Raw genomic sequence first — 57,671 nt, 5'->3', positions numbered from 1 at the left:
GATGCCTGCCTTGTGCAGAGCCTGCACCATGAGTTTGAACTCGCGGATGCGTGTCAGTGGGTTATAGGGGTCGGTACTGTACGAACCTTCGGGCACGTTGTAGTTCACCGGGTCGTAGCCCCAGTTGTACTGCGGCTGCGAGAGCTTGGTTTCATCTACCGATCCAAAGTCGTACGAGGGCAGGATATGCACGGCATTGATGCCCAGCTCCTTTAAATGCGCAATGGCCTTGGGCTCCGTTAGCGCCAGGAACTTGCCCTTGTGCACGAGCCCGGAAGAAGCATCGATGGAGAAATCGCGGTGGTGCAGTTCGTAGACAACAAGGTCGGCAGGCGATTGCAAGGCCGGGCGGACATCGCCCTCCCACCCCTGCGGGTTGGTTGTGGCCATGTCTACAATGGCTCCGCGCTTGCCGTTCACTCCCACGGCCTTGGCAAACACGCCCGGCGTTTCGCACCACGACTTCTTATCGCCCGATATATCAAAGGTGTAGAAACGCCCTTTGAGGTCGGCCTTCACCACAGTTTGCCACGTGTCATTGCCTGTCCGCTTCATGCGCACCGTGCGTTCGGGCTTGGCAGAAAGCGCATCGGGATAGATGCGCACCACCACCTTGCGGGCCGACGAGGGTGCATGGAGCCTGAAAACAGTCTGCCCCGGACTGTAGGAAACCTCGTTGAAGGTGTCCTGAGCCTGGGCAGAATGGATGGTGAATGCTGCAAATGCAGTCATAAAGAGGGTTTTCAAATTCATAGGTTGGCAGTTTATAGCATTCTTCATTGAGTGCCTTGGCGGGCCTGATGCCTCACTTCGCCTTCAGTGAAACGGCGAAACCGCCGCCCGGAGCCTCAGTGAGACGGAGCACGTCTCCACGCTTCACCGTGCGGTGAGTGATGGTATAGGCCTTCGGATTCTTGTCGAACGAGGCGTTGCCGGCATCGGCGTAGATGGCGCAATCATACTTGCGGCCCTTGTCGAGGAAGTCGAGACGGACGGTGCTCTTGTGTCCCTGCTCGTCACACTTGCCTCCGATGAACCAGTCGTTGGTACCTTTGGCCTTGCGGGCCACGGTGATATAGTCGCCCGGTTCAGCCTCCAGATAACGCGAGTCGTCCCAGTCGCAGGCCACGTCGCGGATGAACTGGAAGGCGTCATCATACTTGGCATAGTTCTCGGGCAGGTCGGCAGCCATCTGCAGCGGGCTGTACATGGTCAGGTAAAGCGCCAGCTGCCCCACCAGCGTGGTGTGAATGGTGTTCTTGTTGTCCGACCACGTGCCCAGCTGAGTTTCCAGAATACCCGGCGTGTAGTCCATAGGGCCGCCCTGCAAGCGGGTGAACGGCAGCACCACCGTATGGTCCGGACGGCTTCCGCCGAATGCTTCGTACTCCGTGCCCCGGGCACTCTCGTTGCCTATCAGGTTGGGCCAGGTGCGGCAGAGGCCTGTAGGTCGAACGGCCTCGTGGGCATTCACCATCACGTGATGCCTGGCCGCTTGCTGCACAACGTACAGGTAATGGTTATTCATGGACTGCGAATAGTGGTGATCTCCGCGTGGAATGATGTCGCCCACGTAGCCTCCCTTCACGGCATCATAGCCATATTGGTTCATCAGGTTGAGCGCATTCTCGAGATGACGCTCGTAGTTGATGACGCTCGACGAGGTTTCGTGGTGCATCATCAGCTTCACTCCCTTACTGTGAGCGTAGTCGTTAAGGTACTTGATGTCGAAGTCCGGATAGGGTGTAACGAAGTCGAAGACGTCCCACTTCCATTTATCGGCCCAGTCTTCCCAGCCCACGTTCCAGCCTTCTACAAGCACCTGTTGCAGTCCGTTCTTGGCAGCAAAGTCGATGTACTGCTTCACGTGCTCGGTATTTGCAGCGTGGCGGCCGTTGGGCTTCACGCTTTTCCAGTCGATGCTGCCCAGCTTCACTGACGGGAACTGGTCGGTATAGCTCCACGAACTCTTGCCTACAATCATCTCCCACCACACTCCGCAGTACTTGGTGGGGTGAATCCAGCTGGTATCTTCTATCTTACAGGGTTCGTTGAGGTTCAGAATGAGGTTGCTGGAGAGCATGTCTCGCGCGTCATCGCTCACCATCACGGTGCGCCAAGGCGTGTGGCAGGGTGTCTGCATGCAGCCTTTCAGGCCGGTGGCGTCGGGCGTCAGCCAGCTTTCAAACACCAGGTCGTTCTTGTCCTTGTCGTCTAAATTGAGGTGCATGGTGGCATAATCCACGCATGCTGCTTCGTGGATGTTGATGTAGAGGCCGTCGGCAGTCTTCATCTGCAGGGCTGTCTGCACGCCGGTGGGCGAGAACACGGAGACTGAAGAGTTGCCCCAGTTTACTGCATCATGAAAACGGCCGCGGATTTCGGTTAGCTTCGTCTCCTGCGTTTCCTGCTCCTGGGTGTCGTAATCGCCAGGAAGCCACCAGGCGGTATGGTCGCCCGCCATGGCAAACTGCGTGTGTTCCTCCTTGATGAGGAAGTAGTTGAGCTCCTGTTGTTGGGGGAATTCGTAGCGCAGACCCATGCCGTCGTCGTACACCCGGAAGCGGATGAGGATGTTGCGGTGCGTGTCCGGCTGGTTGAGTGTTACCTCCAGCTCGTTGTAGTGGTTGCGGATGGTGGCCGTCTGGCCCCACACCGGCTTCCATGTTTCGTCAAAGGCAGACGTCTTGGTGCCGGCAACGGTGAAGCCGTCCATGAGGTCCGTCTCGCCTTTACCTTTGCTGGCGTGCTTGTCCTTTGCCAGTTCCAGGCCCAGGTGCGATGGTTTTACCACGGCTTTGTTCTTGTACATCATCTCGTACGTTGGTCTTCCGTTGTCCGTAAGCGAGAACTTAACGGTGACGTTGCCATTGGGCGACTTCACCGTCTGTGCCTGTCCGAGGAACGGCAGCAGGCACAAAAGCATGAATAGTTTAGCGTTGCGTATCATTCTATTTCCTTCCTGATTGGGTTATAAGTTCCGAGACAGAGGCTTTGAAATCCTCGTTGGCCATCAAATCCTCTATGTTGATGTGCATGCGATAGCGCCAGTAGTGATGCGGGTTGGCCGGTATGTTGATGCGTTCGGCATCGGGATTGGCCAGCCGAAGTTGCTCGTCAGTGGCCAGCCAGTCCTGAATGCTGAGCACGCAGAGCATGCTCGGCGAGGTGAGATGCCGCGACACGATGTCGCGGGCCAGCCATCCGGGCAGCGGATGGGGTGCCGCACCGCCGCGGTAGAGCATGGAGTTGTAATACTCCTGGGTACGTTCCTCGTTCTCGTCCCACCACTGGCGCAGCGTCGGCATGTCGTGAGTAGAGATGGTACACACCGACCTATAAGGGTTGCGCGACAGGTGTCCGAAACGTACTTTTGGGTCTTTAGGCATCGACTGTATCTCAAGACTGAGTATGCGCAGTTCGTTCATCACCCATGACACGCAGTCGGGAACCATTCCCAAGTCCTCTGCACACACCAGCATGCGTGTGGCCTGCACCAGCTTGGGCAGCTTCTTCATGGCCTCACTGTACCAGAACTGACTGTTGCGGCGGTAGAAGTAGTCGTTATAGAGGCGGTTGAAGGCCGCCTTGTCGTTGTCGTAGAGTGCCTCGTAGGTAAAGTTGAACTGGGCCGAAATGCGCGGATGGAACTTGTCGGCATCCTTCCTGTCGCGCACGAAGAGCACGTTACTGATGAGCGCATACAGTCCGTCGCGTATCCAGAGGTCGTCCTTCGACACCTTGCCTTGGAACGCCGCCTCCACCTTACGCTGCGTATCGTACGCTGGCAGCAGCTCGTAGATGTCGTCGTGGGTGTGCCGGAGGTATTTGCGGCGCACCTCGTCGGCATGCTCATGGAACACTCTGTCCAGTATCCAGTCGGATATGAACGGCCTTACAAACTGCTCCTCCTGGAACCGGAGGCCGTAAGATTCTATTTCGCCACGCGTGAGTCCCAGCGCCGGAGAGAACTGTCCGAGCAGTCCGTGCACCGCATCAACGGGTATCTCCCATATCCGGAAGAAGCCCAGAACGTGGTCTATGCGGTAAGCATCGAAGAATTTGGCCATGTTCTGGAACCGCCTTACCCACCAGATGCAGCCGTCCTTGAGCATCTCTTCCCAGTTGTAGGTGGGGAAACCCCAGTTCTGGCCGTTCACGGAGAAGTCGTCGGGCGGCGCTCCGGCCTGCCCGTTGAGGTTGAAGTATTTAGGTTCCATCCACACGTCGCAGCCGTAACGGCTCACGCCTATGGGTATGTCGCCCTTCAGGATGACGCCCTTGGAGCGGGCGTACGCATGCACCGCCTCCATCTGCGAGTTCAGAATGTACTGCACGTAGTAGTAGAATTCCACCTCTTTATATATATTGCTCTGCGCGTCGGTAAGGCTTCGGCGGTCTTGTTCGTCCCAGGTATGGTGGTCAGGCCACTGCGAGAAGTCGGCCGTACCGTACTTATCTCTCAGCATGCAGTACTGGGCATAGGGCACGAGCCACTGCTCCGCCTCGCGGAAGAAGCGCCTGTAGGCCGTAGACTTCACCACGGTGGCGCCCTCCTGCTCATACTCGGCACGCAGGTACTCCAGCTTGGCAGCGTTCACGCGCTCGTAGTCTATCTGCTTCAGGGCATTGAGTTCGCGGCGCAGGGTCTCGAACTTTTCGCGCTGGCCGGCATCCTTGAGGGCCGGCAGCTGCGCGAGGTCGGCATACTGTGGGTGCAGGGCGAAGATGCTGATGCAGCTGTACGGGTACGAGTCAGTCCACGTATGGGTGGTTGTAGTGTCGTTGATGGGCAACACCTGGAGCACCCGCTGGTGGGTAGAGGCCACGAAGTCGACCATGCGTTTCAGGTCGCCGAAGTCGCCCACACCGAAGCTCTGCCTGGACCGCAGCGAGAATACGGGCACGAGAGTGCCGGCCAACTTGCGGTTAAAAATAGGGAAGAACGACTGCGACAGCTCGTAAACAACCACGCTGCCCTCCTGCATCGGCGGCAGCTGGACGGTGCGGTTGAGACCCGTCTCCCAAAGGGGCAGCTTGCTGTCCTTGCCGCTGAAAGCGGCAAACTTGAATTCTATCACGCCGTCGCTGAAGGCCGACGCGTCCAAATCAGCTATCCACTCGTTGTGGCAGTGCTCCGTCATCTTGACCGACTTATCCACCTGCCAGGCTCCCAGAGCCTTGCTGCTGCCCACCACCACGAGCCATTCACCGGCACGTAACTGCGGCGCCCGCACCAGCAGTCGCACGGTTTTGGCGTACTGCGACTCGCGCATGCCGCCCGTGTGGCGGCGGTTAATGCACTCCGTAAAGGCCGAACTGTACAGATAGGCATCCTCCGGAATGTCGCGCCAGTGGTCGAAGAGCGTATATTCCCGGGCGCCTATGGCCGAGAGTTCGAGCCTGTGCTGCTGCGTGAGCCATTCGTGGCGCTCCTCGCTGCCGGCTTTCTCCACGCTATAATAGTAGGTAAGTGCTGCTGTCTTGTGGTTATTGGGCAGAATCATGCAGTAAGTCCAGTGCAGCCCATCTACCGTTGACATGCGATACTGCGACTTATTTTCCTTGCCCTGTTTATCAAATTCGACGATATTCAGCACGAGTTCTTCTCCGAACACGGTCTGATAATCGATATTAAAATTTAAGTTCATAGACTCTTGTCGGTTAATAAATCTGCGGTAAAGTTAGCATTATTCCGCGAATTAGATATGCCGCAGTTACACAAAAAAAGCAAAACATTGCGCAATCGTTTGCACTATCAAGAGCCAAACTCAAGTCACCCAACTTCTCGCCCCCAAGGATAGCAACTCCGGCTGCTGGCTTGCTGCTGGTTGGTTGCTGGTTTTTGAAGACAGAGTAATAGCGTATTTTTTCTGCTGCTTGTTGTTTCCTGCCGGTTTGCTGCTTGTTTTTAAAGACAGAGTAACAGCGTATTTTTTTCGCTGCTTGATGTTTTCTGCTGGATGGCTGCTTGTGTTTGAAGACAGAGTAACAGAGTAGTTTTTTCGTTGCTTGATGTTTCCTGCCGGTTTGCTGCTTGCTTTTAAAGACAGAGTAACAGCGTAGTTTTTTCGCTGCTTGATGTTTCCTGCTGGATGGCTGCTTGTGTTTGAAGACAGAGTAATAGCGTATTTTTTCTGCTGCTGCGGGCTTGCTTGGTTGCAGAAATAAGCAAGCAACGATTTGCAAAAAGACAAACTGGTATCCTCCCCTTGGAAAGGGGAGGCGGAGGAGGGGATGACCTGACAGCAGAGATTGTCCATGCAGCTTAAGGTATCATCCCCTCCTAACCTCCCCTTTCTAAGGGGAGGAAACGCTGTCGCAAGTTTTCTACTATATAGTTGCTGATGATTAAAGACAGAGTAACAGCGTATTTTTTCAGCTGCTGCGGGTTTGCTTGTTTGCAGGATTAAACAAGCAATGATTGGTGACAAGTCAAACTGGTATCCTCCCCTTAGAAAGGGGAGGCGGAGGAGGGGATGACAAGCAGCAGGATATATGTACCGCAAGACTCAACCTCACAGCAAAAGCAGTTTAAATTTACAGAAAACAAAAGAACGTAAGCGAGCAAAAAATAACTTTCAAAGCCATTGGATTTAACCCAGAATGTAATGTATTGAAATCCAACAACTTACAAGTAAGAAAGTGAGAAGTGCCTTTCAAGGGCCTTGAACACATCTTTCAAGCCTCTTAAAGGTATCTTTCAAGAGGCTTGAAACATAGATCCTACTCCAGCCCTCCCGATGGGGAGGGAACATTGCTTGCACTATCTTTTGCTAAAGTTGCACATTTTGAAAACGCTGTTACTCTGTTTTTAATCATCAGCAGCTAACCTGCATGAAGCCTTCAGCAGTAGAAAACATACGCTATTACTCTGTCTTTAAAAACCAGCAGCTATCCGGCAGGAGGCCCGCAGCAGCAGTTCCTCAACTTGGAAAGGAGGGCCGGAAGACGGGATGACGCACAGGCAGCTACGCCTTATGCTCCTTGATGAACGGCACGCAGCAGGCACCAATGAGCAGACTCACGCCCGCCACTATCATCATGTTGCTCTGGTGAGAGCCTACGAGACTAAGCACGCCGCCGCCGACAAGGGCTGCGATAATCTGCGGAATGCAGATGGTGCCGTTAAAAAGGCCCAGGTAAGCTCCCATGTGGCCGTAACCCTGCAGGGCATTGGTAACGAAGGTGAACGGCATGGCCAGCATGGCAGCCCAGCCGCAGCCAATGAGAAGGAAGGGAATGAACTGCAGGTACTTGTCGTGCAGGAAGGGCACGAGAGCAAAACCGATGCCACCAATGACGAGACTCACGGCATAGGCCATCTTCATATTCTTGAACTGCGGCAGCACCACGGCCCACAGTACGCTGCCAATGGCCTGCACGGCAAAGAGAATGCCTACCCAGTTGCCGGCTGCCTGGAAGTCGGCCGAAGCCGGGTCGGTATTGTTCCACACCGTCTCGGCTATGGCGCCGGTGCTATAGTTCCACATGTAAAGGAAGCCGGCCCAGCAGAAGAACTGCACCAGTCCTACCTTCCAGAAGGTGGAAGGCGCCTTGCGGAGCAGTGTTATCCAGCCTCCGCCGTCCTTGTCGCCCTCCGTCGAGGCTGCCTGAGCCTCCTGCGAGACGCCGTTGTAGGAAGCATATTCCGCGGGGTTCCACTCCTTCACCTTCACCGTGGTGTAGATCACGCAGAGTATCAGGATGGCAGCACCCACGTAGAAGGACCAGATGACGCTGTCGGGTACGGTGCCCTTGGGGGCCACGTTCTGTATGCCGAGCCACGTGAAAAGGAAGGGGAAGATGAACCCCATTACCGAGCCGGCGTTGCACAGGAAGCTCTGGATGCTGTAGGCCTTAGCTTTCTGACGCTCGTTCACCATGTCGCCCACCAGCATCTTGAAGGGTTGCATGGCCATGTTGATGCTGGTATCGAGGAACATGAGTGCTACGAGGCCGAAAATCATGGCTGCCGAGACCGTCAGTCCGAACGAACCGGCATTGGGAAGCAGGCACATGACGAGCACGGCCAGCGTGGCTCCTATAAATAAATAAGGTATGCGGCGGCCGAAGCGGCACCAGGTGCGGTCGCTCAGCGTGCCCACTACAGGCTGCACAAGGATGCCCATGAGGGGCGGCAGTATCCAGAAGTAGCTCAGGTTGTGGGGGTCGGCGCCCAGAGTGGCAAAGATACGTGAGATATTTGCACTCTGCAGCGCATACGCGATTTGCACACCAAAGAATCCGAAACTCAGGTTCCAGAGTTTCCAAAAGGTCAAATCAGGCTTGGTTTTCAATTCAGAATTCATAATTCACAATTCATTTGTATTGCCTTCTCTTGTGCCATAAGCGCGGAGACAGGCTTCTATTGGTTAGTAATACTATATTGTTGTTGCTTTTGCACACCGATGCTTTACACGGCGCAGCAGGTCTCCCACCCCTTGGGGAGGTCCGGGGAGAGGCTTCGATTTACCGCGTTGTACCGCGGATAATCAGCTTCGTCCTCACCACGCGCTTCTCAATCTTCTCCATGGGGCTCATGCCTTCCACCTTATTTATTAGTATGTTGGCAGCCTCCTCGCCCACCCGCTTGCCGCGTTGCTCCACGGTTGTAAGCATGGGGTCACAGGCTATGGCGCGTTCGCCGTTAGTAAAACCGCAGATACTCACGTCCTCCGGCACGCGCAATCCCAGCCGTTTGACGGTGTAGAGCACGCCAATGGCCGTGTCGTCGTTCACGCAGAAGAAGGCATCCGGCCGATTTTCGGCCTGCAGCAGTTCGGGCGTGATGAGCTCGGCATCCGAGCGGTTATCGCAGAAGCGCATGATGTGCTCGTCAACTTCAAGTTTGTTATGCAGCAGGGCGTCCTTGTAGCCGTTGAAACGGTTCTTCGATATCTCCAGCGTAAAGGGCGACCCGTAGTAGGCTATGTGCTTGCAGCCGGTCTCGATGAGATGGCTCACGGCATTGAAGGCACCCATATAGTCGTCTACCACCACCAGACTGGCATTCACGCCGGTGCAGATGCGGTCGTAGAAAACTATGGGTATGCCGTTGTCGATGAGCTTGCGGAAGTGGTCGTACTCCACGGTGTTCTTGGCCTGCGACACGATAACGCCGCACACCTTGTTCTTATAGAAGGCCTCGCATATCTTGGCCTCGCGCTCAAATTGTTCGTTGCTCTGCGCCACCACCATCTGGTAGCCGCGGCCGAAGGCCTCCTCCTCGATGCCGCTCAGGATGGTGGAGAAGTAGTAATGGGGCAGTTGGGGAATGATGACACCGATGAGTTTGATGGGTTTTACGCGCGAGTGGCGCAGCTGCTCGCCGATAACGTTCGGAAAGAAGTTGTGCTCCTTGGCGTATGCCTGTATGGCCTCGCGCCGCTCCTTGCTGATGCGCGGGTTGTTGCTCAGGGCCCGGGACACCGTGGCTACTGATACGCCGAACTCCTCGGCTATGTCCTTCATCGTTATCTGGATGTTGTCGGTCATTGTAGTAACAGGTTTACGGAGGCAAAATTACGGAAAGCAGGCGAGCTGCCAGCCGCTACCTCTTTAATATATACACATTTACACGCGCAATCGTTTGCACATATAAAACAACGCTTTTTACCTAAAAAAAGTACAATGTAAGGTTAATAAATCTAATTTTGCAGCAAAGAAAGTTCCCTAACAACCTAAACGACAAGCAGAAAAGGGGAACACGCTATCGACACTACCAACCGGAAAGAACGCCTGCAAACACTTACACAGCCACTGCCCCCGCAAGGGTGAGTTCCGTCGGCGATAGTTGTCGCGCCTAAACCGCAAATTAACATTCATGACAAATAAAGTTAACTTAAAACAAAAAATGATGAAGCAGGTAAAATTCACAATGCCTCTAAGGATGCTTGCGCTCGTATGCGCGCTCATTCTTTCTGTAGGCGCCTTTGCACAGCAGATAACTGTCAACGGCCAGGTTAAGGATGCTGCCGGCGAGCCTATCATTGGTGCCACTGTCCGTGTTGAGGGTCAACAGGGCGGTACGGTATCTGATATCGACGGCAACTTCACCCTTAAGGCCGCACAAGGCGCTACCATTACCGTCTCCTACATCGGTTACCAGGAATACAAGGGCACAGCCAGCCCCAACATGGTTATCGAACTCAAGGACGATGCCGCGCAGTCTCTCAACGAGGTGGTGGTCATCGGCTACGGCGCAGTTAAGAAATCAGACCTCACGGGTTCGGTAACGCAAATTCAGCCCGACAGCAAGAACAAGGGTCTTGTTGTCAACGCACAGGACATGATGCAGGGTAAGATAGCCGGTGTAAGCGTAACCAGCGGCGGCGGTACGCCGGGCGGCGGCGCTACCATCCGCATTCGTGGCGGCTCGTCGCTCAATGCCAGCAACGACCCGCTCATCGTCATCGACGGTGTTGCTATGGACAACAACGGCGTAAAGGGTCTCGCGAACCCCCTCTCGATGGTTAACCCGCAGGACATCGAGTCCTTTAACGTACTCAAGGACGCCTCAGCCACAGCCATCTACGGTTCGCGCGGCTCCAATGGTGTCATCATCATCACTACCAAGAAGGGACGTGCCAACCAGCCCATGTCCGTTTCTTACGCCGGAAGTGTATCCATGAGCATGAAGAAAAAGACCATTGACGTAATGGACGGCGACCAGTATCGCAAGTTCGTTACCGACCTCTTCGGCGAAGGCAGCACCCAGGCACTGGCCTTGGGAACCGCCAACACCGACTGGCAGGACGAGATCTATCGCCAGGCTTGGAGCCATGACCACAACATAACCGTATCGGGAGCCGTGGGCAAAACCGGCAACGTGCTGCCTTACCGCGTGTCTCTGGGCTACACCAACGAACAGGGTATCGTCAAGACATCGAGCTTTGAGCGCTATACAGGGTCGGTGAACCTGAGCCCCTCGTTCCTTGACAACCACCTGACGGTGAACATCAACCTCAAGGGAATGCTCGCCAAGAACCACTATGCCGACGGTGCAGCCATAGGTGCAGCCGTTGCCATGGACCCCAGCCAGAGCATTTACGACACCACCTCGAGTGATGCCAAGAACTTTGGCGGCTACTTTGCCTGGAGAGGTGAGAGCATGGGAGCTGCCGACCCCACCTGGCCCAGCACCTTCAACACGCTGGCTACCAAGAACCCCGTAGCCGTTCTGAACCTGAAGGACGACCATGCGCTGAGCCGCGACTTCATAGGCAACGTGGAGGTTGACTACAAGATACACGGCTTCGAGGACCTGCGACTGCACGCAACGGCCGGTCTCGACATCGCCAAGGGCGAGCAGGACACCAACGTACAGCCCACATCACCGCTGGCACCTTACTTCGGTTCCATCGGCTACGACAAGATTTTGAAGCGCAACCAGACCTTCAACGCCTACGCGCAGTACTACCATGACTTCAAGGACAAGTACCAGAACCACTTCGATATCATGGCAGGATACGAGTACCAGCACTTCTGGAGAGACCAGCACTACCGCACGCTGACCTACTACCCCTCTACTAACACAGACCATCCGGGCGAGGTCAACACCGATAACGGAAAGGACTACGACGGTGACGGCGTAAAGGACCCGTACCACTACGCTACGGAAAACTATCTGGTATCGTTCTTCGGACGTGCCAACTGGAACATGATGAACCGCTACTACCTCACTGCAACCGTGCGTGACGACGGTTCCTCGCGCTTTGAAGACCACTGGGCCATCTTCCCCTCCGTTGCCTTTGCATGGCGCATCAAGGACGAGAACAAGTTCCGCGACATCAACTGGCTCTCCGATCTCAAGCTCCGTTTGGGCTGGGGTATGACCGGCCAGCAGGAAGGCATTGGCGATTACAACTACTTCTCCATATATGAGCTCAGCTCAAGTCCCAACAACTACTATCCGCTTTATGGCGACGGAACGCTTGCCCGGCCAAAAGCAGTGAACAAGAAGCTGACCTGGGAGACCACTACTACTTATAATGTAGGCCTCGACTGGGGAATTTTTGACCAGCGACTCACGGGTAGCTTGGACTGGTACTTCCGCAAAACGACCGACCTACTCAACACAGTTTACGTGGCAGCAGGCTCTAACTTCCGCAATCAAGTAACCTCAAACATCGGCTCACTCACAAATACAGGTGTGGAGGCAACCCTTAGCTGGACTGTTCTTGACCAGAAGAATACCAAGGACTGGTACTGGAAGCTGGACTACAACTTCACTTACAACCGCAACAAAATTACCGACCTGACCGGCGGAAGCAACGCCGACTACTACATTCCCACAGGTGGCATCAGCGTAGGTACAGGCGGCAACTGCCAGGCTCACGCCGTTGGGCATCCTGCCAACTCGTTCTACGTTTACCAGCAGGTTTACGACAAGAGCGGCAAACCACTGGAGGGCGTGGTCGTAGACCGCAATGCAGACGGCAACATTACCGAGGCCGACAAGTATTTCTACAAGAGTCCGATGGCTCCGGTCACAATGGGACTCTCCTCGAGGCTGGAATACAAGAACTGGGACTTCGGCTTCTCGCTGCGTGCCAGCTTGGGTAACTACGTGTTCAGCGACGCCATGGCCAACCTCGCTCCTATTGGTCCAACCGCCATCTGGGCTCCGTCAAAATATCTGGCAAACCGCCCGCTGGCTTCATTACCCTACAACTGGCAGCTCGGCCAGGAAACAGTAAACCTCTCCGACCGCTGGGTTCAGAACGCTTCTTTCCTCAAGTGTGACAACATTACCTTGGGTTACAGCTTCGCACAGCTCTTCCGCACCGGTGGCTGGGGCGGCCTCAACGGACGTGTTTACGCAACGGCATCCAACGTGTTCACCATCACCAACTACGACGGAATTGACCCTGAGATTATTACAACAGATGCTTACGGAACCAAATTCGGCATTGATAACAACATCTATCCACGCCCAATCTCGTTCATTCTCGGATTAAATTTGAACTTCTAACCATAAGACTTATAATTATGAACAAATATATCAAGAACTTTGTTCCTGCTGTCGCACTGCTTGCCATGGGGCTTAGCTCCTGCGTAGGCGACCTGGATGTGGAGCCTATAGACCCCAACCTGATTACGACTCCGGCCATTGAGCAGGCTTACAACAAGTGCTTTGCCAACCTGGCTATGGCCGGCAACAGCGGCCCTGACGGCGACACGGACATTGACGGGCTCGATGGCGGCACCTCGGCCTTCGTTCGTCAGCTCTTCAACGCCAACGAACTCACCACCGACGAGGCCATCTGTAACTGGACCAACGACGAAGGCATCCCGCAGTTCAACTTCAATACCTACGGTGCCAGCCACCCCATGCTGCGCGGCTTCTACTATCGACTCACCACAGGCTATACCTACTGCAACAACTTCCTGGCCGACTTCGGCGGGCAGAACAAGCAGATGGATGCCGAGATACGCTTTCTCCGTGCATTGGAATACTACTATCTGATGGATTGCTTCGGCAACGTGGGCTTCACGGAAACCGTTTCGGCCGAGAATGCTCCGCGCTATACCCGCAAGCAGATGTACGACTGGCTGGAGCAGGAACTGCTCACCATTGAGCCCGACCTGGCCGACGCCAAAGCCAAAACGTCTGCCGACGAAGGCTACGGACGCCCCGACAAGGCCGCCGCATGGGTGCTCCTCTCCCGTCTCTACCTCAATGCAGAGGTCTATACGGGTACTGCCCAGTGGCAGAAAGCAGCCGACTACGCCAAGAAAGTAATCGACTCGCCCTACAAGCTCTACACCGGCGAGAAGAAGAACGGATGGACCGCATACCAGCAACTCTTCCTGGCAGACAACGGAGAGAACGGTGCTTCGGTCGAAGCTGTGTTCCCTATTAAGTTCGACGGCAAGGCAACTGCTGCCTACGGCGGTACCAACTACTTCACCGGTGGATGCTATGACGCCAACGTAGTGGTTGACCCGCAGGGCACCAAGAGTGCTAACCTCACCATGAACGCCAACTGGGCAGGCATCCGCTCACGCAAGAGTCTCGTCGACAAGTTCTTCCCCAACAACAACGCTCCGCACGTTGAAGCCCGTTACATGCCCGAGGAAGCCGGCGACGACCGCGCCATCTTCGACGGCAAAGGTGGCGAAAAGGACGACGAGAAGCGTACCGTATCGCAGGAAACCGCCGATGATTTGGGCAAATTCGTTAAGGGTTTTGCCGTTGCCAAGTATGCTAACTTCTGCGCATCGGGTGCAAACCCCAAGGACACTAAGTTCCCCGACATCGACTTCTTCCTGTTCCGGGCAGCCGAGGCTTACCTCACTTACGCCGAAGCTACGGCCCGACAGAACGGTGGCAACACCACGGCAGAGGGTACAGCCTACATCAACCAGATACGTGCACGTGCCCACACCACTACCCGCACAGGCAGCTACACGCTGCGCGACATCATGGACGAGTGGAGCCGTGAGTTCTACTTCGAAGGCCGCAGACGTACGGATCTCATCCGGTTCAACTGCTTCGGCGGCGACAACAACTACAACTGGCCCTGGAAAGGTGGCGTAGCAGAAGGCAAGAACTTCTCTGCCAACCGCAACATCTTTGCCATTCCTACTACCGACCTGCTCATGAATAGGAACCTCCTTCAGAACACAGGCTACTAAAAGCAAGCTCGGCCGGAGGGCTGAAAGGTTCTCCGGCCCATCAAAGATAAACTAAAGAAGAATAGAAAATGAAAAAGATACTGAAGTCAACCCTGTTGCTCGCTTGCGGCGTGTGCCTCTTTTCCGCCTGCTCCGACGACAACGACTCGAACCCAACGCTGCAAACGCCAACCCGGTTCGTGCTCAACACGCCAGCTCTGGCAGCCAACGGCGTTTACGATTTGGCCAACTCCACGACCGTGGAGCTAACCTGCTCGCAGCCCGACTACGGCTTCCCTGCCACCACGCAGTACACTGTGCAGGTGGCAACCAAGCAGGACATGTCCGATGCTGCCGACCTCGGCACCACCTTTACCACTGCCAAGATGGCTGTACCGGCCGACGAACTGGCCAGCACTCTGACCGACCTCGAAGTGCAGCAGGGTAAGGAAGAAACCAAGGACTTCCCGATGGACATTCCCGTCTACATCCGCGTAAAGGCCAACTTGCTGACAGCAAACGGCGATCCCGTAGCCAACACGGAGATACTCTCGAACACCGTGACCCTGAAACAGGTGCACCTGCTCTTCTCGCTGCCGCCTGTAACGGCTCCCGAGCACCTCTACATTACCGGCGAACAGTTCGACAACTTCAAGTGGGACAATGCCGTAGAGATGGCGCCCGTACACAGTCACCCCGGTGTTTACTGGCATCTTGTCTGGATTGGCAGCCAAGGCATCAAGTTCAATGCAGCCAAGGCCTGGGACGGTAACGAGGTTGGCTTTGCCGGCATCACGAAGAGCGGCGAGCTGGCCGACCAGATCATCGACGGCGGCGGCAACATTGCATCCAACAAACCGGGCTGGTACCTCATGGTGGTTACCTGCACCGTAAAGGGACGCGACCTGCTCTACGACGTCCGCTTCGAGCAACCCAACGTGTACCTCATGGGTAAGGCTACCGTAGGAGGCAATTGGGAGAAGGGCGAGAAGGCTGCTCTCTTCACCGTACCTACAACTGCCGACGGCGAGTTTGTTTCTCCGGCATTTGCCCAGACAATACCTACAGGCGACGACAGCGGCATTCGTGCTTACGTTGACCTTGGCTTCGACTGGTGGCAGAGCGAGTTCATGGTATTCGACAAGAAGATAGTTTACCGTGGTACCGGTGGCGACCAGAGCCGCGTGGCCGGCGATGCAGGGCAGAAACTGTACCTCAACTTCCAGAAGGAAACAGGCGAAATCAAGTAAACAATTAAAACAACAGAGATATGAAAAAGATATCATTGTATCTATCACTCGCACTGGCAGGGCTCTTCATGGGCTCCTGCAGTGACGATTATACCGACTGGGCCGACCCGCAGAGCTACGCACCGGAAGACGCCGTTACGCTGCCCGGCTTCACGGCTACGGCTGCCGATGCCATTGACCTCAATCAGGATGCCGACAGTGTAAAGACATTCACGCTGAGCACTGCCGCCCTGCCGGAGGGCTATGAGCTGGCAAATGCACGCATAGAGCTGACCCCCGAGGGCGTTGACAACGCCACCACGACCACGCTCAACACCACGCTGGCCGGTCTTACCAATGCTGCCGAGTTGCAGGAACTCATTGCCGCAGCCTACGGAGTGCGCCCCACCAACCGCGTACTCAATGCCCACGTTTACGTGAGTGCCGTCAGGAACGGCCAGGCTGCCCTCATCGACGCCGGCACCCTGCAGGTTAACGTAACGCCAAAGGCGCCCGTCATCGAGCAGGCCTACTACCTCACCGGCTCCCTCACGGGCTGGGACAACGGCAACAAGACCATCAAGTTCGCCAACGGCGGCGGCGATGTTTATGCCGACCCCATCTTTGTGGCTGTGTTCGATGCACCTGCCGGCGGCAGCGACATCGAGTTCAAGCTCACGCCGGAGTCAAAGATTGGCACGGACGACTGGAACAGTTGCCTGGCTGCAGGCGACGAAGGCAAGTTCAACTACAACAATGTTGGCAAGAACTTCAAGATTACAGCCGTGCCGGGTGCCGTGAAGTACCGCGTTACCTTTAACATGCTGGAGCAGACCTGGAGCTATGAAGGGCTCAACTTTGCCGAGTTCATCTACGAAACGGGTAACAACACCGGCTGGGGTGACGGTCTCTCACTCTACGGACCCAACTTCGACGGCAAGTATTATGCAGCCCTCTACCTGCAGTCGGGCGTCAAATTCCGCTCCAACCTCAGTGACTGGAACGGAGAATGGAACCTCGGACAGGATGGTGGTAACCCGCAGGAAGGCGTACTCATCAACAGTGGCAGCTCGAGCGACATCAAGCTCACGGCCGACGGTTTCTACAATGTAGAGGTAGATGTGGCCAACCTCACCTACAAGTTCACGCCGTTTACAAGCATCGACATCATAGGTGACGGCCAGCCGGGCGGCTGGAACAGCGGCACCGTTATGACCTACGATACGGCCAGCCGCACCTGGACAGCCAAGGGCGTTACACTGACCGATGGCAGCATCAAGTTCCGCTCGGACCAGAGCTGGAGCAATGTAAACCTCGGAGGTTCGCTCGCCAAGCTCGTACAGGGCAGCAACGACAACATCCCGGTCAGCGCAGGAAAGTACGACATCGTGCTCCACTTGGAGAACACTGCAGCCCGCGCACCTTACGCCGAGCTGAAACCAGTGCCGTAGGCGGCGGCTTACAGCACACCGAACTCAGAGCTTCATCAAGCTACATATCGCAAAGGCGGCATCCGAAAACGGGTGTCGCCTTTTGTATTTTGCGGCCATGAGCGCAATCGTTTGCACATTAATAAAGCCTAATTGACATAAATCAAGTATCGTGCTGACAGAAAATAAGTTGTAAATTAGCAACCGCCAATCAAACATATCACCAAATGAAGAAAATATACTCTTTACTCACATCATTGCTGCTGCTCCCCCTGAGCCTCTTTGCACAGGGCTGGCCGGCCGCCTATAACGGCGTAATGCTGCAGGGGTTCTACTGGGATTCCTTCGACGCAAGCAAATGGACGAACCTTGAGGCACAGGCCGAAGAACTTGGCCAGTACTTCTCGCTCGTCTGGATTCCGCAGAGCGGAAACTGCGGTGGGCTCTCTATGGGCTACGACGACTTGTATTGGTTCGAGAATTACGACAGCTCCTTCGGCACCAAGGCCGAGTTGCAGAAACTCATCAGCACTTTCAAGAGCCACGGCATAGGCACCATTGCCGACGTGGTTATCAACCACCGCAAGGCCCTATCGGGCTGGACAGACTTCCCCTCCGAGACCTACAACGGCAACACCTACCACCTGCTGTCCACCGACATCGTATCCAACGACGAGGCGGCCAGCCAAGGCTACACCGTTGGAAGCAACCCCGATACGGGCGAAGGATGGGACGGCATGCGCGACCTCGACCACAACAGCCTGAACGTACAGGCCAACGTAAAGGCCTACCTCAAGATGCTGCTGGGCGACTTGGGCTATGCAGGCTTCCGTTACGACATGGTCAAGGGCTACGCTGCCAAGTTTACGGGCATTTACAACACCGACTCAAAGCCCACCTACTCCGTAGGCGAGTACTGGGACGGCAACGCCGGCAACGTGCAAAGCTGGATTGAGGGCACCAAGGTTAACGGAGCCATCACCAGCGCTGCCTTCGACTTCCCCCTCCGTTACACCGTGCGCGACGCCGTGAACAACGGTAGATGGAGCAACCTGAACACCGGCAGCGGGCTGGCAAAGAACAGTACGTACCGCCGCTACGCCGTAACCTTCGTGGAGAACCACGACACCGAGCGCCGCAGCAACGCCGCCCAGGACCCCATACTCAAAGATACGCTGGCCGCAAACGCCTACATTCTGGCCATGCCGGGCACGCCCTGCATCTTCCTGAAGCACTGGGCGGACTGCAAGCAAGACATCAAGCAGATGATTGACGTGCGCCGGCTGGTGGGCATTACCAATGAGAGTAACACCGACACCAACTACACGAATGGCACGGGATATCAGGGTATCGTGACCACAGGCACCAAGGGAGACCTGCTGGCCATCATCGGCACCCAGGCCGGAAGCTACCAACCCACGGCTGCCTGGGCCGAGATAGCATCGGGCTACCACTGGAGATACTTCGTCCGCAAGAGCTCTGCCGAGACTGCTTGGGCCGACCTGCCCGGCGGCACCTACGACGGCGAGCAGCAGGTAACGCTCAAGGCCATATCAGCCGGCACCACCCAGCTGGTTTACACACTCGACGGAACGGAGCCTACGGCTGCCAGCACCAAGGCTACCAACGGCCAGCAGATAACCATACCCGTAGGCACAACGGTGCTGAAGGTGGGCCTGCTCGTTGCCGGAACGGTGAAGGGCGTCATCACCCGCACCTATACCGTGAACGACTTCAAGCCCTATACCATCAAGGTTTACGTGAATGCAGAGAGCGCGGGCACTGCCTGGGCGGCAGCATCGGGCGGCATCAACTACTGGACTTGGGGCGGCGACGGCTCTCACAGCCCCAAAAATGCAAGCTGGCCGGGCGACAAGATAACCGCCAAAGAGACCCAGGCAGGCAAGAGCTGGTTTGTAAAGAGCTTCAACATCAACTCCTCCACCGACTTTGTCAACTTCGTGTTCAGCATCGGCACGGGTGCACCGCAGACCGTGAACGTGGAGAACGTGAAGCAGGACAGCTACTTTGAAATCAGCTCCGAGCAGGAAGGAGCCAACTACAAGGTAAAAGACGTGACGGATGTTGTTACCGGCATCAGTGACATCCGCACCGATGCAGCGCCCGCCCGGGCCGACGTCTACACCCTCGACGGCCGCTTCGTCCGCTCCGCCTCTACGGTAACAGAAGCCGTGAGGGGCCTCCATAAGGGCGTGTACATTGTGGGCGGAAAGAAGTACATCGTGCGCTGACGGCGCCCGCAACGTACCTCTCTGGGAAGCACAATCCCCCGATAAAGGGGCCGAAGGGGCCGGGCAGGAAGTTTTGACAGGTGTCGCACGAACGTGAGACAAGTGTCGAACAATCGTGCGACAAGTGTCGAAAGTTTCTGGGTGATGGGTGTTGGGTGATGGGTGATATATGGATAGAACTTGGGGTGTTGGGTGTTGGATGATGGGTGATATATGGATAGAACTTGGGGTGATGGGTGTTGGATGATGGGTGATATATGGATAGAACTTGGGGTGGTAGGTGTTGGGTGATGGGTGATATATGGATAGAACTTGGGGTGATGGGTGTTGGGTGGTAGGTGTTGAAGTGATATCACCCGAACCAAAAGCACTATCAGCCAGAAAACCAACAAAAAAGGCAACGGAGAAACGCTCTCCGCTGCCTTTTTCGTTTGCCTGCGCCTTGGCGGTTACTGCTTGTCGTCGCCCGTATCCTTAACTATCTTGGGGCCGCGCACCTTGTCTTTCGGCGTCAGTCCTTTCTTTATTTCAATGTTGATGCCGTCGCTCAGGCCCGTGACCACCTTGCGGCGCTCGTAGGTTTTATCCTCTCCGGCACCTTTCACGATATATACAAAGGTGTTGCTGCCGCTGAACTCGATGGCACTCTCGGGCACCGTGAGCACGTGGTCGGCATGAGCCAGCACTATCTCGGCATTGGCACTGTAGCCACTACGTATGCGGCTGCCGCTCACTCCCTTGATGGCAGCCTTTATTTCGAACTGGTTGGCGCCGTTGCTCTCCACGGCCTTGGGCGAGATGTACTCCAGGCTGGCCTGTAGGTGGGTGTCGGTCATGGCGCCGATGGTAATCTTCATGGGCATGCCGAGCACCAGTTGGCCCACTTCGGTCTCGTCTATATTGCCGCGGAAGATGAGGTCGCCCATGTTTGCTACGGTGGCTATGGTGGTTCCGTCGTTAAAAGTGTTGGACAGAATGACCGTGTTGCCCACCTTGACCGGCACGTCAAGGATGAGTCCGGTAATGGTGGAGCGTATCAGAGTTGAGCTCGTGTTGGCGTTGTTGCGCGAAACGCCGTCGCGTACAACCTCCAGATTGTCCTGCGATGCACGCACCTCTTCCCGTGCCTGCTGGTAGGCCTGGCGCACCTTGTCGTACTCGTTGCCGCTTATCAGCCCCTTGTCGTAGAGCGTCTTCTGGCGCTCATAGTCTATCCTGGCCTGCCTCACGTTCACGCCGGCAAGCCTCAGGCGGGCCTGGGCGGAGCTAAGCTGCCCCATGTCGGGTATCACCTTCACGCGTGCTATTATCTCGCCGGCCTGCACCATCTGCCCGGCTTCCTTCATAATCTCGGTGATGATGCCCGAAATCTGCGGCTTCACGTTCACCTCGTTGCGCGGTTCAATCTTGCCCGTCACCACCGACGTGCGTTTCAGGTCTTCGTACTTGGGAACGAACTCGTCGTAAGCCACGGCCTGCGGGCGCGACTGGAACCAGAGAAACACAAAGGTTCCGATGAACACAAGCAGTACAAGGGCTGCCACAACAAACTTCAATTTACCTTTCATAAAATCTTACCAGAGTTATTATCGTTTTACTTTTTGATGCTTTGTTTTCAGCTTTACTCGTCGCGCATGGCGTCAACGGGCTTGATGCTCATGGCGCGGGCGGCAGGCGCAAGGCCTGCCAATACGCCCAGCACACTCAATAGTACCACCGCGCCCGCGGCCGTCCAGAAGCCCACTTGGAAGTGGGCGCTCACTATTCCGTCCGTAGTGTTGCCCACCTGTATCATCTGCAGGATGAAGACAGCAAAGAGAATGCCGCTCATACCGGCCACGGCGGTAAGGATGATGCTCTCCGTGATAATCTGCGAAAGTATCATCCGGGGCGTGGCACCGATAGCACGGCGGATGCCGATTTCGGTCGTACGCTCGCGTACCGTTACCATCATGATGTTTGAAACACCGATGGCACCGGCCAGCAACGTGCCTATTCCCACCAGCCAAATGAGGAAGTTGACGCCCGAGAAGAGGCTGTCGACCATGCCGAACATCACCTCCGTGTTGAAGATGGTTATGGCTTTCTCGTCCGTGGGGTCAACGGCATGGGCGCGGGCCACCACCTCACGCATGTGCTGACTTATCTGGCTCATGGTTACGCCGGGCTTGGCGGTGGCGCAGATGAGGTGCACCTGGTCGCCCATGTTGTACGCCTGCTGCATCAGGGTGATGGGAATGACGACGCTCTCTTCGGCATTTCCGTTGATTGACATGTTGCCGCTGCTGTAGTCAACGCCCACTACGTGGTAGTAGATGGAGTCGATGCGCACCAGCTCTCCGCACGGGTCGCCGCCTCCGGGGAACAGAGTCTTGTACACCTTCTTGCCCAGCACGCACACTTTCCGGCGCTGTTGCATGTCCATCTGGTTCAGGTAGCGGCCGTAGAAGAGCTGCGGCGTCTCCACGCGGGCATAGTCCGGCAGCAGTCCCTTGACGCTGCAGGAGCTCTTCTTGTCGCCGAACACGACGTTGCCTCCCCACTTGCTGAGCATCGGGGAGACCACATCAAGCTCGGGAACCTGTGCTTTCAGGCGGTCCACATCCTTGTACACCATGTCCCACTGGCGGCCTTTGCGGTAGCCGGCGTAGGGCTTCGTGGTTGTTTGTGCAAACACCATAGCCGAGTTAGTGGCAAATCCTTCGAAGTTGTTGGACAGCTTTTCCTTCAGTCCCTTGCCTCCTCCGATGAGTGCCACGAGCATGAAAACGCCCCAGAACACGCCGAACCCGGTTAAGAACGACCTGCTCTTGTTGCGCGTCAGCGTGTCGAGTATCTCCTTGTAGGTATCTATGTCGATTTTCATTTGATGGGTGATGGGTGGTGGGTGATGGGTGTTAAATGGATGGAACTTTGGGTGTTAGGTGATGGGTGATGGGTGTTAATGGGGTTGGTGGGTGGGTGTTGGGTGATAGGTGATGGGTGTTAAATGGATGGAACTTTGGGTGTTAGGTGATGGGTGATGGGTGTTAATGTTTTGTTTGCTACTTAACTCCCTCCCCTTCGGGGAGGGCGGGGGGAGAGGTTTCATTCCATCCTCAACGCCTCTATGGGCCTGATGCGGGCTGCCTTGCGTGCAGGGATGAGGCCGGCGAGGGTTCCGGCGAGCACCATTACAAGCGTTGCTTCGATGCAGACGTCAAGACCAACGGTAGGGTTGACGAACATCGTGGCCGTAAAGAGGCCCGAGTCCACCTGCATGTGGCCGATGGTGGCGTCCATGTACTGGTTGGCCGCGATGCCCAGCACCATGCCCACGTAGCCGAAGAAGGTGGTGATGATGATGCTCTCCACGATGATGAGCCGCAGGATAGACCACGGCGTGGCCCCTATAGCCTTGCGGATGCCGAACTCGTGGGTGCGCTCCCTGACCGTTATGAGCATGATGTTGCTCACGCCCACGATGCCGCTAAGCAGCGTGAAGAGGCCTATCACCCACAGTGCCGTGCGGATGATGCCCATGCCGGTGTTCATCTGCAGGTTCTGAGTGAAGCGGTTCCAAATCCAGACGGCCTCCTCGTCGTCCTTTGCTGCACGGTGGTTGCCGTTCAGCGTGGCGCGGTACTGCTGCTCAAAGGCCTCGTTAGCGGCCTGCGAGTTGAGCCCGTGGAAGGAGAAGATGATGTTGCCGGTCTTGTCGCCGCGGTTGTATATCGTCCGGAAAGTGGTGAAGGAGATGAACGCGTCGGTGCCCATCCGGCTCTTGTCGCTCTTGTACACGCCCACCACCATGAAGGAGAGGTCGCCCACCTTGACATGTCGGCCCACGAGTTCGGCCACATGTCCGGGCGCCAGTTCCTTGCTCATGTCCTCGCTCAGCACAACAACCTTGCGGCGGTCGCGCAGGTCCACGTCGTTGATGAACCGCCCGCAGAGCATGTCGCGCTTGTTGATAACGATGTCGTTTGGGTACACTCCGCTGATGTTAGCATTGGTGTAGTTGCCTCCGTAGCTGATGTTTGTATTGCCATTGTCGAGCTCCGCGCCCACGTTGTCTATGTTCTTGCCGTACACCTTGCCCGTAAGTTCCATGTCGCGGTCGTTGAGTTCAACCGCTCGTCCTTCCTTCATGCCCTCGTGGGCCTTTGAAGTCTGGCCGCCGAAGACAACCATCGAGTTGCTGAGATACCTGCCCGTGTTCTGCTCCGTGGCGTTGATGAGCCCGTTGCCGGCACCCAGCAGGAAGATAAGCATGAAGATGCCCCACGCCACGGCGAAGCCCGTGAGCGCGGTGCGGAGCTTGTTGCGCCGGGCCGTTGACCATATTTCGCTGATGATATCCCGCATTTCAGGTTCTTGTTTTCGCTGTTACTGCCACGCCGAGTGGGCGCTTCGGTAAGGCAAATTGTAAATTATTGGTTTACAGATGGTTACATTTTACATTCCAAAAGGGCACGTTCAAGGGGCTTGAAGGGCATGTTCAAGGGGCCTGAAGGATAACATCAAGAGGCCTGAACGATGCCTTCAACGAGCCCCGCCGGCCGTTCCGGCTTTACTGCCCGCCGCCACCCGCCTGGGCAAATGCAGTGAGAGCGGCCCCCGCCAGCCCCGCACTGCGTCCCGACAGCAAAGGTTCTACTTCATCACTCCGTTGATGCCGAAGGGGCTGGAGTGGTGGTCGAGGTTCTCCTCGATGGTGCCTATGAGGCCGTCCTTGATGTGTACAATCTTGTTGGTCTCGTTAGCAACGCCGCTCTCGTGGGTCACCACGACTATTGTTTTGCGCTCCTCGGCGTTCAGCTGCTTCAGGAGTTCCATCACCTCGACGCTCGTCTTGGAGTCCAGAGCACCCGTTGGCTCGTCGGCCAGGATAATCTTGGGCTGCGTAATCAGTGCCCGCGCTATGGCCACTCGCTGCTTCTGGCCGCCGCTCATCTCGTTGGGATAGTGCTCGGCCCACTGCGTAAGGCCCAGTTTGTCGAGGTATTCCATGGCCAGCTTGTGGCGTGTGCGGCGGCTCACGCCCTGATAGAAGAGCGGCAGCTCTACGTTCTCCACGGCCGTCTTGAAGCCGATGAGGTTGAAACTCTGGAAGATGAAGCCTATCATGCGGTTGCGGTATTCGGCCGCACGGCGCTCGGAGAGGTCGCGTATGAGCGTGCCGGCCAGCTCGTAAGTGCCGCTGTCGTAGTTGTCGAGAATGCCTAATATATTTAATAAGGTGGACTTTCCCGACCCCGACGCGCCCATGATGGACACGAACTCGCCCTCCTCAATGTCGAGGCTGATGCCCTTGAGCACGTGCAGAGGCTGCGCGCCGAAGTATGTCTTGTTTACATCTTGTAAGTGTATCATCATAAGCTATAGACGTTGTTGGGGCAAGAAAAGTTGCAGCCGAGGCCGTTTTCACTACATGCGGAAGCTAATCGGCAGCCTGTATTGCACCCTCACCGGTTCGCCTTTCAGCGTACCGGGCTTCCAGGCGGGCATGGCTTTCACCACGCGGGCGCCCTCCCGGGCCATCTGGAGCAGGCACTCGCGCTTGAGTTCCTGCTGCTCCGACAGGGTTAACTTGTCGAACTTGGCTTGGTTAAGGCCCGTAATGGTGCAGTCGGGAGCGGTGATGCTGCTGATGGAACCATCCTTCTCGACCACGAACGACATCACTACACGCCCCTCGGCACCCAGTTTACGCGCCGCTTCCGGGTAGCTGAGGTTCTGTTTCAGGAAGCTCAGCAGCGCCTCGGTGCCGCCGGGATACTGCGGCATTCCGGCCACATCGGCCTGCGGCAGCGTATCGGCAACCTCGGCCAGGCGCGCGGCCAGCTTCTCTATCATCACCGTACCGAGGTCTATCTTGCCGTCGGGGGCCACGAGATACATGGTAGGAATCCAGTTCACATGGTAGTCGCGGTCTATCTTGGTCTCCTTTTTCCACTTCTTGAGTTCGCTGTATTGCAGCCATCTCATTTCGTTTTGGCGGATGCACTTGAGCCAAGCATCGCGGTCGGTGTCGAAGGAGATGCCGATGAACTGCACGCCGCGGGGGGCATACTTGTCGCGCAGCTGCTTCATGGCGGCAATGTCCTTGCGGCAATCAGGGCACCAGGAGGCCCAGAAATCGAGCACTACGTAGCGGCCGCGGAAGCTGCTCAGGGGGATGTTACGCTTGGGGTTGGAGAGGTCGACAACAAATTCGGGCGCCTCGGTGCCGGGTTTCAGCAGGTCGGTGGCGTACTTGGCATCGGCATCCTCCTGCTGTGCCAGGGCTCCGATGGCAGTTGTCAGCAGCAGTGCTGCAGCTAAAAAGCATCTTTTCATCATTGTTTCTGTTTTGGTTTATATCTTTTCTATTTTCAGTGTCTGGTCGCAGTAATCGACTATGGCGGGCCGATGGGTGATGAAGATAACGGTCTTGTCGTGTGCCGAGAGCACGTTGCGCAGCAGCTGCTCCTCCGTTTCGGGGTCCAAGGCGCTGGTTGCCTCGTCGAAAAGCATGATGCTGCGGTCGCGCAGCAGGGCGCGTGCAATGGCGATGCGTTGGGCCTGCCCCTCGCTCAGTCCGCCGCCCGACTCGCTGCAAAGGGTATCAAGACCGGCCGGTAAGTCCATCACGAAGTCGGCACAAGCCTTGTGCAGCGCCTCCTGCATGTCCTCATCGGTGGCGCTAAGACGGCCCAGCCGCAGGTTGTCTCGTATGGTTCCGCTCATCAGGGTGTTGCCCTGGGGCACGTAAACGAAGTTGCACCGCGTGCGCGGAGAGAGCTCCACGGTCTTGCGGTTGTTGTAGATACAGATGCTGCCCTGCTGCGGGTGTACGAGTGCCAGTATCATGCGCACGAGCGTGGTCTTGCCGGCGCCGGTCTCGCCGAGTATGGCCGTGCAGGAACCGGGATAGAAGTCGAAGTCCAGGTTCTTGATAACGGCGCCGTCAATGTCATCGTACGCGTAGGTTACCTGCTGCAGGCGGACACCGCAGGGGCCGTCAATCTCGATGGGATTGCCCTGCTCTTCGAGCGGGTTTTCTTCCAGTTCCATCAGCCGTTCGGCTGCCGTAAACACGCTCACGAAGGCCGGCACCAGCTTGGTAAGGTTGCGCGCAGGGCCCTGGATGCGGTTCACGAGCTGCAGGAAGGCCGTCATGCCGCCAAAGGTAAGCGTATGTTCGGCCATGCGGACGGCTGCCCACAGGAAGGCAACGAGGTAACCCAGGGCGAAGCCGAAGTTGAGTATGAGGTTTGAAAAGACGCTGAACACCGTACGCCTGACCACGTTGTGGCGCAGCACACTCTGCGTATTCTCCAGCCGGTCCACCATAGCAGCGTCGCTCTCCAGGGTCTTGATGAGCATGCGGTTTTGTATCGTCTCCTGCAAAACGCTCTGAACCTTGGAGTCGGAGTTGCGTACATCGCGCGTAAGCCGGCGCATCTGGCCCACGTAAATCTTGCTTACGGCCACGAAAACCGGAATGATAAGCACCGTGATGAAGGCCAGCGTGCGGTCCATGGAGAAGAGGTAGAAGAACGCACCGAGAAACATGGCCAGCACGCTGAGCGTACTCGGGATGGTTTCGGTAAGGAAGTTGACTACCGTATTGACATCGAACTCGAGCCTGTTGAGCACGTCGCCCGAGTGGAGAGCTTCCCTTCCGTGCCACTCGGAGCGCAGAATGCGGTCGAGCATGCGCTGCTGCATGCGGTTCTGAGCCTTGATGCCGAGGATGTTACGCACCCAAACAGTCGAGATGTTGAGTGCGAAATCGCACAGTATAAGGGCTCCCATGAGCGCCACAGCCTGGTAGATGGAGCCCGGAACCACGCCTGCAGCCACGTCGATGGCATGCTGCACCGCCCACACCTGGCTCAGACTAACGCACACCGAGAGCAGACCGATAACGGCGTTGAGCACGGCTTGCAGCCTGTTGCCACGCCAGGCGCGCCACAGCCACTTCATGATAACCCGCGCGGTGTACTTCTGTTCGGGTATTCTCAGCAGTTCGCGTATGTTCATCTTCATTGTTCCGTGCAGTTTGTTCGTCGTCGGCCGCCGCGCCGTTACTGCCGCTGGTCTACGCCCCACATCATCTTTTCGCGCAGCGTTGAGAAGTAACGCTGGCAGCGCCGCTTCACAATGCGGATGGCATAGGGCGCCTTGCGGATGGTGAGACGGGTGCCCTCGTCGAGCTTCTCCGACCGTCCGTCGATGGCAACGAGGTAGTTGTGCGAGCGGCTTTCTATCTCCAGACTTATCTCGCTGTCGTCATTGATGACGATGGGGCGTATGTTCAGGCTGTGGGGAGCTACGGGCGTGATGCACAGGTTGCGCGCATCGGGCACGATGATGGGCCCTCCGTTGGACAGGCTGTAGGCCGTCGAGCCGGTAGGAGTGGAGATGATGAGCCCGTCGGCCTGGTAGGTAACGAGGTATTCGCCGTTGATACAGGTGCGGATGCTTATCATCGAGGCGTCGTCGCGCTTGAGTACGGCGATGTCGTTCAGCGCAAACGGACTGCCCGGTATCGGCTCACCGGCGGCCGCAATCTCAATGACGGCATGCTCCTCGACGTCGTATTCGCCGCGGTACAGCTCGTCTACGGCCTGCTCTATCTCGCCCGGGAGCACGTCGGCCAGGAACCCCAGCCGCCCCGCATTGACGCCCACGATGGGCGTGAGCTTGCTGCCAACCCGGCTGGCCGCCCGCAGAAAGGTGCCGTCGCCGCCCAGCGAGAGCACGAAATCAGCCTGGAAGTGGCCGTCGTCGAACACGCCGGCAGGCTCGAAGTTCACCACACGCTGCCTGACCAGGAACTCATAATAAGGCCGGTCGATGAATATTTCGGCCTCATGTCGTTGCAGGCAGCTGATAACGGCCTGTACCGAGCCCGACTTCTTGGGCTGGAACTCATTGCCGAAGAGGGCAAACTTCATGTTGCGTGACGTCATGTTGTGATATTGCTTCGTTGAGTCGGGGCGCTGCCTCCACGTTTGGCAGGCCCTTATTTTTACTTGCAAACTTACATAAAAATATCGGATTTGGAACCAATCGGGCCGAGAATTTCACCTTTTTCGTACGAATATGCCTCCGTTTCCTTACGAACACGGCTCCACACAGCCCGTAGGCACTCGCCCGGAAGGCCGCCACCAGCGCCCTACAAGCACCCCGAGCGGGTAAAAGGAAACCCCTTTTCGGGTTCTTGAAGCACGTAAGCAAGAACTTTCGACAAGTGTCGCACATGAATTCGACACTTGTCGCACAATCGTGCGACACCTGTCAAAAGTTCCCGGAGCAAATCTTCAGCGCTCCTGCTCCACCCTTCACGCACCCCTGCTTCACCCTTCACGTGCAAAAAATATGTCCGGCCACGCCCTCCCCTCCTTCGGAGGGGCCGGGGGAGGTCTTGGTTTTCTGCTCCTGCATTTGGCAGTTTCAACAAAAAAAGCTATCTTTGCCATTAACTATACACTAACAACATGGCAAAAGTATATGAATTCCTGGCCAACGGCTTCGAAGAAGTTGAGGCGCTGGCACCGGTAGACATCCTCCGCAGAGGGGGCGTTGAGATAAAGACAGTGAGCGTAACGGGCTCGGAACTGGTGGAGAGTTCGCACGGCGTAACCATCAAGGCCGACCTCAGGTTCGAGGATGCAGGCGACTACAGCGATGCCGACCTGCTGATGATACCGGGCGGACTGCCCGGCGCCACCAACCTGAACGCCCACGAGGGAGTGAGAAACGCCCTGCTCAAGCAGTACGAGAGCGGCCGCCGCGTGGGCGCCATCTGCGCCGCGCCGATGGTGCTGGGCAGCATCGGAATACTGAAGGGCAAGCGCGCCACCTGCTCGCCGGGCTTCGAGAAGTACCTAACGGGGGCTGAATACACGGCCGAACTGGTGACCGAAGACGGCAACATCATTACCGGCGAGGGCCCTGCAGCCACCTTCCCCTATGCCTACAGGATTCTTTCCTACTTCATCGGAGACGGCGCCGTGGCCGAGTTGCAGGCGAAGATGCAGTACGCCCACCTGATGGAGAACCGCTAACAAGGCCCCCGGAGCATGGATTACATCATCATAGTGGCCGGCGGCAAGGGGCTCCGCATGGGCTCCGACGTGCCCAAACAGTTTCTGCCCATAGGTGGAAAGCCCGTGCTCATGCGCACCATCGAGCGCTTCCACGCCTACGATGCGGCCCTGCGCATCATCCTCGTGCTGCCCCGCGAGCAGCATGAGTACTGGCAGCAGCTGTGCCGGGAGTACCGCTTCGGCATCAGGCACACCCTGGCCGAGGGCGGCGCAACGCGCTTCCACTCGTCGCGTAACGGACTGGCGGCCATTCCGGAGGGCGAGCACGGCGTGGCAGGCATACACGACGGCGTGCGTCCCTTCGTATCTACGGAGGTCATCGGGCGCTGCTTCGACAGGGCGCGCGAGGACTATGCGGCCATCCCCGTGGTGCCGGTTACGGACACGCTGCGCTACGTTGGCGACAACGGAGGCGGCCGGAACGTGCTCCGGAGCGACTATCGGGTGGTGCAGACGCCGCAGGTTTTCGACATCGGCCTGCTGAGGCAGGCCTTCAGCCAGCCCTACGACGAGGCCTTTACCGACGACGCCTCGGTGGTTGAACGCCTCGGCTGCAGTGTTGCCATGGTAGAGGGCAACCCCGAGAACATCAAGATTACCACCCCCGTGGACCTCAAAATTGCCGAAGCATTGCTGTCATGCTGAACGTTTTAGACCAGGACATCAAGTATCTGCCGGGCGTAGGACCCAGGCGAAAGGAGATATTGAGCAAGGAGCTTGATATCCGGACGTGGGCCGACTTGCTTGAGTATTACCCCTACAAGTACGTTGACCGCAGCCGTATCTACACCATCGACGAGCTCTCGCAGGACATGCCGTTCGTGCAGATTAAGGGCCGCATCCTCAGCTTTGAGGAGTTCTCGATGGGCGGAAGGAGAAAACGCGTGGTGGCGCATTTTACCGACGGCCACGGCGTTTGCAACCTGGTGTGGTTCCACGGCACGCAGTACGTGTACAAGAGTTATAAGGTAGAGAGGGAATACATTGTCTTCGGAAAGCCTGCGATCTATGGCGGGCGCTTCCAGTTTGCCCATCCCGACATCGACGATGCTGCCTCGCTGCAGCTCTCGGACATGGGCATGCAACCTTATTATATTACCACCGAGCGCATGAAGAAGGCCGGCATGCAGAGCCGGGCCATCGAGAAAATAGAGAAAACGCTGATAGACAAGCTCACCGCTCCCCTGCCCGAGACGCTCCCGCCGTTCATAACGGGGCCGCTGCACCTCATCTCGCGCGACGATGCCTTCCGCAAGGTGCATTATCCCAAGAGTGCCGACGAGATGCAGCGGGCCCGGCTCAGGCTCAAGTTCGAGGAGCTCTTCTACGTTCAACTCAACATTCTGCGCTACGCGAGCGACCACCGCCGCAAGTACCGGGGCTACATCTTCGGGCACGTGGGCAGCCTGTTCAACAGCTTCTACCACAACAACCTGCCCTTTGAGCTCACCAACGCGCAGAAGCGGGTGATGCACGAAATCAGGCAGGACATGCGTTCCGGCCGCCAGATGAACCGCCTGCTGCAGGGCGACGTGGGCTCGGGCAAGACGCTGGTAGCCCTCATGTCGATGCTCATCGCCATCGACAACGGCTTCCAGGCCTGCATCATGGCCCCCACGGAGATACTGGCAGAGCAGCATCTGCACACCATCAAGGCCTTCCTGCGTGGCATGGACATACGCGTGGAGCTGCTTACAGGCATCGTGAAGGGCAAACGGCGCAAGGAGGTTCTGCAGGGGTTGGCCGACGGCAGCGTGCAGATACTCGTCGGGACGCATGCAGTTATCGAGGACACGGTGCAGTTCTGGCGCCTCGGATTGGCCGTTGTCGACGAGCAGCACCGCTTCGGCGTGGAGCAGCGGGCACGCCTGTGGGCCAAGAGCGAGAACCCTCCGCACATCCTGGTCATGACGGCCACGCCCATTCCACGCACGCTGGCAATGACCATCTACGGCGACTTGGACGTGAGTGTGATAGACGAACTGCCGCCCGGACGCAAGCCTATACAGACCATTCACAAGTACGACAGCCAGATGACGAGCCTCTATCGCGGCATCCGCCAGCAGATACACGAGGGGCGACAGGTGTACATCGTCTTCCCGCTCATCAAGGAGAGCGAGAAGAACGACCTCAAGAACCTCGAAGAAGGCTTTGAGACACTGCGCCAGGCGTTCCCCGAATTCAGGCTCAGCAAGGTGCACGGGAAGATGAAATCCAAAGATAAGGAGGAGGAAATGAGGCGCTTCGTGAGCGGCGAGACGCAGATACTGGTGGCTACAACGGTGATAGAAGTGGGCGTGAACGTGCCCAATGCCTCGGTCATGGTGATACTCGACGCCCAGCGCTTCGGCCTTTCGCAGCTGCACCAGCTGCGCGGTCGCGTGGGCCGCGGGGCCGACCAGAGCTACTGCATACTCGTAACACACTACAAACTGGCCGAAGATACGCGCAAGAGAATTGAGATTATGTGCGATACAAACGACGGTTTCCAGATTGCGGAGGCCGACCTCAAGCTCCGCGGGCCGGGCGACCTGGAGGGCACGCAGCAAAGTGGAATGGCCTTCGACCTCAAGATTGCCGACATTGCCCGCGACGGGCAAATCGTGCAGATGGCGCGCGACGAGGCACAGAAAATCATCGACGACGACCCCACTTGTGAAAAGCAGGAATACCAAATGCTGTGGGATAGGTTAAAAGAATTAAGAAAAACCAACGTAAATTGGGCCGCCATCAGCTAACGGACGAAACCTCCCGCATGCTTCTGTTTATGCTACGTCCCCACCACATTGCAACAATTACAAGTATGTTAAATCCTAAATAAAAACTGTTAACTTCGTAACAAAATCGTCATATTTTCGTTATCTTTGCGAAGTCTTTTAATAATTCTCCGAATATTTGTACTGTTCAAGAATTCACGAGAATGAAATAAATAACCTTATTTCATTGAAGACGTAAACCTATCTTGCAATTATGAATTTGAAGAAAACTATTAAACTTTTAGCAATTATCGGGCTTTTCGTTCCAGCTGCGCAACCTGCCGCAGGCCAAGATCTATTGGCCAGGCAAGCACCAGTTGACCGACGAATGAAAGCTGTGGACACAGTAGCCCTGAAAAACCTTATAGACAAAGAGAATCTTCAATCCCCGGCAGCCGAGCTCTACGATGATTGGAACAACAAATACGCACACCGCACCACCGAACTTCCGGACTCCTTCCGAATTAATTTACGCCATTTCTGCATGCCGACCACCAGCCGCGTCATCACGAGTAACTTCGGTTCACGCTGGGGAAGGCAGCATAAAGGACTTGACATCAAGGTATATATAGGCGATACCATCCGCGCCGCATTCGCCGGAAAGGTACGTATCGTAAGGTACGAAGGCGGCGGCTACGGCAAGTACATCGTCATTCGCCATCCCAACGGACTTGAAACAATCTACGGACACCTGTCCAAGCAGCTGGTTGAAGAAGACCAGACGGTGCGTGCAGGAGAAGTTATCGGCTTGGGCGGAAACACCGGACGCAGTACCGGTTCGCACCTCCACTTCGAAACCCGACTGTGTGGCGTGGCACTGAACCCGGCCATTTTCTTCGATTTCCGTAATCAGGACATCACCGCCGACAGCTATCTCTTCCGCCGTAACGGCTACGAACACGAGTCTGCTGAGGCCACCCGCCTGCGCGGAAAGGTTGGAAACGGCGGCTATACCCGCGAGATGGTGCAGGGCACTCCTGCCCAGGACAGCGGCGAACGCATGTACCACAAGGTGGAAACCGGGGAGACTCTCGCCTCTATTGCCGAGAAGAGAGGCGTTACCATTGCCCGTATCTGCGAGCTAAACCATATCCGCCGCAACGCGAGAATACGCCCCGGACAGATGCTGAGATACTCATAAGAGTTCTTCCGAACAAATGCTAAAATAACTGTAATCGCCCGCTTGGATGCAAATTCAGGCGGGCGAAAATCGTTTCAGGCCGTTACTCTCACTTCTTGAGCACTGCCCGAACCACGAACCAGGCGTGCATGGCGAGGGTGGAAAGCCACCCGTAGTGATGCGCCATGAGGCGGAAGCGTTCACGGAGCGAGGCCTTATGGCTGGTTACACTCATGCCCCCGTCCAGGTAGTTGACCACAACCTCGTGCACATACGTCAGCGGCAGCCCCCTGCGGTCGGCCTCTTTCATGACGCGGATGCACCAGTCGACATCGGCCGAGAGCCGGTACGACAGGTCGTAAGGATTGTTGCGGGCTATGTCAGTACGTGCATAGAAAGCCTGATGGCACACCAGCATGCCCCGGCGGAACGACTTCCACGACAGCTGCTCGGGCGGAGCAAGCCTGCGGTGGCGCAGAAACCGCCCCGCTGCATCCACGATGTCGGTATCACCATAGAGCACGGCAGGCAGCACAGCGCCCTCCTCCACGCAGGCAGCAACATGCTTCAGCGTGGCCGGAGAGGGAAAAACATCGCCCGCATTGAGAAACACCACATAGTCGCCCGATGCCCTTTGCAGCCCTTTGTTCATGGCATCGTAGAGCCCGCTGTCGGGTTCCGACACCACCACCACCCTGTGCCCGCACGCTGCGAGGTCCGACTTTTCCTTGTAACTCAGTGCCAGCGCCACCGTATCGTCATTCGAGCGGCCGTCGAGCACGAGATGTTCCACCTTATTATATTCCTGTTCCAGCACGCTGTCCAGGGTGCGCTGCAGCACCTGCCCGGCATTGAACGTGCAGGTAACGACCGTAAACGTAATCATAGCTTGTAGTTCTTGAGTGCCATGGCACGGTGATAGATGTCGATGTAACGGATGGCCACGTTGCGCTGCGAGTAGTTTTTGAGCACCTTGTTCACGGCTGCCCGCGAGAGTGCTGCACCGTCGGCTTCGTCCAGCACCCAGTGAATACCCTGCGCCAAGTCGGCCGAATTCTTGTATTCAGCTACATAGCCGTTCAGCCGATGGTCGATTTCCTCGGGTATGCCGCCCACGTTGAAGCCCACGCAAGGCACGCCGCAGGCCATTGCCTCCATGATGGTGTTGGGCAGGTTGTCCTCCAGCGAGGGCAGTACAAACACGTTGGCAGCGTTGTACACGCTCACGATGCGCTTCTCGTCGTTCACATATCCCAGCGCATAAGCAGGCAAGGCCAGCTGCGAGGCTATCTCTTCCGAGTGGCCGCCGAGGATGGCCACGCCCGTGTCGGCCTTCATTTCGGGATGCAGGGCCACCAGTTTGACGATGGCGTCGATGAAATACGAGCTGCCTTTACGCTCGTCGGTAACGCGCTGCGAGACAAAGAGAATAATCCGCCTCTCGGCCGGCAGCCCCGCCTGCAGGCGCGCCTCGTGCCTGTCCTTGGGGCAGAACACGCGCGTGTCGATGGCGTTGGGCACGCTCTCCACGCGCTGCCCCACGAACAGGGCGCTGTGTTTGGCCTGGTCGCAGAGCCACCGGCTGCACGCCACGAAGAAGATGCTGCCGCACCGGTAGAGCTCCTGCTTGCGCCGCCAGATGCGCGCCGAGAGGTCGTTTGCCGACCCCCCGCCGGGCAGCAGACGGCAGTCGCGGCAGCCGGTGCGGAACGCCGGGCACGCGCGGGCGTAGTGGCAGATACCTGTGGCGGGCCAGAGGTCGTGCATGGTCCACACCACCGGCTTGCCACTGTCCAGTATCTTGCCGATACCGGAGAGCGAGAGCATGCCCTGGTTAATCCAGTTCAGGTGAATGACGTCGGCCTCCCGGAACTCCGGCAGCTTGGTAATGTCGCTCCCGGTGTTGGCTATATCGACTTCGAACAGGTGCCTGCGCGAGAACCGGAGACGCCAGAAGATGCACCAGCGCTCCCACAGGAAGTGCCATCGAGTGGCCGTTCCCTGCGGCAGCCCCACCACGGTAATGCTGTCGGTTTCCTTGTCGCGCACCAGCATCTTGGCCTTCACGCCGTTGTTGTTGAGTGCTTCCATCAGGCGGTTGGCCGCCACTGCCGCTCCTCCGGTTCTCTCGCTTGTGTTTACAATGAGTACCCTCATGGTTCTGTTAGTTTCGTGTAAAGGTACTGCAAAATGCCGAACCGGCAAAGCCTATTTGCATTTTTTATCCGATTACGCGCCCACGCGCCCCCTTGCCGGCCTGCAGAACCGCAAACGAAGGCAGCGACAGGAAAGGCGGCAGATTGTGGTCGCCCACGCAGCATTTTACTAACAGTATTTAACAAAACGGGCAGTAATAGTTACGGTTTTATCCTTGTGTTCGGGCACAGGTCATTGATTTACATCAAGAAAAACGCGTTTTTGAGCGAAAAAGGCATCGAAACTATTGCGCGAAGCAGAATTTCGTCGTATCTTTGCAGTGTCAAAAGGTTAATAGATTGTTTAGGTTAGTAGTAATAGATTTAGGTTTTTAGTTATTAGGTTTTAAGGTAGATTTGATAGATTGTTTAACAGGAAAGCAATGGAAGCCGTGAGGTTTTCATTTACTTAGAAAAGGATTTTTAGTTAAACATAGGGTTACGCCGCAGCTCGTTGAGGGTTGCGGCGTAATTGCTTTTCAGGAGCATGACGCCGGCTTTCGGCGTTCATGCCGGCCGGTGTTTTTCTCCACGTTTCTTGCTCATGCCATTCAAGGCCCTTGAAGATGCCCTTCAAGGGCCTTGAAGCTATCGTTCAGGAGGCTTGAAGCTATGGGTCAGCAATCCGGGATATTTGCAGCCTGTTTCTTCGATGCCGGCAGTATAACCGCCAGGCGTCTGCGGCAAGTTCCTGAAAGGCATCCTCCGCCCCTTCACTTCCACTCTTCACGCACCCGGAAAGAGCATTTGCAGCCTATCTGTTATCCCTTATCTTTTATCTATTATCTATTATCTCCCCCTGTCTCAGCGGTGTTTCTCCTTCCCCAGAAGTTTCCTTACGCGGCGCTGCACGGCTCCGGCTATGCCACCAAAGTTGCCGTGGCGCAGGTTGAGCAGCAGCTCCTCGGCCGAGCGGGCGGCCTTTATCCACGGGTGACCCCATGCGTTGGTGCGGTAGAGGCGCTCCTTGTAGTCCACATTCTCGATGATGTAGCGCGGGTGACGGAGCGGAAACTCCAGCTCGTGGCGCTGCATGGTGAAGATGCGGCGATAGGCCCGCGGGGTGGTCTGCAGGCTTCCGGAGAAGTGGGTGGAGTCGGCCGAGAGGCCGAGATTGTTGATGAGGTTCTTCCGGGGCATGATGGCAAGGCCCGAGTTGAGCAGCATGCTGGCCCAGAAGATGCTCTCGTAATACGCTTTACCTGTGGAGCGGTGCTCGCGGCACATGGGTATGAAGTCCTTGCGGTAGCCCCGCTGGCGCACCAGTGAGGTGAGTCGGAGCATGGCCTCGCGGTCGTCAAGGAAGGCGTAATCGCCCTCCCACCGGTCTACCACGCGCCGCCAGGAGGCCCATCCCCAGATGGCAAACACGCTGGTAAAGAAGTAACTGTCGCTGCAGTCGGGCGTCAGCTCGTCTTCATTGAACCCGCAGACCATCGAGATGCGCTCATCGTGCTCGTAACGGTCGAGCATCTCCTTGCAAAAAGGGAAGAACGACTGCGACGGCACGTCGTCATCCTCCAGCACGATGCACTTGTCAGCCATCGAGAAAGCCCACTTCTGCGAGAGATACTCCGACGGGTCGCAGCCGTAGTTGCGCTCCTGGTAGAGCCTGTGTACGTCGCACTCCCAGTCTATCTGCTCCGCTATACGGCGGCAGGCCTCTATGCCCGGCAGGTCGTTCTCGTTCCTGGGGCCGTCCTGGTAGAGAAAGAGACGGGTGGGACGAGCCTTCTTCACCTCGCCGAAAACACGCCCGAAGTGCTCCGGGCGGTTAAAGAAAAGCATCAGTACGGCTACATCCGTTTTGGCTGGCTGTTTCATGTCTGTTAGCTGTTTTGCGGGTAAAGATAGCACAAAAGAGCGATATTTCAAAATAAACTGCCGTTTTCAACCGAATATTTTATACTTTTGCAGGCGGACAACAGATGAAACGAATGAAGAAACTCATGGCCCTGCGCAGGGAAGAAGTGCCCGTAGCGGTGGCTGCCTTGCTGGTAACGGCGGCGCTCAACGTGCTGCTCGTGCAGTCGTATCCGGCCATGTTTACGCGCGGAGGCAAGTTAGGGTTCTGGACAATCTTCTACAAGCACTTCTGTGTTAGTGGCTTCGATGCCTACTCGTACATCTACCTGTCGAACGAACAGATATACTTCGAGCTCACGCGGCATCCGCTTTTTGCGGCCGTGCTCTGGCCGCTCTACGCCCTCAACCAGTGGCTCATGCCGCTCACGGGCACCAACTGGGCCGTGTATCTCATGGCAGCGGCGCTGGTGCTGAGTGCCACGGCGGCGGCCGTTACGGTGTTCCGCATCTTCCGGCGGGTAATGGAGACGGGCTACGCCGACGCCCTGCTGCTCACTGCCACGTTCTTTTCCTTTGCTTCCATCATGCTCACCGTCATGGTGCCCGACCATTTCTGCTTCTCTCTCCTCATGCTCTCGCTCACCCTCTACATAGCGGGCCGCCTGATGAAGGAGCGCAAGCCGCTCCGCGCATGGCAAACCGCGCTGCTCTTTCTCTTCACGGCAGGCATCACGCTGAGCAATGGCGTGAAGGTGGGCATTGCCTCCCTCTTTGCCAACGGGCGCCGCACGTTCGGCCCAAAGTTCTTTGCAGTGGCCTTTGTGGTGCCCTTGCTCATCATGGGAGCACTGGCCTACGGGCAGTACACGGGCATCATACGCCCGCAGGCGGCACGGAGCGAACGGCTCGAAAAGATACACATGGCCAAAGACAGCAACTTCGTGAAGCGCCACGAGGCCCACAACCGGTGGCTGAAAGCCAACCAGGGCAAGGCCGTAGCTGACAAGCCGCTGCTCAAGTGGACGGATGTAACGACGCCGCGGGGCAAGTCGCTGGTCGAAAACCTGTTCGGTGAGTCGATCCAACTGCACCGCGACTACCTGCTGAAGGATGCCAGCCAGTCGCGCCCCACGTTCGTCGAGTACCGCCACACCTATTCTTATATAGTAGAGTTCGCGGTCGTTGCCCTCTTCGTGCTCGGCCTCTGGTGCGGACGGGGCAGCCGGTTCGTGTGGCTGTGCATGAGCTGCGCGGGGTTCGACCTGTTGCTGCACTTCGTCTTGGGGTTCGGTCTCAACGAGGTGTACATCATGGGCGCCCACTGGATGCTTGTCGTTCCGGTGGCCTATGCCTGCCTGCTCAAGGGCCTGCGGCCTAAGTTCGCCACCGCCACCCGATTGCTGCTGCTCGGCCTCACGCTGTTTCTGTGGGCCTACAACGGCACGCTCATCGTAGGTCATTTTATCCAATAAGCTATGAGAAAAGACCAAGAAAACCTGCGCAAGTACACCTTGCAGAACCTCCGGGCATGCCAACTGAAGCAGCTCTCCATACTCCGCGAGATTGACCGGATATGCACCAAGCACGGCATACCCTACTGGCTCGACGGCGGAACCTTGCTGGGAGCCGTGCGCCACGGGGGCTTCATACCCTGGGATGACGACATAGACATAGCCATGTGGCTGCCCGACGCCAGGCGGTTTGAGGCCGTAGCACAGGCCGAACTGCCTGCTAACCTCTTCCTGCAGACGCCACGCACCGACCCCGGAAGCAAGGAGCCGATTGCCAAGATACGCGACCTGAACTCGCTGTACATCGAGGGCGGCGACCATTTCCAGGCCGACTATGCCAAGGGCATCTATGTAGACATCTTCCCGTTCGTAGACTATCCCGACGTTTCCCGCAAGCTCATTCGCACTCTCTGCAAAGGTATTGCCCGCAGTAACTCCATCTTGCACCACCTGCACGCATACTCCCTGCGCTCTTTCTGCGAGTTTTTCTGGTTCACGGGCATGTACTTCACCTATACTGCTGCATGGAAGCTGGTTTGCTTGTTGGGGCCGAAGACGCGCTGTTCCGACGTGCCCTACCTGAACGGAAGGGGCATCTCGTTCAGCAAGAAGGCCGTCATGCCGCTGTCGAAAATCAAGTTTGAGGGTGTTGAGTTTCCCTGTCCGGGAAACGCGGACGCATATCTGACCGACCTGTACGGCGACTACATGGCCGTTCCTCCGGTCGAGAAACGGGAGTTCCATTCGGTTTTCATCGTGCCCGAACTGGTCAAAGAAGAGCGTTGATTGTGTGCTTGAGCCCTTGCTCAAGCGTGAAGAGGGGGCGCCAGCCCAGCCCTTCAATCCTGTCGGTGCTGAACACCGCCTTGGTTATGGGGGTGGTATTGCCCTGCGTCCCGTCGTCGGGAATATCGAAAACCACCTGCGGTTTCGGCTCCCGTGGAGCCAATGAAGCCACCGTGCGGGCCAGTTCGAGGATGGTAACGTTGGACTCCGGGTTGGCTATGTTGTAGGCCCGACCGCTCTCACCCTTCAGGAGAAGATGCACGAGGGCGCTCGCACAGTCGGCCACATACAGCCACGAGCGGAACTGCTCGCCACGGCTCTTGAGCACGATGTTCTCTCCGCGCAGCACGTTACGGATGAACTGGGCGTACACGCGGTTATCACTCTCGGTGAAGAAGGGCCCGTACACGTGGCACGGCCGGCCGATGCAAACCTCTACACCGTACTGATGGGCATAGCTGATGCACAGCGTCTCGGCCGCGCGTTTGGCCGACGGATAGCACGAACGCACCGCAGCAGAGTCCACGTAGCCGCTGTATTCCTCGCTGAAGGCGCGCCCGTCGCCTTCGCCGTACACCTCACCTGACGACACATAGACGAACTTCCGCAGTCCGTGGGCTATGCCGTAGGACAGCAGGTTGTCAACTCCCATGATGTTGGACCGCATCACTCCCACCGGGTCCGATGTGTAGAGACGGGGCGAAGCGCCGCCGGCAGCGTCGATGATGTAGTCGAAGCAGAGGCCGGAGTCTATCCTTTCGGTCACGTCGAGCATCAGGAGATGGAAACGCGAGTTGCCCTCATAGGCGGCAAAACGAGCTTCGGCACGCCGGCGGTTGCGGCCTCCGGCGTAGACATCGAAGCCTTCTTGGGCCCTCAACATGAGCATATCGACCACGCACGAGCCTATAAGGCCGGTGGCGCCGAGCACCAATACGCGGCTTCCTTGCAGTTTCTCCCACGGCAGACGGAAGCCGTCAACCGCCCTGATATCGGCCTGATAGCCGCCTGTTACTTCAGCCATTCGTCTTTCTCCGTATGTATGAGCGCCTTGAACAGCTCCACGTCCTCCGTTTGCGTGAGCTTCAAGCCGTTGCGTTCGGAACCTGCAACGAGGTGCTGGCTGTCTATTCCGAGTGCCGACAGGAGCGTACAGGAGGCCACGGTGTTCTCTATGTGCCGCTCATCGGCCTCCCGGTGGGCGTCGAGAAGTGCCTTGAGATGATACGTGTGGGGTGTTTGCGTGCGGATGAGCCGCTCTCTCGGGATGGCGATGTTGCGCACGCAGTCGCCCTCCTTCTCCATGATGGCCTCCTTGCACACCATGCCCGTTACGGCATATCCGTACTTGCGGCACTTCTCGATGTTCTCCGTGATGATGCTCTCCGATACGAGCGGGCGCACGCCATCATGCACCAAGACGATGTCTTCATCGTTGCAGCCGGCCTGCCGCAGGCCAAGCAGACCGTTGCGGATGGAGTGCTGGTTGCTGTCTCCACCCTCGAAGACCCACCGGAGCTTTGTGATGTTGAACTGGTTGGCATAGGCCTGCAGCGCCACTTCCCACCCTTTGAGGCACACAACACAAATGGCATGGACGAGCGGATGGCTCTGGAAGGCCCGCATCGTATAGATAATGACGGGTATGTTGTCAATAGTCATGAACTGCTTGGGGATGTCCTGCCCCATGCGGTTACCCACACCGCCGGCCGTAAGTAATGCTATGTTCATAGTGCTGATGATTTACAAGGGCAAAGATAGGTAAAAATTCCGAATGCGCAAAACTTATTCAAGGTCGTATTGCACGTTGTTGTAGCTGAAGATAAAGGGATAGAAGAAGCCCCGCACCAGCCCGCGCAGGCCGCTGACGTTCTTCTTGTAGTACACCGTATGCCTGTGGCGCATGCACAGCCAGCACAGTTTGAAGAGCGACGAGAGCCGCTGACTGAGCATGTAACGGCTCATGCGGTGGGCCAGAGAGAACCGAGGCTCCTTGGTATGGAAGTAGATGTAGGTGTACAGAGCTTTCCAGTTGGGCTTCTGCTGCAGCCTCCGGTAGTTGCCGAAGCCCTGCAGATAGGGCTGGTAAGTGGGCTTCTGCGGCTGCTGACGGCCCAGTTCGGCCATCATGACGTGGCACGCCGAGTCGGCATTGTCACGGTGCCAGTTGAGCGGTTCGTCAACCATAACGATGCCGCCATGCAGCTGCGCGCAGATTGCAAGGCTCCAGTCGTAGATGATGTGGTCTATCCAGTACTCTTGATTCTGAACGAACTCGCGCCTGAGCAGCATGGTGTGGCCGGCGAAACCTACAAAGAGCAGGGCCGGGAGGGCATATTGAGGGCTCACGACGTGCGCATGCAGGGGGTCCACACCGCGCAGATGGGTGGAAAAACAGATATCGTGCGTGCCGATGGCGGCCACCTGGCGCTCTATCTTATGCGCCATCCAGACGTCGTCCTGGTCGCTGAAGGCAACGTAATCGCCCTTGGCACGCATGGCCGCACGCCTGAAGTTGAGGTTGAAACCCACGTTGCGCTCGTTCCGGTAGAAGCGGATGGCAGGATATCTTGCCGCATACTCGCGGCAGATGGCAGGCGTGGAGTCGGTCGAACAGTCGTCCTGAATGATGATTTCGGCCACGGGATAGGTCTGTGCCACGATGGAGTCGAGCTGCTCTCTGACATAACGCTCGCCGTTGTAGGTACACATCACCACCGATACAGTTTTGGTTGTATCCATCAGCTGTTGAATTTCGATTTGATAAAAGACATGCACTCACGCAGTATCTGCGCCCCGGCCAGCCGCATGACGAGATAGTAGAGCGCCGCCGCCACAAGCACGCGGGCCCCCAAGAGCAGCCACAGATTGGCGATGGAGGCCGTGAGCCAGTGGGTAACGGCCATCACTCCGGCGGCCGCGAGGGCAAAGGGAAGAACGTCCTTGAGGAACATAGACACCCTGTAACCGATGAGGCGGTTCACGAAATGGTGCCACACGAAGAGCCACACGATGTTGAGCGCCACGTAGGCACACACCATGGTGCGGATGCCCCAGTGCCAGATGAGCAGCATGGTAACTATCTGCGCGATGCCCAGCGACAGCGTTATCCACAGATAAGTGCCCGACTTACCCTTGCTGATGACCAGACTCGACATGAGCGAATACATGGGCATAACGGCCCCGCTCACGCACAACAGCTGCAGCAACTCTACGCTGGGCAGCCACTTGGCGGTAATGGCAAGGATGATGAACTCGCGCGCCACGAGGCCGAAACCCAGCAGGAGGGGGAACGAGAGGAAAGCAATGAAGCGCATGAGCTTGCGCAGCGCCTCGAGCTGTCGGTCGTGTTCATCGCGCAGGTCAACAAGCACGGGCTGCGCCACGGAGTCTACCATGCCCTGTATCAGGTTGTAGCACTTCGCATTCCACTGGTAGGCTTGGTTGTAGTTGCCCGTTGCGTGAGCCGAGAAATAGTGCCCCAGGAGGATGTTGAGCACGTTGTTGTTGATGTGGGTGATGATGGTCGTGGCCAGTAACTTGCAGCTGAAGCGGAACATGCGGCGCACGGGAGCGAAGTCGATGTGCAGACTCGGCCGCCACGGAGAGTAGTGCCAGTAGAGTGCCGTGTTAACGATATTGTACACGATGGTTTGCGTTGCCAGCGCCCAATACGCCATGCCGGCAAAGGCCATGGCCACACCAACCACGTTGCTGGTAAGCGTTGCCACGATGCCTGCCTTGGCCCGCTGCTTCACCATGAGGTTCTTGAAGAGGTAAGCCGACTGGGCAGTGCTCAAACTGGCAAAGAGAATGGACACGAAAGCATACCGGCACAGCGGCACCAGCTGCGGCAGATGATAGTAGGAGGCTATGAGCGGGGCCGCGAAAAACAGCAACACGTAGAGCGAGGAGCCCACGCTGATGTTGAACCAGAATACGGAATTGTAGTCGTTATGCGTGGGATGGCTCTCGTTGGCCAGTGCAGTAATGAAGCCGGAGTTCTGCAATGCCGTTGCTACCAGCGTGAAGACGGTTATCATGGCTATCATTCCGTAGTCGCTCTGGTCCAGAAGACGAGCCAGGATGATGCCGAACACCAGTCCGATAAGCTGCATGGCGCCGTTGTTCATGGCCCCCCAAAAGAGGCCGCGGGCCGTTTTTTCCTTCAGTGTTTCTGCCATTTACAATTCCAAGTTAACCTTTTCGCCGTTGCGCCTCACGATGCGCGCCGGGTTTCCCACTACGGTGCAGCCGGCCGGCACGTCCTTGTTCACCACGGCGCCGGCCCCTATCACCACGTCGTCGCCTATGCTGATGCCGCCAAACACCACCGCTCCCGTGCAGATGCTCACCCGGTTGCCTATCGTTGGTCGGCCTCCGTGGCCATTGCCCAGCGTAACAAGCTGCAGACAGTAGAAGTCGGTCCCGATGCTCTCCGCGTTCAGATAGGTAGCGTAGTTATGCTCAAAATGGGCACCCGTGCCTATCTGCGGGCACCAGATGTGGAGCGTCCGCTCGGGCGGCAGCAGCCACTTGATGAACGCAGAGCGGTACTCCCCCATCCTGTAATAGAACAGGTTGCGGAACGAGCGCTCGCGTGTGCAGGCCTTGACGAAGTTGAGCACCGAACCGCTTTGGTCCTGCACTTTCACCAGGTCGGCGTCTATCGTCTTGCGGTGCAGCAGATAGAGGGCTATGTGTGGCAGCATCCGGCACGCCGAGGCCGTAAGGATGGCGCATTGAGTGAGTGGGTTCATAATCCCTGATAGTTTTATATCTCAAGCCCACACTCGCTATATCCGAGTGCAGTTTAGCTTATGCAAAGATAAGGTAATTAGCCAACAGCGCAAAATTAATTTGTCAAAAAGGTCAAGAAGGGTGCGATTTCGCGGTGCCGGAAGATACCCTTTCCACTATATAATATATGTAGCCGCTCATAGCAATCACATAGGCGCCAGGGTATCCTCCCCTTAGAAAGGGGAGGTTAGGAGGGGATGACGGAAGCTATTCCTGTCTATCCAAACACATCCACGAGGCTAATTCGTATCCTCCCCTTGGAAAGGGGAGGCGAAGGAGGGGATGACCACATGGCAAGATACAGCAAAGTTGCAGCAAAAATCATCCCTACCCACCCTCCCCTTTCTAAGGGGAGGAAGCCCTGCAACGTGCAACTAAAATGGCTGAAACCGCACTTTCTGCCTTCTATTCGCAAACTATTAAAAATCAACAGATTACAAACTGCGAAGTAAAAGGTGCCTTTCAAGGCCCTTGAAGGGCATCACCAAGGGGCTGAAAGGTATCGTTCAAGGGGCTTGAAAGGCATCTCCGTGCCGCGCGGACATAAAAACATACAAAATAACAAACCATCTCCACCTCCATCTTCCCTATCCAAGAAAACGGCAGCAGCAGCCCTTTCCACATTTATTTTATAGGTATCGGCAATACTCCTCCTGCGACTTCGCTCCATAGCAAGCCATCCGTCAACCGGCAAGAAGATATATACAGATAATTATTCTTAAAAGAGTTAATAATCCGTAAATCACCAACAAAGACTGCCGAACGGAACAGCAGGAGTGCCATAAAATATGTATCTTTGCATTCCGTTTGCGGGGCGAGACTTAGAAACCCCGCGCCCGGTTGTGTTAATAGCACTGCTTTTGGCCGAGCAGGGCGGTTAGTGAATCAGCAGGGCAGCAGAGCAAAAGCCATGGATGGTCTCTTTTAGACTGGAGGCGCCGTGAGGTCTCTGTTACAGAACAATGTATCAAAATGTTTTTTAGTAGTAATTTTTAATTTCAAACATGGACACTTTAAGTTACAAAACTATTTCCGCTAACAAGGAAACAGCTAAGAAAGAGTGGGTGGTAATAGACGCCAGCGACCAGATTGTAGGCCGCCTCTGCTCTAAAGTAGCCAAGCTGCTTCGCGGAAAGTACAAACCAAACTTCACGCCTCACGTAGACTGTGGAGACAACGTAATCATTATCAACGCCGCCAAGGTGCGTTTCTCCGGCAAGAAGGAGACTGATAAGGTTTACACCCGCTATACTGGTTATCCCGGCGGACAGCGTTTTGACACGCCGGCCGAACTGCGCAAGCGCAAGAATGGCGTGGAGAAGATTATCCGCCACGCCGTAAAAGGCATGCTGCCCAAGGGTCCTCTGGGCCGCTCTATCCTCAACAACCTCTACGTTTACGAAGGAACAGAGCATCAGCAGCAGGCTCAGCAGCCTAAAACCATTGATATTAACCAGTATAAATAAAAAGGAATAAAGATGGAAATCATTAACGCAATAGGCCGTCGCAAGAGCGCTGTAGCTCGCGTTTACCTGACAGAAGGTACCGGCAAGATTACTATCAACAAGAAAGATATCGAGACCTACTTCCCCTCGGCCATTCTTCGGTACGTGGTAAAGCAGCCTCTGCAGCTGCTGGAAGTAGCAGAGAAATATGACATCAAGGCCAACCTGGACGGTGGAGGCTTCACCGGACAGAGCCAGGCACTGCGTCTTGCCATCGCGCGTGCACTCGTCAAGATTAACGCTGATGACAAGAAGGTGCTCAAGGACAACGGTTTCCTGACCCGCGACAGCCGTGCTGTTGAGCGTAAGAAGCCGGGACAGCCCAAAGCCCGCCGTCACTTCCAGTTCAGCAAGCGCTAAACAACTGCTGCCTGTCATGCTGTTTGCCGCGCTATATGCCGCATAGCAGCAGGCTCGCTTACCGGACTGACCCGTTTAGTATCTAAACCGGCGGGATTCAAAAGACTACCCGACGGCTGATTCTAACCAGAATTAAAAAGAAAGTAAACAACTAAAAAGAAAGAAGAAAAATGTCAAGAACAAACTTTGACCAGTTACTCCAGGCAGGCTGCCACTTCGGTCACCTGCGCCGTAAGTGGAATCCCGCAATGGCTCCTTATATCTTCATGGAGCGCAACGGCATCCACATCATCGACCTTCACAAGACAGTAGCCAAGATAGACGAGGCTGCCGAGGCCTTGAAAGGCATCGCCAAATCAGGCAAGAAGATTCTGTTCGTCTCTACTAAAAAACAGGCCAAGGACATTGTTGCCGAGAAGGCAGCCTCTGTCAACATGCCTTACGTCATCGAACGTTGGCCGGGCGGCATGCTCACCAACTTCCCTACCATCCGTAAGGCCGTAAAGAAAATGACGAACATCGACAAACTGATGAACGACGGAACATTCTCCAACCTCTCCAAAAGAGAGCTGCTGCAGATTAGCCGTCAACGTGCAAAGCTGGAGAAGAACCTGGGTTCCATCGCCGATCTTACCCGTCTGCCTTCTGCCTTGTTCGTAGTTGACGTCATGAAGGAGCACATCGCCGTTAAGGAAGCCAACCGTCTGGGCATCCCCGTATTTGCTATCGTGGATACGAACTCCGATCCCAAGGACATTGACTACGTCATCCCGGCCAACGACGACGCACAGGATTCCGTGAACGTTATCCTCACCGCCTGCTGTGCAGCTATTGCCGAAGGACTGGAGGAGCGCAAGGCAGAGAAAGCCGACGATAAAGCTGCCGCCGAACAGAGCGAAGAGGCAGCCGAAGGAAAGCGCCATGCACGCCGTGCACGCAAGGATACAACGAACGAAGTTCCTGCCGACGAGGCCCCTGCCGAGGAGGTTCAGGAAGCTGAATAAGCACATATATAATAAGGAGAGAGAGGAGTGAAGAATGCAGGCGTTGCACTCCTCATTGCTCTCTCTTGGTTTTACAACACGTTATTTTTAACTTTCAAAACACATAAAGAATTATGGCTGTTACAATAGCTGATATCCAGAAGCTCCGCAAAATGACCGGTGCAGGTCTTGCCGACTGCAAGAAAGCCCTCACGGAAGCCGATGGCAATATCGAGAAAGCAATCGAGCTCGTTCGCGAGCGTGGTCTTGCCATCGCCGCCAAGCGCAGCGACCGCGAAACTTCCAACGGCTGCGTACTCGTTAAAACTGTAGGTGATTTCTCCGCAATGGTTGCCGTTAAGTGCGAAACCGACTTCGTTGCCAACGGCAAGGACTTCATTGCAATGACACAGGATATACTCGACGCTGCCGTTGCTGCAAAGGCCAAGAGCCTGGATGAGGTAAAGAAACTCGTTCTGCCCAATGGCGACGACGCCGAGACTGCCGTCAAGCAGCGCAGCGGTATCACCGGAGAAAAGATGGAACTCGACGGCTACAACTACCTCGAGGGAGGCAACGTATCCGTTTACGACCACATGAACAAGCACATGCTTGCCACCATGGTACAGCTTGACAAGAACAACGACGAGGCCGGCCACAAGGTTGCCATGCAGGTGGCTGCCATGCGTCCGGTGGCTCTCGACGAGGCTTCGGTTCCGCAGAGCGTAAAGGACGCCGAGCTGCAGGTTGCCATCCAGAAAACCAAGGAGGAACAGATAGAGCGCGCCGTGAACGTAGCACTCAAGAAGGCAGGCATCAACGCCAACCTTGTTGACTCCGATGACCACATCGAGAGCAACATGAAGAAGGGCTGGCTCACGCAGGAGCAGGCCGACGAAGCTCGCAAAATCAAGCAGCAAGTGGCCGAAGAAAAGGCCTCGAACATGCCCGAGCAGATGATACAGAACATCGCCAACGGCCGCATGGCTAAGTTCTTCAAGGAGAACTGCCTTGTAGACCAGGAGTTCCAGTTTGCCGATGAGGACGGCAAGATAACCGTTCAGGACTGGCTCAAGAAGCAAGGCGACCTCCACATCGTGGCTTACAAGCGCTTTACGCTGGCCGCCGAGTAATCGGAACCAAACATTCAACAGGACAGGAGGAAAACAGCAGAGGTTGTTTTCCTCCTGTTTTTGTTTGCGGAATCGCGTGGGGAGGCTCTGATTAAGTCGCGTCCTGCGCCCTCGCTTGCACGCCGTGATAACCGTGCTGCCACCCCTGCCCATTCTTGCAGCTATCGTTCAAGGCGCCCGAAGCATAGCTTCAAGGACCTTGAACGACAGCTTCAAGCCCCTTGAAAGGCATATCCAAGAAAGCCGCTTGTAACTTACAGATACACAACAGGTTAGATGCAAGCCTCACGGAGCTGAAAAGACAGCGGCGTAAGTTATTCGGGCAGCGGGCACTTTTTTCGTGAGAATATTGTATCTTTGTAACCGGAAGCTCAATAAAAGACAGATGAAGATATTCGCCATAGGCATGAACTACATCCAGCACAATAAAGAGCTGGACGGTGCGTTATATAAACCGGAACGCCCGGTGATATTCACCAAGGCCGATTCGGCCCTGCTCAAGAACCGCAAACCGTTCTTCATCCCCGACGACATGGGGCAGATAGACTACGAAACGGAGCTGGTGGTGCGCATCAGCAGGCTGGGCAAGAGCATTCCCGAGCGCTTCGCCCACCGCTACTACGATGCAGTAACCGTGGGAATAGACTTTACCGCCCGCCAGATGCAGCGCGAGCTGAGGAGCAAGGGCTTGCCGTGGGAGCTCTGCAAGGGCTTCGACGGCGCCGCAGCCATCGGCGAGTGGGTGGACAAAAGCAAGCTGCCGGACATCCGGCTGCTGCGCTTCCACCTCGACATCAACGGCCAAACGGTGCAGCAGGGGTGCGCAGCCGACATGCTCTTTGGCGTCGATGAGCTGATAGCCTACATCAGCCGGTACTTCACCCTGAAGACAGGAGACATCCTGTACACCGGCACCCCGGCCGGCGTTGGCCCCGTACACATCGACGACCACATGGAAGGATACCTGGAGGAGCGCAAGGTTCTGGACTTCAACTGCAAATAACAGCCAAGCAAGGCAACGCATGACAAACGCCCGCACATACATTCTGGCAACGCTGCTGCTGCTCGCAGCCACCACTGCCACAGCCCAGCGGTTCTTCAACCTGACTGCAGATGAGGTCAGGATAGACTCGCTTTTGCCGCAGTTTGCCTGCTCCGTGCCCTTGGCCGACGGCTATCAGGACTCCACTTACACCGTCTCGATAGCCTATCCCGAATACATCGACATGAGCCAGGCCGACATCCGGCGCTACAACTCGCTCTCCGGAGCTGCCCTGCCGGCCGTTCCGGCCATCCGCCAGCAGGTCTCCGTGAACCGCAAGAAGGGCGTCTTGCAGGTTTCTTTCTGCCCGCTGGTGTTCCGCAACAACAAGTATCAGATGCTGGTCAGCTTCATGCTCGACGTGCAGTCCAGGCCGCTGCGCCGCTCCCAGCGCCGTGCCGTGGCCCGCACCCGCGGCAACGCGCAGGGCCGCTACGCCGACCACTCCGTGCTGGCTACGGGCAGATGGGCCAAGATAAGGGTGCCCGCATCGGGCGTTTACCAGCTTACGGATGCCCTGATACGCCAGGCCGGCTTCTCCGATTTAAGCAAAGTGAAAGTCTACGGCTACGGCGGAGCCTTGCAGAACGAAACGCTCGCCGCTGCCGACCTTGAAAAGTATGACGACCTGCAGGAAGTTGCCACCTGCACGGTGGGCGGCCGCCGCCTCTTCCATGCACAGGGGCCGGTTAGCTGGAGCAGTCCTTCGGCCACCGTGCGCACCCGCAATCCCTACGCCAACTACGGCTACTACTTCCTCACCCAGACCGATGCAGAACCGCTCACTGTTGATTCGGCTGCGTTCCTGCAATCCTTCTATCCCGCTGCCGACGACTACCACACGCTGCACGAGGTCGATAACTTCGCCTGGTACGCCGGTGGGCGCAACCTGTTTGAGGACAATCCCATCGCTGCCGGCAGCACCCGCAGCTATCAGCTCGCCGTTCCTGCGGCGGCAAAGACCGGCAAACTCACCGTTGCCCTTACCGCCGGGGCGGCCAGCTCGGCCACAGTGGCCATCAACGGCACCACGTTGGGCTCGCTGAACATCACCCTCGGCGAGTACGACAAGGGCAACGAGACCACCCGCACGTACACAGTAAGCAACCTCATGGCCAGCAACGAGATTACCATTACTGCCACTTCGGGCGGTCCGGTGCGGCTCGACTATCTCTCGCTCAGCTTCGACCGGCCCCGCGAAGCACCGCAGCTGCGGTCGGGTTCATTCCCCTCGGCCGAATACGTGTACAACATCACCAACCAGGATCATCATGCCGACGGCCCTGCCGACATGGTTATCGTCATCCCGACATCACAGAAACTGCTCTCGCAGGCCAACAGGCTCAAGGCGTTCCACGAACAGCACGACGGCTTGAGGGTGCGTATCGTGCCCGCCGACGAGCTTATCAACGAGTTCGGCAGCGGCACCCCGGACGCCAATGCCTATCGCCGCTACCTCAAGATGCTGTACGATCGCGCCGCCACCGAGGCCGACATGCCCAAGTATCTGCTGCTTTTTGGCGACTGCCTGTGGGACAACCGTCTGCTTACTTCTGCCAACCGAGGCCTCAACCCCGACGACCTGCTGCTCTGTTTCGAGAGCGAGAACTCCTTTAATGAGGTGAGTTGCTTCGTCGACGACGGCTTCTTCTGCCTCCTCGACGACGGCGAAGGCGCCGATCCACAGGCCTCCGACAAGCTCGACATGGCCGTAGGACGGTTCCCGGTAACCACCGAGGCTGAAGCCAAGGTGATGGTAGACAAGACCATCAACTATGCCCGCAACGCCTCGGCGGGCAGCTGGCAGAACACAATCGTATTCATGGGAGACGACGGGAACTACAATCTGCACATGCAGGATGCCGACGATGCCGCCAACGACATCGCCCTCCGCCACCCCGGCTACATGGTAAAGAAAATCATGTGGGATGCCTACACCCGCCAGACTTCATCCACCGGCAAGACCTATCCCGAAGTTTCGGCCCTCATCAAGCAGGCCCAACGCAACGGTGCTCTTATCATGGACTACGCCGGCCACGGCTCCGAGACGCAGATATCGCACGAGAGCGTGCTGCGCCTGAGCGACTTCCAGCAGTTCTCCAACACCAATCTGCCACTGTGGATAACGGCCTCCTGCGACATCATGCCATTCGACGGAACCGCTGCAACCATAGGTGAGGCGGCCGTACTCAACCCCAAGGGCGGCGCCGTTGCCATGTTCGGCACCACCCGCACGGTATATGCGTACTACAACAAGCTCATCAACATGGCCTATCTGCGCTATGTGCTGAGCCGCCCGGGCGGCCAGGCAATGACCTTGGGCGAGGCCCAGCGCATGGCCAAGAACGAGCTGCTGACCTCCCGACTCGACAATACAACCAACAAACTGCAATACTCGCTGCTCGGCGACCCGGCCCTCGCACTCCACCTGCCGGCACTCGAAGTGGTGGTAGATGCCGTAAACGGCGCCCCTGCCACGCAGGTCAGCACGCTCAAGGCAGGCTCCGTGGTGAAGGTGGAAGGGCATATTGAGGGCGCCAACGACTTCAGCGGCGTGGTGACGGCTACCGTTCGCGATGCCGAGGAGCGCATTGTGTGCAAGCGCAACGACACCTCCGAGACCGACGATGCTTTCGAGTTCTACGACCGGACCAAGACTTTGTTCAACGGAACCGACAGCATCAGCAACGGCCGGTTTGCCTTCTCGTTCGCCGTTCCGCGCGACATCAGCTACTCGGGCGGCACCGGACTCATCAATCTTCATGCCGTGAGCGCCGACCACTTGCAATCGGCACACGGCTCGTTCGCCAACTTCACCATCGCCGGTGGCGGCATTCTGGCCAACGACTCCATCGGTCCGTCCATCTACTGCTACCTTAACTCGCCCTCGTTTGCCAACGGCGGCAACGTAAACACTACCCCCTACTTCGTTGCCAAGATAACGGATGAGGACGGCGTGAACACCACCGGCAACGGCATTGGCCACGACCTGCAGCTCTGCATTGACGGAGAAATGGCAACAACCTACGTGCTCAACGACCACTTCAGCTACGACTTCGGCAGCTACACCTCCGGTTCCACCTGGTACAACCTGCCTCCGCTGGCACCCGGCCGCCACAAGCTGCAGTTCCGGGCATGGGATGTGAAGAACAATTCAGCCGTGGCCGAGCTCACGTTCAACGTGGTGCAGGGGCTCGAACCCAACCTCTTCAGCGTCGACGTGACCGAGAATCCGGCCCGCAGCAGCACCACTTTCATCATCAACCACGACCGCACGGGCAGTCTGATGGATGTAGACATCGACATCTTTGACGTCAGCGGCCGCCACATCTGGACCCATTCAGAGAGCGGAGTGCCCACCGACGGCGCCTATACTGTTAGCTGGGACCTGACCGTAGACGGCGGTCGACGCCTCACTACGGGCGTTTATCTCTACCGTGTACGTGTGGGCAGCGACGGCAGCAAAAAAGCTTCAAAAGCCAAGAAACTCGTCGTCATCAGGCAATAACCGAGCCTTTTGAACGTTTAGAACAATGACTTGAGATGCAAGTCCGTGATTTCCTGACCAAACAGATAGTAATGAACAAACCCCTGAAAATAACCTTCACGGCCCTGTTGGCACTCCTTTCGCTGACCGCAAGGGCACAGAAGGAAGACATCTTCAACCCCGTCCGCACGGAAGTAACATCGCAGATGATAGCTCCCGACGCACGTGCGGCCGGACTGGGTGACGCCGGCGCCGCCACCGACCCCGACGTGAACTCGCAGTACTGGAACCCGGCAAAGTACCCCTTCACCATCTCCCGCGCCGGCGTAGCACTGAACTACACGCCCTGGCTGCGCCAGATAGTAAACGACATGGACCTGGCCTACCTCGCCGGCTACTACCGCATAGGCGACTACTCGGCCGTATCGGGCTCGCTGCGCTACTTCTCAATGGGCAAGGTGTACACCAACATGGGCAACATGGACGACAACAGCACCACCATAAGCCCCTATGAGATGTCGCTCGACGTGGCCTACTCGCTCATGCTAAGCGAGAAGTTCTCGCTCGCAGCGGCCGTTCGATGGATTTATTCCGACCTTACCTACAACTTCAGCGACGACACCTCGCCAGGCTCGGCCTTTGGAGCAGACCTGGCGGCGTACTACCAGAACTACGTTACCCTGGGCCAGCGCGAGTGCCAGCTGGGGCTTGGCGTCAACATATCGAACATAGGCAGCAAGATAACTTTTGGCGGGAGCGACGACAGCTACTTCATACCAACCAACCTGAGGGTGGGCGCCGCGCTCATGATACCTGTCGACGAGTACAACAAAGTGACCATAGCAGCCGACGCCAACAAGCTGTTAGTGCCCACGATGCCCAAGCAGGAGGACGGCGAAACACTGGAAGACTACCAGCAACGCGTGCAGAAAGACTACTACGACGTATCGTCCATCGGCGGCATCTTCAAGAGTTTCGGCGATGCACCGGGCGGTTTTTCGGAGGAACTACAGGAAATCTACTGGAGCGTAGGTGCCGAGTACACGTACAACGACAAGTTTTCCATCCGCGCGGGTTACCACCACGAGAGTGAGAACAAGGGCAACCGCAAGTATTTTACCGTAGGTGCAGGCTTCAAGATGAGCGTCTTCTCGCTCGATGCCGGCTACGTGATAGCCACCGCCAAGAGCAATCCGCTGGACCAGACGCTGCGCATCAGCCTCTCGTTCGATATGGATGGAATCAAGGATATCTTCCGAAGATGACCGCTGCCGCACCCCGGCAAACACTTAGAACAGCATATATGATAAGAGTAGGATTTGGATTCGACGTGCACAAACTGGTGCCCGGACGCGACCTCTGGCTTGGAGGAATCAAGATACCCCACACCACGGGGCTGCTCGGACACAGCGATGCCGACGTACTGATACATGCCATCAGCGACGCGCTGCTGGGCGCCGCCAACATGCGCGACATCGGTTACCACTTCCCGGACACAGCAGCAGAGACGCTCGACATGGACAGCAAGGTCATTCTGCGCCGCGTCACAGCGCTCATAGGCACCAAAGGATACCGCGTGGGCAACGTAGACGCCACCGTTTGTGCAGAGCAACCGAAGATTAACCCGCACGTACCGGCCATCACGGCGTGCCTGGCCGAGCTCATGGGAGTTAGTGAAGATGCCGTCAGCATCAAGGCTACAACCACCGAGCAGCTGGGCTTCACGGGCCGCCAGGAGGGCATATCGGCCTACGCCGTGTGCCTGATAGAGAAATAGCTGGACAGCCGGCTGTTTCTTAATAAATCAAAATTTCTTTTCAGTTTACATGCCCTTACTGCCCGGAACATGCTCTTCCGGGCAGCAATAAGCCGTATTCGGCGGTCTTGGAGGGCTGCTTCGGGAACTTTTGACACTTGTCGCACAATCGTTCGACAGGTGTCACACAATCGTGCGACACTTGTCGAAAGTTCCCGAAAGGCACATCCGACACCTTTTTTGAATATATTTCGCACCCCGCTACCGCAGCGGCCAGGAGAGATAACGCACGATTTGGTAGAGGTGGTAGCCCCAGAGCCAGGCTGCGAGCACTGCTACGAGGGCGCGGAGCATGATGAGCTGCGGGCGCGGAGCAGCGCGGAAAGCGTAACCCATGGCCAGAGGAATAACGAAAGCCCAGTGCGCCGCCATGATGTAAACCTCCGTTATGGCGAACGCCAGCACAACGTGCAGCACCACGTTGAACCCCAGCACGGCCAGCAGCAGCCACAGGTAACGGCTGCGGCGGCCGCACCACACGCCCACCGCGAACAGCAGCAACAGCGCTGCCTCGACCCCGTACTGCGCCGGCCACGTATAGGGCACCACCACGGGGCGCTCCACCAGCACGTCGCGCAGCAGGTAGCGGCGGTGCAGCTGCAGCGACTCGCCGAACAGGTTCTCTGCAACAATGGCGCTGCGGCTGTCTTTCAGCCGCGTCCATGCCATCTGCTTGGCCACTGCCTTCTGCGAACCCACGTGCGCCAGACTGTCGTTCATGGCCAAGGCAAAGGCCACCAGCAACACCGAAGGCACCACCGCCTGCAGCAGCAACGGCCTGAGATGCCAGAAGCGGCGCCCGTTCACGAACCACACACACAACAACACCACGGCTCCATTGCTCAGTGTAACGCCTGCCGTGAGCACAAACAGCAGCGCCGCCTGCCCCACCGTGAACGGCCGCCCCTGCTGCATCTTGCGCCCGGAGAGCCACAGGCAGAGCGTAAGCAGGAAGAGGGAGAGGCAGAAATGGTCGGGTACAATGACGGCAACAAGGATGTAGGCGAAGGAGAAAAACAACGCCACGAGCAGCAGGGCGTCGGCCTTGGGCAGGCCGATGACCTGGCGCAGCGTGCGCAACAGGAAGATGCAGGCGTACGTGGCACAGAAAACAAGCAGCACGCTCATGATGAGCGGGGCGAAGTTGGCACCCGTGAGCTGCAGCAGTCCGTGGTTAACAAGGTAGAAGGGATAGAGCAGGAAGGCCAGCAGCGGGTGCCGCAGCTCGTCGTAAGCCAGCTGCCAGTCGGTCAGGATGACGTAGGTAAGCGGGTCGAAGCCCGACAGGTGGAAGTTTGCCTGGAAGCGGTGCCACGACTGCTCGTCGTAATCGGCAAAGAGAGGAATGTACCTCCAGTTGGCTATCAGCTGCAGGACGGCCGACACCAACAGTGCTGCAAGGGCGGCGGGGCGCTCGTCGCGGCGGACGGCAAACAGCTCTCTCACAGCATGTAATCCGCTATCAGCCATCCGTTATAGATAAAAAGGTACAGCGCCAGCAGGCCTGTAAGCAGGCGGGGCAGCCGCATCGGGCTCGCCTTGAACAAGAAGCCGATGGCTATGGGGATAACGAACACCCAGTGGGCGGCCATGATGTAGACCTCGTTCAGCCCGAAGCCGAGACCAAGGTGTATAAGCATGTCGAACCCGAAGAACGACAGGCACAGCCACAGGAACCGCGAGCGGCGGCCGCACCAGATGCCTGCCACGAAGAGCAATGCCACCAGCGCCTCGGCCGCATACTGCAGGGGGCTGCGGTAACTCACGAATACGGGGCGCCGGCCGTGCACGTCCTGCAGCAGGTAAGAGCTGTGCAGCTGGAGCGTTTCGCCAAAGAGATTGTCGACGACCGACTGCAGTCGCGGCGTCGACACGTCCGACCAAGCCATGAAGGTGCCTTCGGCCATTGGCTTGCCGTCCTTCTTCGCGGGTTTCTTCTTCGCCATCGGGCGGCCGTGGTTCTTCTTGGCCTTGGCCTCGGCACGCGCTATCTCGCCCGGCCGGGCTATGTACCGGTACTCCAGCTGGCACGTTGCCCACATCAGGAGCAATGGAACAAGCACGCCGAGCACGAGGTTACGCGGGCTGAAAAAGCTGCGGCGGTTGACGAAAAGCTGCGCTATCCACACCTTCACGCCGTTACTTAGCGTGACGCCTGCCGTGAGCACAAAGAGCAAAGCTGTGGTGGCAGTAGGCAGCTTGCGGCCGGTGAGCATGCTGCAGCCGGCTATGCAGAGTGTGAGGAGCAGCAGGAAGAGCGAGAGCACGAAGTGGTCGGGGGTGCAGAGGGTAAGCATCACGTAGCCAAACGACAGCATGAGGGCCGAGAGCAGCAGCGCGTCGGCACGGCTCACCCTGACCACGTGGCGCAGGATACGGTACAGGAAGACGAACGAATAGAGCCCGCAGAACGTGGCTGGAACGGCCCACACCAGCTGCACACAGTTGAGTCCGGTGAGCTGGAACAGCCCCTGGTTAATCCAATAGAGCGGATAGAGCAGGAACGCCAGCAGCGGATGGCGGAACACGATGGTAAAGAAGGTGGTCCAGTTGGATATCATCGTGTAGATGAGGGCATCGAATCCGCTGACATGGAACTTGCTCGGAAAAGGCCCCCACGTGCCCTGCCGGTAGACCGAAAACACGTCGAAATACTTACAGATGACCAGGGCATTGAGCGCCACGATAACCACCAGCGCCACGAGGGCGGGCAACCGTTCGTCGCGACGGAGGCGGAATATGTTGAAAAAGGATTT

43 protein-coding genes (3 of these 43 running past the window's edge) are annotated in these 57,671 nt (G+C 56.9%); 19 read left to right on the top strand and 24 right to left on the bottom strand.

Going from position 1 to position 57,671, the window contains the following annotated elements:
• The 6 genes from pulA to BMW31_RS06350 all read right to left on the bottom strand — a co-directional run.
• On the bottom strand, positions 1–753 hold the 5' end (the start) of the coding sequence (gene pulA / locus BMW31_RS06375) for a type I pullulanase (RefSeq protein ID WP_091822787.1). It extends 1,176 nt beyond the left edge of the window; only the first 753 of its 1,929 coding nucleotides appear in the window; its start codon is at positions 751–753; its stop codon lies off the left edge, out of view.
• A gap of 52 nt (positions 754–805) precedes the next feature.
• The gene (locus tag BMW31_RS06370) at positions 806–2,950 is read right to left on the bottom strand and encodes a glycoside hydrolase family 97 protein (protein ID WP_091822784.1); all 2,145 of its coding nucleotides are present in this window, start codon (positions 2,948–2,950) and stop codon (positions 806–808) included.
• A gap of 1 nt (position 2,951) precedes the next feature.
• Positions 2,952–5,651: a 4-alpha-glucanotransferase gene (locus BMW31_RS06365; protein ID WP_091822781.1), complete on the bottom strand. Its 2,700-nt coding sequence runs from the start codon at positions 5,649–5,651 to the stop codon at positions 2,952–2,954.
• 120 nt (positions 5,652–5,771) lie between these two features.
• A complete protein-coding gene (locus BMW31_RS06360) occupies positions 5,772–6,434 on the bottom strand; it encodes a hypothetical protein (RefSeq protein ID WP_177166283.1) in 663 nt (220 codons plus the stop codon).
• 537 nt (positions 6,435–6,971) lie between these two features.
• Positions 6,972–8,312, bottom strand: a complete 1,341-nt coding sequence (locus tag BMW31_RS06355; RefSeq protein ID WP_091822775.1) for an MFS transporter — start codon at positions 8,310–8,312, stop codon at positions 6,972–6,974.
• A 160-nt stretch (positions 8,313–8,472) separates the two neighbouring features.
• Entirely contained in the window at positions 8,473–9,498 is a 1,026-nt protein-coding gene (locus BMW31_RS06350; protein WP_091822772.1) for a LacI family DNA-binding transcriptional regulator, read from the bottom strand.
• Between the two features lie 358 nt (positions 9,499–9,856).
• Here BMW31_RS06350 and BMW31_RS06345 point away from each other — a divergent pair, with 358 nt between their 5' ends.
• The 5 genes from BMW31_RS06345 to BMW31_RS06325 all read left to right on the top strand — a co-directional run bounded on the left by BMW31_RS06345 (position 9,857) and on the right by BMW31_RS06325 (position 19,533).
• Positions 9,857–12,976 (top strand): SusC/RagA family TonB-linked outer membrane protein, encoded by a 3,120-nt coding sequence (locus BMW31_RS06345; RefSeq protein ID WP_091822769.1) that lies wholly within the window; start codon positions 9,857–9,859, stop codon positions 12,974–12,976.
• A gap of 17 nt (positions 12,977–12,993) precedes the next feature.
• The gene (locus BMW31_RS06340) at positions 12,994–14,643 is read left to right on the top strand and encodes a RagB/SusD family nutrient uptake outer membrane protein (RefSeq protein ID WP_091822767.1); all 1,650 of its coding nucleotides are present in this window, start codon (positions 12,994–12,996) and stop codon (positions 14,641–14,643) included.
• Positions 14,644–14,711: 68 nt separating this feature from the next.
• Entirely contained in the window at positions 14,712–15,872 is a 1,161-nt protein-coding gene (locus BMW31_RS06335; RefSeq protein WP_091822764.1) for a SusF/SusE family carbohydrate-binding protein, read from the top strand.
• A gap of 20 nt (positions 15,873–15,892) precedes the next feature.
• Positions 15,893–17,302 carry an Outer membrane protein SusF domain-containing protein gene (locus BMW31_RS06330; protein WP_091822761.1) on the top strand — a complete coding sequence of 470 codons (1,410 nt, stop codon included), beginning with the start codon at positions 15,893–15,895 and terminating at the stop codon, positions 17,300–17,302.
• Positions 17,303–17,508: 206 nt separating this feature from the next.
• Positions 17,509–19,533, top strand: coding sequence for an alpha-amylase family glycosyl hydrolase (locus tag BMW31_RS06325; RefSeq protein WP_091822758.1), 2,025 nt, complete (start codon positions 17,509–17,511; stop codon positions 19,531–19,533).
• 449 nt (positions 19,534–19,982) lie between these two features.
• Here the strand turns inward: BMW31_RS06325 and BMW31_RS06320 are convergent, their stop codons facing one another.
• From BMW31_RS06320 to BMW31_RS06290, 7 genes are all read right to left on the bottom strand, one after another.
• Positions 19,983–21,101, bottom strand: coding sequence for an efflux RND transporter periplasmic adaptor subunit (locus BMW31_RS06320; RefSeq protein ID WP_091822754.1), 1,119 nt, complete (start codon positions 21,099–21,101; stop codon positions 19,983–19,985).
• A gap of 53 nt (positions 21,102–21,154) precedes the next feature.
• A complete protein-coding gene (locus BMW31_RS06315) occupies positions 21,155–22,399 on the bottom strand; it encodes an ABC transporter permease (RefSeq protein WP_091822749.1) in 1,245 nt (414 codons plus the stop codon).
• Positions 22,400–22,620: 221 nt separating this feature from the next.
• Positions 22,621–23,880, bottom strand: coding sequence for an ABC transporter permease (locus tag BMW31_RS06310; RefSeq protein ID WP_091822745.1), 1,260 nt, complete (start codon positions 23,878–23,880; stop codon positions 22,621–22,623).
• A 288-nt stretch (positions 23,881–24,168) separates the two neighbouring features.
• Positions 24,169–24,888 carry an ABC transporter ATP-binding protein gene (locus BMW31_RS06305; RefSeq protein WP_091822863.1) on the bottom strand — a complete coding sequence of 240 codons (720 nt, stop codon included), beginning with the start codon at positions 24,886–24,888 and terminating at the stop codon, positions 24,169–24,171.
• A gap of 54 nt (positions 24,889–24,942) precedes the next feature.
• Positions 24,943–25,857, bottom strand: coding sequence for a redoxin domain-containing protein (locus BMW31_RS13425; protein WP_177166282.1), 915 nt, complete (start codon positions 25,855–25,857; stop codon positions 24,943–24,945).
• A 15-nt stretch (positions 25,858–25,872) separates the two neighbouring features.
• The gene (locus tag BMW31_RS06295) at positions 25,873–27,543 is read right to left on the bottom strand and encodes an ABC transporter ATP-binding protein (protein ID WP_091822860.1); all 1,671 of its coding nucleotides are present in this window, start codon (positions 27,541–27,543) and stop codon (positions 25,873–25,875) included.
• A gap of 44 nt (positions 27,544–27,587) precedes the next feature.
• On the bottom strand, positions 27,588–28,475 hold the full coding sequence (locus BMW31_RS06290; RefSeq protein WP_091822741.1) for an NAD kinase: 888 nt from the start codon (positions 28,473–28,475) through the stop codon (positions 27,588–27,590).
• 528 nt (positions 28,476–29,003) lie between these two features.
• Between BMW31_RS06290 and BMW31_RS06285 the strand changes: the two genes are divergently transcribed.
• From BMW31_RS06285 to BMW31_RS06270, 4 genes are all read left to right on the top strand, one after another.
• Complete coding sequence (locus tag BMW31_RS06285) at positions 29,004–29,573, top strand: DJ-1 family glyoxalase III (protein WP_091822738.1); 570 nt, start codon at positions 29,004–29,006, stop codon at positions 29,571–29,573.
• A gap of 15 nt (positions 29,574–29,588) precedes the next feature.
• Entirely contained in the window at positions 29,589–30,260 is a 672-nt protein-coding gene (locus tag BMW31_RS06280) for a 2-C-methyl-D-erythritol 4-phosphate cytidylyltransferase (RefSeq protein WP_091822735.1), read from the top strand.
• Positions 30,254–32,353, top strand: coding sequence for an ATP-dependent DNA helicase RecG (gene recG / locus BMW31_RS06275; protein WP_091822731.1), 2,100 nt, complete (start codon positions 30,254–30,256; stop codon positions 32,351–32,353). The genes BMW31_RS06280 and recG overlap by 7 nt, the downstream gene beginning before the upstream one ends.
• A 232-nt stretch (positions 32,354–32,585) precedes the next feature.
• Positions 32,586–33,512 (top strand): M23 family metallopeptidase, encoded by a 927-nt coding sequence (locus BMW31_RS06270; RefSeq protein ID WP_091822728.1) that lies wholly within the window; start codon positions 32,586–32,588, stop codon positions 33,510–33,512.
• 88 nt (positions 33,513–33,600) lie between these two features.
• Here the strand turns inward: BMW31_RS06270 and BMW31_RS06265 are convergent, their stop codons facing one another.
• The 3 genes from BMW31_RS06265 to BMW31_RS06255 all read right to left on the bottom strand — a co-directional run bounded on the left by BMW31_RS06265 (position 33,601) and on the right by BMW31_RS06255 (position 37,510).
• Positions 33,601–34,377 carry a glycosyltransferase family 2 protein gene (locus BMW31_RS06265; RefSeq protein WP_091822725.1) on the bottom strand — a complete coding sequence of 259 codons (777 nt, stop codon included), beginning with the start codon at positions 34,375–34,377 and terminating at the stop codon, positions 33,601–33,603.
• Positions 34,374–35,648 (bottom strand): glycosyltransferase family 4 protein, encoded by a 1,275-nt coding sequence (locus tag BMW31_RS06260; protein WP_091822722.1) that lies wholly within the window; start codon positions 35,646–35,648, stop codon positions 34,374–34,376. Before BMW31_RS06260 ends, BMW31_RS06265 begins: the two co-directional genes overlap by 4 nt.
• A gap of 842 nt (positions 35,649–36,490) precedes the next feature.
• Positions 36,491–37,510, bottom strand: coding sequence for a hemolysin activation protein (locus BMW31_RS06255; protein ID WP_091822719.1), 1,020 nt, complete (start codon positions 37,508–37,510; stop codon positions 36,491–36,493).
• A gap of 113 nt (positions 37,511–37,623) precedes the next feature.
• Between BMW31_RS06255 and BMW31_RS06250 the strand changes: the two genes are divergently transcribed.
• The gene (locus BMW31_RS06250; protein ID WP_091822717.1) at positions 37,624–38,964 is read left to right on the top strand and encodes a DUF6080 domain-containing protein; all 1,341 of its coding nucleotides are present in this window, start codon (positions 37,624–37,626) and stop codon (positions 38,962–38,964) included.
• Positions 38,965–38,967: 3 nt separating this feature from the next.
• Complete coding sequence (locus tag BMW31_RS06245) at positions 38,968–39,789, top strand: LicD family protein (protein ID WP_091822713.1); 822 nt, start codon at positions 38,968–38,970, stop codon at positions 39,787–39,789.
• Here the strand turns inward: BMW31_RS06245 and BMW31_RS06240 are convergent.
• Genes BMW31_RS06240 through BMW31_RS06220 form a run of 5 tightly spaced genes read right to left on the bottom strand, consistent with a single transcriptional unit; the run spans position 39,773 to position 44,549 of the window.
• Positions 39,773–40,813 (bottom strand): NAD-dependent epimerase/dehydratase family protein, encoded by a 1,041-nt coding sequence (locus tag BMW31_RS06240; RefSeq protein WP_091822710.1) that lies wholly within the window; start codon positions 40,811–40,813, stop codon positions 39,773–39,775. The genes BMW31_RS06245 and BMW31_RS06240 overlap by 17 nt on opposite strands.
• Entirely contained in the window at positions 40,801–41,520 is a 720-nt protein-coding gene (locus tag BMW31_RS06235; protein ID WP_091822706.1) for an IspD/TarI family cytidylyltransferase, read from the bottom strand. Before BMW31_RS06235 ends, BMW31_RS06240 begins: the two co-directional genes overlap by 13 nt.
• A 54-nt stretch (positions 41,521–41,574) precedes the next feature.
• Positions 41,575–42,531: a glycosyltransferase gene (locus BMW31_RS06230; protein ID WP_091822703.1), complete on the bottom strand. Its 957-nt coding sequence runs from the start codon at positions 42,529–42,531 to the stop codon at positions 41,575–41,577.
• Positions 42,531–43,973: a lipopolysaccharide biosynthesis protein gene (locus BMW31_RS06225; RefSeq protein ID WP_091822699.1), complete on the bottom strand. Its 1,443-nt coding sequence runs from the start codon at positions 43,971–43,973 to the stop codon at positions 42,531–42,533. The genes BMW31_RS06230 and BMW31_RS06225 overlap by 1 nt, the downstream gene beginning before the upstream one ends.
• The gene (locus tag BMW31_RS06220; RefSeq protein ID WP_091822696.1) at positions 43,974–44,549 is read right to left on the bottom strand and encodes a serine O-acetyltransferase; all 576 of its coding nucleotides are present in this window, start codon (positions 44,547–44,549) and stop codon (positions 43,974–43,976) included. It lies immediately after the preceding gene.
• Positions 44,550–45,593: 1,044 nt separating this feature from the next.
• On the opposite strand from BMW31_RS06220, the gene rplM reads away from it, so the two are divergent.
• The 8 genes from rplM to ispF all read left to right on the top strand — a co-directional run bounded on the left by rplM (position 45,594) and on the right by ispF (position 54,876).
• Positions 45,594–46,055, top strand: a complete 462-nt coding sequence (gene rplM, locus BMW31_RS06215; RefSeq protein ID WP_091822693.1) for a 50S ribosomal protein L13 — start codon at positions 45,594–45,596, stop codon at positions 46,053–46,055.
• A 12-nt stretch (positions 46,056–46,067) separates the two neighbouring features.
• Positions 46,068–46,454 (top strand): 30S ribosomal protein S9, encoded by a 387-nt coding sequence (rpsI, locus tag BMW31_RS06210; RefSeq protein WP_091822690.1) that lies wholly within the window; start codon positions 46,068–46,070, stop codon positions 46,452–46,454.
• A 170-nt stretch (positions 46,455–46,624) separates the two neighbouring features.
• A complete protein-coding gene (gene rpsB, locus BMW31_RS06205; RefSeq protein WP_091822686.1) occupies positions 46,625–47,458 on the top strand; it encodes a 30S ribosomal protein S2 in 834 nt (277 codons plus the stop codon).
• 113 nt (positions 47,459–47,571) lie between these two features.
• Positions 47,572–48,570 carry a translation elongation factor Ts gene (gene tsf, locus BMW31_RS06200; RefSeq protein ID WP_091822683.1) on the top strand — a complete coding sequence of 333 codons (999 nt, stop codon included), beginning with the start codon at positions 47,572–47,574 and terminating at the stop codon, positions 48,568–48,570.
• Between the two features lie 385 nt (positions 48,571–48,955).
• Complete coding sequence (locus tag BMW31_RS06195) at positions 48,956–49,573, top strand: fumarylacetoacetate hydrolase family protein (RefSeq protein ID WP_091822680.1); 618 nt, start codon at positions 48,956–48,958, stop codon at positions 49,571–49,573.
• 19 nt (positions 49,574–49,592) lie between these two features.
• Positions 49,593–53,120, top strand: a complete 3,528-nt coding sequence (gene porU, locus BMW31_RS06190) for a type IX secretion system sortase PorU (protein WP_091822677.1) — start codon at positions 49,593–49,595, stop codon at positions 53,118–53,120.
• A 71-nt stretch (positions 53,121–53,191) separates the two neighbouring features.
• A complete protein-coding gene (gene porV / locus BMW31_RS06185; protein WP_091822857.1) occupies positions 53,192–54,364 on the top strand; it encodes a type IX secretion system outer membrane channel protein PorV in 1,173 nt (390 codons plus the stop codon).
• A gap of 38 nt (positions 54,365–54,402) precedes the next feature.
• Positions 54,403–54,876, top strand: coding sequence for a 2-C-methyl-D-erythritol 2,4-cyclodiphosphate synthase (gene ispF / locus BMW31_RS06180; RefSeq protein ID WP_091822672.1), 474 nt, complete (start codon positions 54,403–54,405; stop codon positions 54,874–54,876).
• A 240-nt stretch (positions 54,877–55,116) separates the two neighbouring features.
• Here the strand turns inward: ispF and BMW31_RS06175 are convergent, their stop codons facing one another.
• Complete coding sequence (locus BMW31_RS06175; protein ID WP_091822668.1) at positions 55,117–56,361, bottom strand: DUF6080 domain-containing protein; 1,245 nt, start codon at positions 56,359–56,361, stop codon at positions 55,117–55,119.
• Positions 56,358–57,671 carry the 3' portion of a DUF6080 domain-containing protein gene (locus BMW31_RS06170; RefSeq protein WP_091822664.1) on the bottom strand. 3 nt of this gene lie beyond the right edge of the window, so the window shows 1,314 of its 1,317 coding nt (coding positions 4–1,317); its start codon lies beyond the right edge, outside the window; the stop codon is at positions 56,358–56,360. Before BMW31_RS06170 ends, BMW31_RS06175 begins: the two co-directional genes overlap by 4 nt.
• Position 57,671: a 1-nt sliver of a GtrA family protein gene (locus BMW31_RS06165; RefSeq protein ID WP_410524429.1), read on the bottom strand. 431 nt of this gene lie beyond the right edge of the window; only 1 of the gene's 432 nt is visible here; the start codon falls outside the window, past its right edge; the stop codon is cut by the window's right edge — 1 of its three bases falls inside, at position 57,671. The genes BMW31_RS06170 and BMW31_RS06165 overlap by 4 nt, the downstream gene beginning before the upstream one ends.

Source organism: Prevotella sp. kh1p2 (genome assembly GCF_900111525.1).
Lineage (GTDB): Bacteria > Bacteroidota > Bacteroidia > Bacteroidales > Bacteroidaceae > Prevotella.
Note: the sequence above shows the minus strand (reverse complement) of the source record. Positions and strands in the feature narration are given on the sequence as shown.

Bases quoted from the DNA above. Each gene is read 5' to 3' on its own strand.
- BMW31_RS06370 (WP_091822784.1), bottom strand. From the start codon at position 2,950: ATGATACGCAACGCTAAACTATTCATGCTTTTGTGCCTGCTGCCGTTC.
- BMW31_RS06365 (WP_091822781.1), bottom strand. From the start codon at position 5,651: ATGAACTTAAATTTTAATATCGATTATCAGACCGTGTTCGGAGAAGAA.
- BMW31_RS06355 (WP_091822775.1), bottom strand. From the start codon at position 8,312: ATGAATTCTGAATTGAAAACCAAGCCTGATTTGACCTTTTGGAAACTC.
- BMW31_RS06350 (WP_091822772.1), bottom strand. From the start codon at position 9,498: ATGACCGACAACATCCAGATAACGATGAAGGACATAGCCGAGGAGTTC.
- BMW31_RS06345 (WP_091822769.1), top strand. From the start codon at position 9,857: ATGATGAAGCAGGTAAAATTCACAATGCCTCTAAGGATGCTTGCGCTC.
- BMW31_RS06340 (WP_091822767.1), top strand. From the start codon at position 12,994: ATGAACAAATATATCAAGAACTTTGTTCCTGCTGTCGCACTGCTTGCC.
- BMW31_RS06335 (WP_091822764.1), top strand. From the start codon at position 14,712: ATGAAAAAGATACTGAAGTCAACCCTGTTGCTCGCTTGCGGCGTGTGC.
- BMW31_RS06330 (WP_091822761.1), top strand. From the start codon at position 15,893: ATGAAAAAGATATCATTGTATCTATCACTCGCACTGGCAGGGCTCTTC.
- BMW31_RS06325 (WP_091822758.1), top strand. From the start codon at position 17,509: ATGAAGAAAATATACTCTTTACTCACATCATTGCTGCTGCTCCCCCTG.
- BMW31_RS06320 (WP_091822754.1), bottom strand. From the start codon at position 21,101: ATGAAAGGTAAATTGAAGTTTGTTGTGGCAGCCCTTGTACTGCTTGTG.
- BMW31_RS06315 (WP_091822749.1), bottom strand. From the start codon at position 22,399: ATGAAAATCGACATAGATACCTACAAGGAGATACTCGACACGCTGACG.
- BMW31_RS06310 (WP_091822745.1), bottom strand. From the start codon at position 23,880: ATGCGGGATATCATCAGCGAAATATGGTCAACGGCCCGGCGCAACAAG.
- BMW31_RS06305 (WP_091822863.1), bottom strand. From the start codon at position 24,888: ATGATACACTTACAAGATGTAAACAAGACATACTTCGGCGCGCAGCCT.
- BMW31_RS13425 (WP_177166282.1), bottom strand. From the start codon at position 25,857: ATGATGAAAAGATGCTTTTTAGCTGCAGCACTGCTGCTGACAACTGCC.
- BMW31_RS06295 (WP_091822860.1), bottom strand. From the start codon at position 27,543: ATGAACATACGCGAACTGCTGAGAATACCCGAACAGAAGTACACCGCG.
- BMW31_RS06290 (WP_091822741.1), bottom strand. From the start codon at position 28,475: ATGACGTCACGCAACATGAAGTTTGCCCTCTTCGGCAATGAGTTCCAG.
- BMW31_RS06285 (WP_091822738.1), top strand. From the start codon at position 29,004: ATGGCAAAAGTATATGAATTCCTGGCCAACGGCTTCGAAGAAGTTGAG.
- BMW31_RS06280 (WP_091822735.1), top strand. From the start codon at position 29,589: ATGGATTACATCATCATAGTGGCCGGCGGCAAGGGGCTCCGCATGGGC.
- recG (WP_091822731.1), top strand. From the start codon at position 30,254: ATGCTGAACGTTTTAGACCAGGACATCAAGTATCTGCCGGGCGTAGGA.
- BMW31_RS06270 (WP_091822728.1), top strand. From the start codon at position 32,586: ATGAATTTGAAGAAAACTATTAAACTTTTAGCAATTATCGGGCTTTTC.
- BMW31_RS06265 (WP_091822725.1), bottom strand. From the start codon at position 34,377: ATGATTACGTTTACGGTCGTTACCTGCACGTTCAATGCCGGGCAGGTG.
- BMW31_RS06260 (WP_091822722.1), bottom strand. From the start codon at position 35,648: ATGAGGGTACTCATTGTAAACACAAGCGAGAGAACCGGAGGAGCGGCA.
- BMW31_RS06255 (WP_091822719.1), bottom strand. From the start codon at position 37,510: ATGAAACAGCCAGCCAAAACGGATGTAGCCGTACTGATGCTTTTCTTT.
- BMW31_RS06250 (WP_091822717.1), top strand. From the start codon at position 37,624: ATGAAGAAACTCATGGCCCTGCGCAGGGAAGAAGTGCCCGTAGCGGTG.
- BMW31_RS06245 (WP_091822713.1), top strand. From the start codon at position 38,968: ATGAGAAAAGACCAAGAAAACCTGCGCAAGTACACCTTGCAGAACCTC.
- BMW31_RS06240 (WP_091822710.1), bottom strand. From the start codon at position 40,813: ATGGCTGAAGTAACAGGCGGCTATCAGGCCGATATCAGGGCGGTTGAC.
- BMW31_RS06235 (WP_091822706.1), bottom strand. From the start codon at position 41,520: ATGAACATAGCATTACTTACGGCCGGCGGTGTGGGTAACCGCATGGGG.
- BMW31_RS06230 (WP_091822703.1), bottom strand. From the start codon at position 42,531: ATGGATACAACCAAAACTGTATCGGTGGTGATGTGTACCTACAACGGC.
- BMW31_RS06225 (WP_091822699.1), bottom strand. From the start codon at position 43,973: ATGGCAGAAACACTGAAGGAAAAAACGGCCCGCGGCCTCTTTTGGGGG.
- BMW31_RS06220 (WP_091822696.1), bottom strand. From the start codon at position 44,549: ATGAACCCACTCACTCAATGCGCCATCCTTACGGCCTCGGCGTGCCGG.
- rplM (WP_091822693.1), top strand. From the start codon at position 45,594: ATGGACACTTTAAGTTACAAAACTATTTCCGCTAACAAGGAAACAGCT.
- rpsI (WP_091822690.1), top strand. From the start codon at position 46,068: ATGGAAATCATTAACGCAATAGGCCGTCGCAAGAGCGCTGTAGCTCGC.
- rpsB (WP_091822686.1), top strand. From the start codon at position 46,625: ATGTCAAGAACAAACTTTGACCAGTTACTCCAGGCAGGCTGCCACTTC.
- tsf (WP_091822683.1), top strand. From the start codon at position 47,572: ATGGCTGTTACAATAGCTGATATCCAGAAGCTCCGCAAAATGACCGGT.
- BMW31_RS06195 (WP_091822680.1), top strand. From the start codon at position 48,956: ATGAAGATATTCGCCATAGGCATGAACTACATCCAGCACAATAAAGAG.
- porU (WP_091822677.1), top strand. From the start codon at position 49,593: ATGACAAACGCCCGCACATACATTCTGGCAACGCTGCTGCTGCTCGCA.
- porV (WP_091822857.1), top strand. From the start codon at position 53,192: ATGAACAAACCCCTGAAAATAACCTTCACGGCCCTGTTGGCACTCCTT.
- ispF (WP_091822672.1), top strand. From the start codon at position 54,403: ATGATAAGAGTAGGATTTGGATTCGACGTGCACAAACTGGTGCCCGGA.